The sequence below is a fragment of the Nonomuraea turcica genome (genome assembly GCF_030718205.1).
In the GTDB taxonomy this organism is placed as follows: Bacteria; Actinomycetota; Actinomycetes; order Streptosporangiales; family Streptosporangiaceae; genus Nonomuraea.
The window spans coordinates 55,251-110,940 of record NZ_JAUZQF010000029.1 but is presented as its reverse complement, the minus strand read 5'-3'; the positions used below and the strand labels follow the sequence as shown (position 1 = coordinate 110,940).

53 protein-coding genes and 3 pseudogenes (2 of these 56 only partly in view) are annotated in these 55,690 nt (G+C 70.9%); 20 read left to right on the top strand and 36 right to left on the bottom strand.

Annotated elements, in window-relative coordinates; all coding sequences use genetic code 11:
• Positions 1-592 carry the 5' portion of a CBS domain-containing protein gene (locus tag Q9G87_RS49695; protein WP_305923681.1) on the bottom strand. It extends 125 nt beyond the left edge of the window, so 592 of the gene's 717 nt are visible here — the first part of the coding sequence; the start codon lies at positions 590-592; the stop codon falls past the left edge of the window.
• A 218-nt stretch (positions 593-810) separates the two neighbouring features.
• Here Q9G87_RS49695 and adhP point away from each other — a divergent pair, with 218 nt between their 5' ends.
• The 5 genes from adhP to Q9G87_RS49670 all read left to right on the top strand — a co-directional run bounded on the left by adhP (position 811) and on the right by Q9G87_RS49670 (position 4,857).
• A complete protein-coding gene (gene adhP / locus Q9G87_RS49690) occupies positions 811-1,821 on the top strand; it encodes an alcohol dehydrogenase AdhP (RefSeq protein WP_305923680.1) in 1,011 nt (336 codons plus the stop codon).
• A gap of 2 nt (positions 1,822-1,823) precedes the next feature.
• Positions 1,824-2,273 carry a hemerythrin domain-containing protein gene (locus Q9G87_RS49685; RefSeq protein ID WP_305923679.1) on the top strand — a complete coding sequence of 150 codons (450 nt, stop codon included), beginning with the start codon at positions 1,824-1,826 and terminating at the stop codon, positions 2,271-2,273.
• A gap of 95 nt (positions 2,274-2,368) precedes the next feature.
• A complete protein-coding gene (locus Q9G87_RS49680) occupies positions 2,369-2,587 on the top strand; it encodes a hypothetical protein (RefSeq protein WP_305923678.1) in 219 nt (72 codons plus the stop codon).
• Positions 2,588-2,638: 51 nt separating this feature from the next.
• Complete coding sequence (gene cysK, locus Q9G87_RS49675) at positions 2,639-4,201, top strand: cysteine synthase A (protein ID WP_305923677.1); 1,563 nt, start codon at positions 2,639-2,641, stop codon at positions 4,199-4,201.
• Positions 4,102-4,857, top strand: a complete 756-nt coding sequence (locus tag Q9G87_RS49670) for a DUF2249 domain-containing protein (protein WP_305923676.1) — start codon at positions 4,102-4,104, stop codon at positions 4,855-4,857. Before cysK ends, Q9G87_RS49670 begins: the two co-directional genes overlap by 100 nt.
• Positions 4,858-5,028: 171 nt before the next feature.
• On the opposite strand, the gene Q9G87_RS49665 is transcribed toward Q9G87_RS49670, so the two are convergent.
• The 3 genes from Q9G87_RS49665 to Q9G87_RS49655 form a co-directional block, all read right to left on the bottom strand.
• A complete protein-coding gene (locus Q9G87_RS49665) occupies positions 5,029-7,740 on the bottom strand; it encodes a helix-turn-helix transcriptional regulator (RefSeq protein ID WP_305923675.1) in 2,712 nt (903 codons plus the stop codon).
• A gap of 50 nt (positions 7,741-7,790) precedes the next feature.
• Positions 7,791-8,123, bottom strand: coding sequence for a MoaF-related domain-containing protein (locus tag Q9G87_RS49660; protein WP_305923674.1), 333 nt, complete (start codon positions 8,121-8,123; stop codon positions 7,791-7,793).
• A 134-nt stretch (positions 8,124-8,257) separates the two neighbouring features.
• Complete coding sequence (locus Q9G87_RS49655; protein ID WP_305923673.1) at positions 8,258-9,043, bottom strand: alpha/beta fold hydrolase; 786 nt, start codon at positions 9,041-9,043, stop codon at positions 8,258-8,260.
• 262 nt (positions 9,044-9,305) lie between these two features.
• On the opposite strand from Q9G87_RS49655, the gene Q9G87_RS49650 reads away from it, so the two are divergent.
• Positions 9,306-10,100, top strand: a complete 795-nt coding sequence (locus Q9G87_RS49650) for an alpha/beta hydrolase (protein ID WP_305923672.1) — start codon at positions 9,306-9,308, stop codon at positions 10,098-10,100.
• 22 nt (positions 10,101-10,122) lie between these two features.
• Here the strand turns inward: Q9G87_RS49650 and Q9G87_RS49645 are convergent, their stop codons facing one another.
• Positions 10,123-10,728 (bottom strand): TetR/AcrR family transcriptional regulator, encoded by a 606-nt coding sequence (locus Q9G87_RS49645; protein ID WP_305923671.1) that lies wholly within the window; start codon positions 10,726-10,728, stop codon positions 10,123-10,125.
• A 122-nt stretch (positions 10,729-10,850) separates the two neighbouring features.
• Here Q9G87_RS49645 and Q9G87_RS49640 point away from each other — a divergent pair, with 122 nt between their 5' ends.
• Positions 10,851-11,594 (top strand): 3-oxoacyl-ACP reductase family protein, encoded by a 744-nt coding sequence (locus tag Q9G87_RS49640; protein ID WP_305923670.1) that lies wholly within the window; start codon positions 10,851-10,853, stop codon positions 11,592-11,594.
• Positions 11,564-12,262 (top strand): NADPH-dependent F420 reductase, encoded by a 699-nt coding sequence (locus Q9G87_RS49635; protein WP_371825950.1) that lies wholly within the window; start codon positions 11,564-11,566, stop codon positions 12,260-12,262. Before Q9G87_RS49640 ends, Q9G87_RS49635 begins: the two co-directional genes overlap by 31 nt.
• A gap of 104 nt (positions 12,263-12,366) precedes the next feature.
• On the opposite strand, the gene Q9G87_RS49630 is transcribed toward Q9G87_RS49635, so the two are convergent.
• The 6 genes from Q9G87_RS49630 to Q9G87_RS49605 form a co-directional block, all read right to left on the bottom strand.
• Entirely contained in the window at positions 12,367-12,804 is a 438-nt protein-coding gene (locus Q9G87_RS49630) for a hypothetical protein (protein ID WP_305923669.1), read from the bottom strand.
• On the bottom strand, positions 12,801-16,523 hold the full coding sequence (locus tag Q9G87_RS49625) for a multicopper oxidase domain-containing protein (protein WP_305923668.1): 3,723 nt from the start codon (positions 16,521-16,523) through the stop codon (positions 12,801-12,803). The genes Q9G87_RS49630 and Q9G87_RS49625 overlap by 4 nt, the downstream gene beginning before the upstream one ends.
• Positions 16,524-16,749: 226 nt before the next feature.
• On the bottom strand, positions 16,750-17,973 hold the full coding sequence (locus tag Q9G87_RS49620) for an MFS transporter (RefSeq protein ID WP_305923667.1): 1,224 nt from the start codon (positions 17,971-17,973) through the stop codon (positions 16,750-16,752).
• 124 nt (positions 17,974-18,097) lie between these two features.
• A complete protein-coding gene (locus Q9G87_RS49615; protein WP_305923666.1) occupies positions 18,098-19,378 on the bottom strand; it encodes a TIGR04053 family radical SAM/SPASM domain-containing protein in 1,281 nt (426 codons plus the stop codon).
• Positions 19,375-20,790: a nitronate monooxygenase gene (locus Q9G87_RS49610; protein ID WP_305923665.1), complete on the bottom strand. Its 1,416-nt coding sequence runs from the start codon at positions 20,788-20,790 to the stop codon at positions 19,375-19,377. The genes Q9G87_RS49615 and Q9G87_RS49610 overlap by 4 nt, the downstream gene beginning before the upstream one ends.
• Positions 20,783-21,886, bottom strand: a complete 1,104-nt coding sequence (locus tag Q9G87_RS49605) for an Acg family FMN-binding oxidoreductase (protein WP_305923664.1) — start codon at positions 21,884-21,886, stop codon at positions 20,783-20,785. The genes Q9G87_RS49610 and Q9G87_RS49605 overlap by 8 nt, the downstream gene beginning before the upstream one ends.
• A gap of 250 nt (positions 21,887-22,136) precedes the next feature.
• Here Q9G87_RS49605 and Q9G87_RS49600 point away from each other — a divergent pair, with 250 nt between their 5' ends.
• The 3 genes from Q9G87_RS49600 (at position 22,137) to Q9G87_RS49590 (ending at position 27,020) form a co-directional block, all read left to right on the top strand.
• On the top strand, positions 22,137-24,449 hold the full coding sequence (locus tag Q9G87_RS49600) for a phosphoketolase family protein (protein WP_305923663.1): 2,313 nt from the start codon (positions 22,137-22,139) through the stop codon (positions 24,447-24,449).
• A complete protein-coding gene (locus Q9G87_RS49595) occupies positions 24,425-25,588 on the top strand; it encodes an acetate/propionate family kinase (RefSeq protein ID WP_305923662.1) in 1,164 nt (387 codons plus the stop codon). The genes Q9G87_RS49600 and Q9G87_RS49595 overlap by 25 nt, the downstream gene beginning before the upstream one ends.
• 109 nt (positions 25,589-25,697) lie before the next feature.
• Positions 25,698-27,020 (top strand): wax ester/triacylglycerol synthase domain-containing protein, encoded by a 1,323-nt coding sequence (locus Q9G87_RS49590; RefSeq protein ID WP_305923661.1) that lies wholly within the window; start codon positions 25,698-25,700, stop codon positions 27,018-27,020.
• 19 nt (positions 27,021-27,039) lie between these two features.
• On the opposite strand, the gene Q9G87_RS49585 is transcribed toward Q9G87_RS49590, so the two are convergent.
• Both Q9G87_RS49585 and Q9G87_RS49580 read right to left on the bottom strand, forming a co-directional pair.
• Positions 27,040-28,737 carry a sensor histidine kinase gene (locus Q9G87_RS49585; protein ID WP_305923660.1) on the bottom strand — a complete coding sequence of 566 codons (1,698 nt, stop codon included), beginning with the start codon at positions 28,735-28,737 and terminating at the stop codon, positions 27,040-27,042.
• Between the two features lie 153 nt (positions 28,738-28,890).
• Positions 28,891-31,386: a cation-translocating P-type ATPase gene (locus Q9G87_RS49580; RefSeq protein ID WP_305923659.1), complete on the bottom strand. Its 2,496-nt coding sequence runs from the start codon at positions 31,384-31,386 to the stop codon at positions 28,891-28,893.
• 122 nt (positions 31,387-31,508) lie between these two features.
• Here Q9G87_RS49580 and Q9G87_RS49575 point away from each other — a divergent pair, with 122 nt between their 5' ends.
• From Q9G87_RS49575 to Q9G87_RS49565, 3 genes are read left to right on the top strand one after another with little or no spacing between them, the layout of a single operon-like run.
• Positions 31,509-32,507 (top strand): Acg family FMN-binding oxidoreductase, encoded by a 999-nt coding sequence (locus tag Q9G87_RS49575; RefSeq protein ID WP_305923658.1) that lies wholly within the window; start codon positions 31,509-31,511, stop codon positions 32,505-32,507.
• Positions 32,498-33,034: a CBS domain-containing protein gene (locus Q9G87_RS49570; protein WP_305923657.1), complete on the top strand. Its 537-nt coding sequence runs from the start codon at positions 32,498-32,500 to the stop codon at positions 33,032-33,034. The genes Q9G87_RS49575 and Q9G87_RS49570 overlap by 10 nt, the downstream gene beginning before the upstream one ends.
• Positions 33,035-33,046: 12 nt before the next feature.
• Positions 33,047-33,181, top strand: coding sequence for a hypothetical protein (locus Q9G87_RS49565; RefSeq protein WP_305923656.1), 135 nt, complete (start codon positions 33,047-33,049; stop codon positions 33,179-33,181).
• A gap of 125 nt (positions 33,182-33,306) precedes the next feature.
• On the opposite strand, the gene Q9G87_RS49560 is transcribed toward Q9G87_RS49565, so the two are convergent.
• The 4 genes from Q9G87_RS49560 to Q9G87_RS49545 all read right to left on the bottom strand — a co-directional run bounded on the left by Q9G87_RS49560 (position 33,307) and on the right by Q9G87_RS49545 (position 36,398).
• Entirely contained in the window at positions 33,307-34,080 is a 774-nt protein-coding gene (locus Q9G87_RS49560; RefSeq protein ID WP_305923655.1) for a DUF6544 family protein, read from the bottom strand.
• A complete protein-coding gene (locus Q9G87_RS49555) occupies positions 34,077-34,934 on the bottom strand; it encodes a universal stress protein (protein WP_371825947.1) in 858 nt (285 codons plus the stop codon). The genes Q9G87_RS49560 and Q9G87_RS49555 overlap by 4 nt, the downstream gene beginning before the upstream one ends.
• Positions 34,935-35,214: 280 nt before the next feature.
• Complete coding sequence (locus Q9G87_RS49550) at positions 35,215-36,234, bottom strand: nitroreductase/quinone reductase family protein (RefSeq protein WP_305923654.1); 1,020 nt, start codon at positions 36,232-36,234, stop codon at positions 35,215-35,217.
• Positions 36,231-36,398, bottom strand: a complete 168-nt coding sequence (locus Q9G87_RS49545) for a PLD nuclease N-terminal domain-containing protein (RefSeq protein WP_305923653.1) — start codon at positions 36,396-36,398, stop codon at positions 36,231-36,233. The genes Q9G87_RS49550 and Q9G87_RS49545 overlap by 4 nt, the downstream gene beginning before the upstream one ends.
• Positions 36,399-36,619: 221 nt before the next feature.
• Between Q9G87_RS49545 and Q9G87_RS61055 the strand changes: the two are divergent.
• Positions 36,620-37,276, top strand: a pseudogene (locus Q9G87_RS61055) (DUF4389 domain-containing protein); the annotation flags it as partial.
• Between the two features lie 911 nt (positions 37,277-38,187).
• Here Q9G87_RS61055 and Q9G87_RS49535 read toward each other — a convergent pair.
• The 4 genes and pseudogenes from Q9G87_RS49535 to Q9G87_RS49520 all read right to left on the bottom strand — a co-directional run bounded on the left by Q9G87_RS49535 (position 38,188) and on the right by Q9G87_RS49520 (position 41,038).
• A complete protein-coding gene (locus Q9G87_RS49535) occupies positions 38,188-38,454 on the bottom strand; it encodes a three-helix bundle dimerization domain-containing protein (RefSeq protein WP_305923651.1) in 267 nt (88 codons plus the stop codon).
• A pseudogene (locus Q9G87_RS49530) lies at positions 38,451-39,304 on the bottom strand (pyruvate kinase). The gene Q9G87_RS49535 and the pseudogene Q9G87_RS49530 overlap by 4 nt, the downstream one beginning before the upstream one ends.
• Before the next feature lie 347 nt (positions 39,305-39,651).
• A complete protein-coding gene (locus Q9G87_RS49525) occupies positions 39,652-40,329 on the bottom strand; it encodes a pyruvate kinase (protein ID WP_305923650.1) in 678 nt (225 codons plus the stop codon).
• Between the two features lie 181 nt (positions 40,330-40,510).
• Positions 40,511-41,038 (bottom strand): DoxX family membrane protein, encoded by a 528-nt coding sequence (locus Q9G87_RS49520; RefSeq protein ID WP_305923649.1) that lies wholly within the window; start codon positions 41,036-41,038, stop codon positions 40,511-40,513.
• Between the two features lie 219 nt (positions 41,039-41,257).
• On the opposite strand from Q9G87_RS49520, the gene Q9G87_RS49515 reads away from it, so the two are divergent.
• Positions 41,258-41,938 (top strand): hypothetical protein, encoded by a 681-nt coding sequence (locus Q9G87_RS49515; RefSeq protein WP_305923648.1) that lies wholly within the window; start codon positions 41,258-41,260, stop codon positions 41,936-41,938.
• Between the two features lie 19 nt (positions 41,939-41,957).
• Here the strand turns inward: Q9G87_RS49515 and Q9G87_RS49510 are convergent, their stop codons facing one another.
• From Q9G87_RS49510 to Q9G87_RS49495, 4 genes are all read right to left on the bottom strand, one after another.
• Entirely contained in the window at positions 41,958-42,797 is an 840-nt protein-coding gene (locus Q9G87_RS49510) for a universal stress protein (protein WP_305923647.1), read from the bottom strand.
• Between the two features lie 242 nt (positions 42,798-43,039).
• The gene (locus tag Q9G87_RS49505) at positions 43,040-43,525 is read right to left on the bottom strand and encodes a nitroreductase/quinone reductase family protein (protein ID WP_305923646.1); all 486 of its coding nucleotides are present in this window, start codon (positions 43,523-43,525) and stop codon (positions 43,040-43,042) included.
• A gap of 25 nt (positions 43,526-43,550) precedes the next feature.
• A complete protein-coding gene (locus Q9G87_RS49500) occupies positions 43,551-44,462 on the bottom strand; it encodes a sigma-70 family RNA polymerase sigma factor (RefSeq protein WP_305923645.1) in 912 nt (303 codons plus the stop codon).
• Positions 44,459-45,274 (bottom strand): universal stress protein, encoded by an 816-nt coding sequence (locus Q9G87_RS49495; RefSeq protein WP_305923644.1) that lies wholly within the window; start codon positions 45,272-45,274, stop codon positions 44,459-44,461. The genes Q9G87_RS49500 and Q9G87_RS49495 overlap by 4 nt, the downstream gene beginning before the upstream one ends.
• A gap of 147 nt (positions 45,275-45,421) precedes the next feature.
• Between Q9G87_RS49495 and Q9G87_RS49490 the strand changes: the two genes are divergently transcribed.
• Positions 45,422-46,063 (top strand): response regulator, encoded by a 642-nt coding sequence (locus tag Q9G87_RS49490; RefSeq protein ID WP_305923643.1) that lies wholly within the window; start codon positions 45,422-45,424, stop codon positions 46,061-46,063.
• A 1-nt stretch (position 46,064) separates the two neighbouring features.
• Here the strand turns inward: Q9G87_RS49490 and Q9G87_RS49485 are convergent, their stop codons facing one another.
• From Q9G87_RS49485 to Q9G87_RS49435, 11 genes are all read right to left on the bottom strand, one after another.
• The gene (locus Q9G87_RS49485; protein ID WP_305923642.1) at positions 46,065-47,285 is read right to left on the bottom strand and encodes a Kae1-like domain-containing protein; all 1,221 of its coding nucleotides are present in this window, start codon (positions 47,283-47,285) and stop codon (positions 46,065-46,067) included.
• Positions 47,245-48,162 (bottom strand): Sua5/YciO/YrdC/YwlC family protein, encoded by a 918-nt coding sequence (locus Q9G87_RS49480; protein ID WP_305923641.1) that lies wholly within the window; start codon positions 48,160-48,162, stop codon positions 47,245-47,247. Before Q9G87_RS49480 ends, Q9G87_RS49485 begins: the two co-directional genes overlap by 41 nt.
• Before the next feature lie 9 nt (positions 48,163-48,171).
• The gene (locus Q9G87_RS49475; protein ID WP_305923640.1) at positions 48,172-48,828 is read right to left on the bottom strand and encodes a CBS domain-containing protein; all 657 of its coding nucleotides are present in this window, start codon (positions 48,826-48,828) and stop codon (positions 48,172-48,174) included.
• 100 nt (positions 48,829-48,928) lie between these two features.
• Positions 48,929-49,771 (bottom strand): universal stress protein, encoded by an 843-nt coding sequence (locus Q9G87_RS49470; RefSeq protein ID WP_305923639.1) that lies wholly within the window; start codon positions 49,769-49,771, stop codon positions 48,929-48,931.
• A 358-nt stretch (positions 49,772-50,129) separates the two neighbouring features.
• Positions 50,130-51,113 (bottom strand): type I glyceraldehyde-3-phosphate dehydrogenase, encoded by a 984-nt coding sequence (gap, locus tag Q9G87_RS49465; RefSeq protein WP_305923638.1) that lies wholly within the window; start codon positions 51,111-51,113, stop codon positions 50,130-50,132.
• 380 nt (positions 51,114-51,493) lie between these two features.
• The gene (locus Q9G87_RS49460) at positions 51,494-52,012 is read right to left on the bottom strand and encodes a flavodoxin family protein (protein ID WP_305923637.1); all 519 of its coding nucleotides are present in this window, start codon (positions 52,010-52,012) and stop codon (positions 51,494-51,496) included.
• A gap of 10 nt (positions 52,013-52,022) precedes the next feature.
• The gene (locus tag Q9G87_RS49455; protein WP_305923636.1) at positions 52,023-52,493 is read right to left on the bottom strand and encodes a CBS domain-containing protein; all 471 of its coding nucleotides are present in this window, start codon (positions 52,491-52,493) and stop codon (positions 52,023-52,025) included.
• Positions 52,494-52,644: 151 nt separating this feature from the next.
• Positions 52,645-52,833, bottom strand: coding sequence for a hypothetical protein (locus Q9G87_RS49450; protein ID WP_305923635.1), 189 nt, complete (start codon positions 52,831-52,833; stop codon positions 52,645-52,647).
• Between the two features lie 116 nt (positions 52,834-52,949).
• Positions 52,950-53,075: an NAD(P)(+) transhydrogenase (Re/Si-specific) subunit beta gene (locus Q9G87_RS49445; protein WP_305923634.1), complete on the bottom strand. Its 126-nt coding sequence runs from the start codon at positions 53,073-53,075 to the stop codon at positions 52,950-52,952.
• A gap of 327 nt (positions 53,076-53,402) precedes the next feature.
• Positions 53,403-54,080 (bottom strand): class I SAM-dependent methyltransferase, encoded by a 678-nt coding sequence (locus Q9G87_RS49440; protein WP_305923633.1) that lies wholly within the window; start codon positions 54,078-54,080, stop codon positions 53,403-53,405.
• Positions 54,077-54,580 (bottom strand): DUF2306 domain-containing protein, encoded by a 504-nt coding sequence (locus Q9G87_RS49435; RefSeq protein ID WP_305923632.1) that lies wholly within the window; start codon positions 54,578-54,580, stop codon positions 54,077-54,079. Before Q9G87_RS49435 ends, Q9G87_RS49440 begins: the two co-directional genes overlap by 4 nt.
• Before the next feature lie 88 nt (positions 54,581-54,668).
• On the opposite strand from Q9G87_RS49435, the gene Q9G87_RS49430 reads away from it, so the two are divergent.
• The 3 genes and pseudogenes from Q9G87_RS49430 to Q9G87_RS61050 form a co-directional block, all read left to right on the top strand.
• Entirely contained in the window at positions 54,669-55,007 is a 339-nt protein-coding gene (locus tag Q9G87_RS49430) for a PadR family transcriptional regulator (RefSeq protein ID WP_305923631.1), read from the top strand.
• Positions 54,989-55,570 carry a hypothetical protein gene (locus Q9G87_RS49425; protein ID WP_305923630.1) on the top strand — a complete coding sequence of 194 codons (582 nt, stop codon included), beginning with the start codon at positions 54,989-54,991 and terminating at the stop codon, positions 55,568-55,570. The genes Q9G87_RS49430 and Q9G87_RS49425 overlap by 19 nt, the downstream gene beginning before the upstream one ends.
• A 79-nt stretch (positions 55,571-55,649) precedes the next feature.
• Positions 55,650-55,690, top strand: a pseudogene (locus tag Q9G87_RS61050) (universal stress protein); its annotated part runs 124 nt beyond the window's last position; the annotation flags it as partial.

The window sequence follows — 55,690 nt, the reverse complement described above, 5'->3', positions numbered from 1 at the left end:
GGGTCGAGGTAGAACCGGACAGCGTCACGATGCCGTTCTGAACCTGCACGACGATCCCGCTCCGGTCGTTCCACCGGGACTGCTCGGGTATGGCCTCCTCGACCCAGCGCTTGAGCTCCGCGTCGTCGCGGACGTACGCCTTGAGCAGGTCGCGCCTGCTCACGATGCCGATCAGTCGCCCCTCCCCGTCCACTACGACCAGGCGCTTGACGCCGTGGGTGTCCATGAGCTGGGCGGCCGTCACGGTGGACACGTCCGGCGCGACCGTCACCGCCGGCGCCGACATCAGCTCTGCCGCCGTGGCGGCGTCGGCCTTCTCCTGGCCGTCCTCACCGCGCCCGGCCAGCCTGCGGCGCAACCGGGCACGCAGCCGGGGCCGGTAGTCCTCCCCGTAGTACTGCTCCCGGAACTCCTCCTTACGGAGCAGATCCGCCTCGGACACCACGCCGACAACCCGCCCGTCCTCGTCCAGCACGGGCACGGCGCTGACGCCGCGCCGCACCAGCAACTCGGCAACCTCCTTGAACGGCGTGTCCGCTGTCACCGAGGCCACGTGCGTGGTCATCACGTCTCTCACACTGATCCGCACCATCGGATCCTCCCTTCCTCTGCACAGCACATCGCACCATCGCGCCGAAGCACGCTCCTAGGGACGGAAGTCCCTTGTGCCGGCGCTTTGGTCAGGGTGCTTCTTCGCGATAGGGCCCCCGTTATGGGGGACGGACGGCCATCCAGAGCGGGACTTTCGGCCCTGATTCCCTGGCCACCCGTCGGCGAAGGTGGGCACAGGACCAAAGGAGAGTGGAGAGCATGCGCGCTGCCGTCGTGACCGGATTCGACAAGCCCCTCGAGATCCAGGAGCTGCCCGTCCCTGTGACAGAGCCGTACCAGGTGCTCGTGAGTATCGAGGCGAGCGGTCTGTGCCACACCGACATCCACGCCGCTCACGGGGACTGGCCGGTCAAGCCGTCCCTGCCCTTCACGCCGGGGCATGAGGGCGTGGGGATCATCGAGAAGATCGGCTCTGCGGTGACCGGTCGCAAGGTGGGTGAGCGGGTGGCCATCCCGTGGCTCGGTTCTGCCTGCGGCACCTGCGAGTACTGCGTCAGCGGCCGGGAGACCCTGTGCGAGTCCCAGCAGAACACCGGCTACGCCCTCGACGGCGGCCACGCCGAGTACGCCGTGGCCCACGCCGGCTACGTGGTCCCGGTCCCTGACGGCGTCTCCCCCGTCGAGGCCGCGCCGCTGACCTGCGCGGGCGTGACCACGTACAAGGCCGTCAAGGTCTCCGGCCTACGCCCGTCCGAGCGGGCCGCGATCTTCGGCATCGGCGGGCTGGGCCACCTGGCGCAGCAGTATGCGCAGATCTTCGGCGCCCAGACCGTCGCGGTCGACGTCACCGAGGAGAAGCTGCGGCTGGCCCGGGAGCTGGGTGCCACGCACACGATCAACGCCGCCACCGGCGACCCGGTCGAGGAGATCAAGGCGCTGGGCGGGGTGGACGTGGCCATCGTGCTGGCCGCCAGCCCCCGCGTGCTGGAGCAGGCCCACGCCTCGCTGCGCCGCGGCGGCCGCCTGGTGCTGGTCTCCCTGCCCAAGGACAACGCGATGAGCCTGCCCATCTTCCAGACCGTGCTCGGCGGCATCACCGTCATCGGCTCCATCGTCGGCACCCGCGCCGACCTGGCCGAGGTGTTCCAGCTGCATGCCGAAGGACGCACCAAGGTCATCTACGAGACGCGCAAGCTCGAGGACATCAACCAGTCGTTCGACGACGTCCTCGCCGGCACGGTGCCCGCGCGTCTCGTCTTCGAGATGTGACCATGTGCAACTACTGCGGATGCCGGGAGTTTCCGCTAATCGGTCGCCTGTCCCAGGAGCACTGGGACATCGAGGAGTGCGCGGGAGTGCTACGCCGGGCTATCCGGGACGGCGGGCACGGCGAGGCCGGAACCCTGCTGGATGAGCTGCTCGCCCGCCTCGTCCCGCACACCGCCACCGAGGAGATCGGACTGTTCGCCGAACTGCGCGCCGAGGGAGCGCTCGCGGATGAGGTGGAGCGGCTCTGCGCCGAGCACACCGACATCCACGGCGTGCTCGGGACCATCGACCGGACCTCACCCGACTGGCCCGCCGTGCTCAAGGCTCTGGACCGGCTGCACCAGCACATCGACCACGAAGAACACGGGCTGTTCCCGGCCGCCGTCATCATGCTGCCGCTCGCCGCCTGGGACCGCATCACGCCCGAGCAGTCCTCAGCCGGGCTTCCTTGAGGGCCGAACGGCCCGGAAGGTCGGGTCCAAAGTCCCTCCGGAGAGGTGACCTGTGGCCGTGACGGCGGGCCCGGCTCCGGATCTACGGTTTCGATATGTCCGATGAACGCCACCTGATCCGCCGCCTGCCTGGCAGGTGGTCGGTGGCGTCCATGACGGGCCTGCACCCTGACGGGCGGCGAGTCGCACTTGTGAAAGCCCATCCCCAGACCCGCCGCCCGTCCACCCCGCAGGCACAGGTCGCCGGCTTCGCGACCCCCATGACCGGGTTCCACGTCCGACGCGTCTTCGACGAGCACTGTCCCGCGGCCTGACCACCGGCCAGGTAGCACTCGTCACCGACGACACGGACGGACATCACCCTCATGCTCGACGACCTTCGCGCGGCCGTGCACCGCGACCCCGCCCTATACGGCCACCGCAAGCTGGAGGCCATCCTCTACGCCGGCGTCTGGGCGGTATGGATCCACCGCCTGGCCCACCGGCTGCACCGCCGCCGCGTGCCCTTCCTCCCCCGCCTTATCTCACAGCTCGCCCGCACCCTCACCGGGATCGAGATCCACCCGGGCGCCCGCATCGGGCGGCGGCTGTTCATCGACCACGGAGCGGGCGTCGTCATCGGCGAGAGCGCAGTCATCGGCGACGACGTCACGCTCTACCACCGCGTCACGCTCGGCGGCCGCGGCTTCCACTCCGACGCCAAGGGAATGCCTCGCCACCCGGTGCTCGGCGACCGCGTCACCGTCGGCGTCGGCGCCTCCATCCTCGGCCGCGTCCACGTCGGCGACGACGCCTCGATCGGTGCCCACGCCCTCGTGCTGGCCGACGTGCCCGCGGGCGCCCGCGTACCCGTCACCCCAAGCACCATCAGGAGCGAACCGGTGCCTTCCATCCACCCCAACGTCCTCTCCCTCATAGGCTCGACCCCGCTCGTGGGCCTGTCACGCTTCGGCGCGGACCTGCCCGCCCGGCTGACCGCCAAGCTGGAGTCCGCCAACCCGGGCGGCAGCGTCAAAGACCGCATCGCCCACGCCATGATCGAGGCCGCCGAGGACACGGGCCTCCTGTCCCCCGGCGCCCACATCATCGAGCCCACCAGCGGCAACAATGGCATCGGACTGGCCATGGTGGCCGCAGCGAAGGGATACCGGCTGACGCTGACCATGCCGGAGAGCATGAGCGTGGAGCGGCGGGCGCTGCTGGCCGCCTATGGCGCCGAGCTGGTCCTCACCCCCGCCCCGCTCGGCATGAACGGTGCGATCGCCGAGGCCGCGCGTCTGGCCGCAGAGCACGGCTGGTTCATGCCCCAGCAGTTCGCCAACCCAGCCAACCCCGACATCCACCTGCGCACCACCGCCCAAGAGATCTGGGACGACACCGCCGGCGAGCTCGACCTGCTCGTCTGCGGCGTCGGCACCGGCGGCACCATCACCGGCGTGGGCCGCTTCCTGCGGGACAAGAAGCCGCACGTACACGTGATCGCCGTCGAACCCGCTGAGTCCGCGGTGCTGTCCGGCGAGGCCCCGGGGCCGCACGGGATCCAGGGCATCGGCGCCGGCTTCGTCCCAGAGGTCCTGGACACCGGGATCTACGACGAGGTGATGCGGGTCGACGTGGACCAGGCCCGGGACGCGGCGCGGCGGTTGGCCCGCACGGAGGGCATTCTCGCGGGCGTCTCCGCAGGCGCGGCCCTGCACGCCGCCTGCGCCGTCGCCATCCGCCCAGAGAACGCGGGCCGGCTCATCGTGGTCGTCCTGCCCGACACCGGCGAACGCTACCTCCGCACCCCCTCTTCACCCCGTAGGAACCACAGGAGGAGATCCCTTCCATGTCCGCTCAGACGCAGACCGGCGCCCAGGACGCCGTGCTGTCGAGAATCCGCGCCCACCACGACCAGCTCGGCCGCACGATGTCCGATCACGCCGTGACCATTGCCCGCTCGATCGACCGGCTGATGTCCCCGGCGGCCCGGCAGACGGTGCTGGCGGCGTTCTGCGCCGAGGAGGTGCTGCCACACGCCGCGGCGGAGGAGGCGACGCTGTACGCCGCCGCCGACGACCTGCCCGCCACCAGACTCCTGGTCCAGGCGATGCGGGACGAGCACGCCACCCTGCAGGCGCTGGCCGCCGAACTGGTCTCGGCGACCACCCCGGGCGAGATCGTGAGTGCGTCGTCGGCGCTGAACACCCTGTTCCAGTCACACCTGAAGAAGGAGAACGACGTCCTGCTGCCCGCCCTCGCCGACCACGGCATCGACCTGGCGGCCCTGCTCGGCGACGCGCATGAGATCCTCGGCGAGGCGACCGCGGACTCCTGCTGCGGATGCGGCGGCACGGGGGCCCCAGAGGGCGTGGAGGAGGTTGTGGCGGAGCTCGACGTCCGCCGGCTGATCCCGGCCCAGCGCCACAAGCAGATCTTCGCCGCGTACGCGGAGCTGGCGACGGGAACGGCGTTCGTGCTGGTCAATGACCATGATCCCAAGCCGCTCTACTACCAGTTCGCGGCCGATCACCCCGGCGAGTTCACCTGGGAGTACCTCGAGTGGGGCCCGGCGGTCTGGAAGGTCCGCATTGGCCGTGCCTGACCCGCTGTTGCACCGAAGTGCCTGCTCCCGGAGAGTGCGAGATCGGCGGGGCTCGATCTCCACAGCACCACCGAGTCCAAGGGTCGAATCCGTTCAGAGGTCCTGGAGACCCTTCAGTTCGCATGAGCTCTGGGCCTTCGCGGTAACGGGGTTGTTGAAGCAGCGCGCCAATCAGTGTGGTTGGTTGGTGGCGCCGTCTTGAGGCTTGGTCAGCAGGTCGCGTAGCTGCGCTCGCGTGCTGATGCCGAGTTTGGGGAACGCCTGGTAGAGGTGGCTGCCGACGGTGCGATGGGACAGGAAGAGCCGGTCGCCGATCTCCTTGTTGGTCAGGCCTTGGGCGGCGAGTTGGACGATCTGCTGGGTGCGTGGCGGGAGACCGGCGAGCCGGTCGGGGCTGGCGGCCTTGGGTGCGATGCCGGTGGCGCGCAGTTCCGCGCGGGTGCGCTCGGCCCAGGGAACGGCGCCGAGTTCCTCGAACACCTTCAGCGCGCGGCTCAGCGGTGCGCGGGCCTCGCTGGCCCGGCGTGCCCGTCGCAGCCATTCGCCGTGGTCGAGCTGGATCTGGGCACGTTCGAACGGCCACCTTTCGCCTGCCGGGTCGGCGAGCGCGGCGATGAATCGTTCCTCGGTCTCGCCGGGCGGTGCGAGGAGTGCCTCGGCTCGGTTCATGATCTGCTGCAGCCGGGCGGAAGCTTCCGTCCCGGCCAGTTCGCGCACGCGGGACAGCAGGTCGCGAGTCTGCGAGGCGCGTCCAGTGCGCGCCGCCGCGGCGGCGAGGTCGCCGATCTGGTAGCAGGACGTCACGTAGTGCAGCGGCTCGCCGTGGGCGTCGAAGCAGCGGCGGAAGTGGCGGTAGGCGGTCTCGGGGTCGCCGTCGGCGACGGCGACCATTCCGGTCACCCAGTGGGTTCGGACGAGCAGCGCGGTGATCTGGGCGGGGCCGGCGATCGACAGGGCCAGGTCGGCCCGCAGCCAGGCCCGATGGATGTCGCCGCGCAGTGCCGCCAGGGTGGCGTCCAGGACGAGTGCGCCTAGAGAGCTCAGGGTCGTGTGCTCCCCAGAGGCGAGCCGGTCGACGCAGGCCAGTGCGTGGGTCCAGCGCCCGGCGTCCAGGTAGGCCCAGCCCAGATCGGCTGTGACCAGGCCGCCTTGGACGAGCGCGGCGTCCGGCCGTTCCGGCCCGCCGATGGGCTCCAGCAGGTCGATGGCCGTGGTGGGCTCGTCGACACGGGCCGCGAGAGTTCCCACCATATGTTGCACTGCAAGATCGTCATCGAGGGCCGCGACGATCCCCGGCAACGCCTCCCGGACGACTGACCCGCTGCCGAAGGGGTCGGTCATCGCCAGCACCGATAGGTGGAAGCCGGTCAGCGGTCCGGTGCGGTCCACGCGGGCGGCGCGGATGACCTGCTCACGGTACTCGGCCTTGCCCGACGTGAACGCGATGTGAGCCGCCACCGTGAACAGGCGCATCCCGCCATCCTCCGAAGGATCCGGCGTGTTGGCCATGACCCGCCGGAACGCGCTGTCCAGTCGCAACGTGAAGGAGCCGGCGATGCCGGCGAGCGTTCCCGTCCAGACTCGGGTGGCGGGATCGTCGGTAAGCTCCGATGCCCGCTGGGCGAGTTCTTCCGCGCGGCTGATGGCGCCCGCCACGAAAGCGAGAACCGCGGCGGTGCCCAGCCGCCGGCCGTGCTCGCGCGGGCCGGGGCTGAGCTGTCCCGCCCGGACGAATCCCGCCAGTGCCTCGGCGGTCGCGCCGCGTCGCACTGCCCGGTCCGCCGCGGCTTCCACGGTGGCCGCGATGGTCTCATCAGGTGCCGCGGTAGCGGTCGACAGATGCCAGGCCCGCCGGTCCGGATCCCAGTCGAGCCCGGCCGCGAGCGCAAGGTGCGCCCGGCGGCGCTCGCTGAACGAGGCCCGACCGTAGATCGCCGATCGGACCAGCGGATGCCGGAACTCGATCAGGCCGGGGCCGATCCGGATCAGTCCCGCTTGCTCCGCAGGCAGCCACACCTCATGGTCGCTGTCGTCGGGGAGCGCGGACTGTACCGTCGCCAGATCCGTGGTGTCGGCGGCGGCCGCCACCAGCAGTGCGGCCTGGGCTGATGCGGGCAATTGCGGTACCTGGGCGGCGAACGTGCGCTCCAGCAGCTCGGTAACCGGGACGGCGGCGTACTGCGCCAGTTCCCTGCCCTGCATCGCCTTGGCCAGCTCGACCAGCGCCAGCGGATTGCCTTCGGCCTCGGCGAGGATCAGCTCGCGTACGGCCCCGGTCGGCGGGTTCGGCCCGCTGTCGAGCAGCAGCCGCGCCCCCTGCTCGGGCAGGGGTTCCAACCGGATGACAGGCAGGACGCCGTCGAGCTCCGCAGGAAGCCGGTCGCCGCGGGCCGTGACGATCAGCCCGATCGGCTCGCCTTCCAGCCGCCGGGCGAGGAAAGCGAGCAGCGAGCGGCTGGCCAGATCAATCCACTGCAGATCGTCGACCGCCAGCAGGACAGGGCCGTCGTCGGCCAGCCGGGACAGCAGGGTGAGCACGGCCATGCCGAGGACCAGCCCATCCGGCGGCACGTCTTCCTCTCCCAGGCCGAGCGCGCCGAGCAGCGCCGAGCGGCGCCGGTTCGGCAGCGACTCCGCCCGATCGAGCACGGGGAACAGCAACTGGTGCAGTCCGGCGAACGGCAGGTCGGTCTCGGCGGTGCTGCCCCGCGCCCGCAGCACCCGGACGCCCTGCTCTGCCGCCCGTTTCGTGACGGCCGTCAGCACACTGCTCTTGCCGATGCCGGGATCGCCGAGCACGGCGCACAGCAGGGACTCGGATATCTCAGGGGAGAGGGCGTCCGCGATCTGGGCGAGCTCGCGGTCCCTGCCGACAAGGATCAACCGGCCCTCCCGTACACATGCTGGCTAGGAGACAGTGTTCCACGGCGTGGTCATCTTGTGGATGGGCCAGCCACCCGGCGCAGGGTTCCGGCGCGGAGCACCGGCGGCTGGCCTGGCGCGACGGCCACCCAGCGGACCATCCCGTTGGGGAAGTCGGCCAGCTGCGTCACTACGAGGCCCGATGCGTGGTACCAGGTCATCAGGAACAGGCCTGGCCTGGCCTCCACGGTCGTCAAGGAAACCGTCTCGGTGTGTCCCGTCTCGGCCAGGTCGCCGCCCTCCAGCACGGTGATCGTCAGCCGGGCGTCCGGCTCGTATCGCAGCGCCGCGGCGACGTCGCCGAGGTTGACCAGGTAGTGCTCGCCGGGGATGGGAGCCGACACTGAGAGTCTCCGTACGGCATCGGTGGGGTGGATGTGTCCAGGGGTGATAGGGCGCCTGTCGGCCGCAGTCGCGCGATCTCGATCACACAACTGCAGCCGGACCGGGTGCGGGTACGCCCGTGGGCGCGGTGCCGTCAGGTCGTGCTGTGCGCCGCCGCCTTGATGATCGAGATCGTCTGGGACGGGCTGGAGACCATGACCGCGTGGGACGCCTCCGGGACGAAGACGGTACGGGCGCCCGCGCGCTTGGCCATGAACCGCTGGGCGGCGGCCGGGATCGCCCGGTCCTTGCCGGCGACCAGGAACCACGACGGGATGGAAGTCCAGGCCGCCTCGGTGCTCGGGATGCTCAGGGCGGCGTAGGACGCCGGGCGCTGGGCCGCGGCCATGACCGAGGTGACCGATGCGGGCACGTCGGCGGCGAACACCCGGCGGAAGTCCCCTGGGACGATGTAGAGGTCGACCCCGCCGGGGTAGGGGCGCTGCAGGAGCGCCTGGGGCAGTTCGCTACCCTCATACTTGCCGGTCAGGGTCAGCGCGCTCTCCCCCTTGTCCGGGGCGAACGCCGCCACGTAGACCAGGGCCTTGACATTGGCGTGGCCGACGGCGGCGGTGGAGATGACCGCTCCGCCGTAGGAGTGACCGACCAGGACGACCGGGCCCTCGATGGTGTCCAGGACGCTGCTCACGTACGCCGCGTCGCCGGGCAGGTCGCGCAGCGGGTTGGCCGGGGCGATGACCGGATAGCCGGCCTGCTGCAGGCCCTTGATCGTCGCATTCCAGCCGGAGGCATCGGCGAAGGCGCCGTGCACGAGGACGACGGTGGGTTTGCTTGTGCCTGCCTCGGCCTGCGGCACGGCCGCGCCGGTCAGGGTTAACGCCAGGCCGATGGCGAGAACGGCTGTCAAGGGGGTCCGCATGGGTTGCTCCTTTGCTCGTTCGGATCTCCCCGCAGCCTTCGCCCCGAGCGGGCGTCCGCACATCGGTCACGCGACTGTCATCGAGACGGGCGGCCAGGCACACGGGCCGGTCCCGGCCATGCGGCGAGGGCCGTCGGCGCTGAGCCCGGCACGGTTGCCAACGGCCTCACCGCGCACGTTCAAACGACAGTCACGTGACCGATGCCGGCGACGGCGACGGAGGTGCACGCTCTCCTCGCAGATCAGAACAGAGGAGACAACCATGAGCACGATCGTCCTGATCCACGGGCTATGGATGACACCGCGCGGCTGGGAGGGATGGGTCCAGCGCTACACCGCGGCCGGGCACCGCGTCCTGGCCCCCGCCTGGCCCGGCATGGAGGGCGAGGTCGAGCAGCTCAACGCCGACCCTTCACCCATCGCCGGGCTCACCATCGACAAGGTCCTGGACCACCACGAGAAGATCATCAAAGGCCTGGACGAGCCGGCGATCATCATGGGCCACTCCTTCGGCGGCACCTTCACCCAGGTGCTGCTGGACCGCGGCCTCGGCTCAGCCGGGGTGGCCATCGACTCCGCCCAGGTCAAGGGCGTCATGAAGCTCCCGCTCGCCACCCTGCGCTCGACCTTCCCCGTCCTGGGCAACCCGGCCAACCGCAACCGGGCCGTCCCTCTCACGCCCGACCAGTTCCATTACGCCTTCACCAACACCCTCACCGCGGAGGAGTCGCTGAGGGTCTACCAGCGCTACCACGTCCCGGCCGCCGGGCACATCCTCTTCGAGGGCGCGCTGGCCAACTTCAACCCGCACGCCGCGACCAAGGTCCACTTCGACAACCCGGACCGAGCCCCGCTGCTGTTCATCTCCGGCGGGCAGGACCACGTGATCCCGGCCTCGATCAACACCGAGAACGTCCGCCGTTACCAGAAGTCCGGCGCGATCACCGAGCACGAGATCTACCCCGACCGCACCCACTACACCCTCGGCCAGGACGGCTGGGAGGAGGTCGCCGACCGGGCGCTCGCCTGGGCCCTCGCCCACGCCCGTACGAGCTGAGGGTGCGTCCAGGGCCGCAGGGTCATCGTTCGTCAACCGCGCCTTCTGGCCAGACGGCGAGAGCCTGATCGGCGAGGCGGTGCAGGTCCACGCGGCTGACACCGCCGGCGGCCTGCACCGAGATGCCCTGCCCGACGGCGGTGAGGTAATGAGCGAGGGTGCCGGGATCGATACCCGCGGGCAGGTCGCCTTCCATGAGCGCGCGCTCGAACCTGACGCGCAGTGCCGCCACGCCGCTCGCCCGGCGGGCGGCCAAGTCGCGGCGCAGCGGCTCGGCGCCGGCGCCGCAGGCCAGGGCGCCCTGGACGAGCAGGCAGCCGCGCGGATGGCCGGGCATGGTGTAGGCGTCGGCGGCGCCGTACAGCATGCGCTCCGCGACGCTCCGGGCGGTCGGCTCGGCGAGGGCTGCGGCGACGAACGCGCCGGGGCCCTGCAGGTAGCGGTCGACCGCCTTGAGGAACAGGCTCTCCTTGTTGCCGAAAGCGGCATACAGGCTACGCCGGTTGATGCCCATGGCCTCGGTGAGGTCACTGAGCGACGTCCCTTCATAGCCGTCACGCCAAAACAGCCGCATGGCCACCTCCAGAGCCCGATCGGCCTCGAAGGAACGGGGCCGTCCTCGCTCCATGAGTCGTCTCCTTCTCCTGCGATCTCGGGTGAGCGGAATACCGCCCGGTGGCGCCCTGTTGCAGCCACCGGAAATAGTAACCGAACGGTTTGGTATTCCGTTCCAAAGATAGGGAAACAGCCATGACGCAGCAGCTCGCCGGTAAGTCGGCACTGGTGACCGGAGGATCACGCGGCATCGGGGCGGCGATCGTGCGCCGGTTGGCGCGGGAGGGGGCACGGGTCGCCTTCACCTACACCAGCGCCAAGGACCAGGCCGACGCGCTCGTCGCGGAGGTCACCGCAGCAGGCGGCCGGGCACTGGCCGTACAGGCCGACAGCGCCGACCCACAGGCGGTGCAGGATGCGGTGGACCGTACCGTCGAGGAGCTCGGAGCCCTGGACATCCTGGTCAACAACGCGGGCGTAGCGCATGTGGCGCCACTGGAGGAATTTCCGCTCAAGGAGTTCGACCGGATGATCGCGGTCAACGTCCGGGGCGTCTTCACCGCCATTCAAGCAGCCGCCCCCCACTTGGGCCGAGGCGGGCGGATCATCACCATCGGCAGCATCAACGCCGACCGCGTGCCCGTGCCCGGCACTGGCGTCTACTCCCTCACCAAGGCGGCGGTCGCCGGACTGAGCCGAGGGCTGGCCCGCGAACTCGGGCCGCGCGGCATCACCGTCAACACCATCCAGCCCGGACCCACCGAGACCGACATGAACCCTGACTCCGGCCCGTTCGCCGAGTCGATGAAAGCGATGCTCCCGGTGGGCCACTACGCCCAGCCCGCCGACATCGCCAGCGCCGTCGCCTACCTCGCCGGCCCGGAGGCCCGCTTCGTCACCGGCGCCAGCTGGGACGTCGACGGTGGCTTCGCCGTCTGACGGGAGCAGGCGGCGGGGGTCACACATCCACACCCACCACCCGACCGAAGGAACAAAAAGTCATGACCATCGGCATCATCGGGGCCGGAGCGATCGGGCAGGCCCTCGCCGGCCGCCTGGTCGCCGCCGGCCAGCAGGTCCTCATCAGCAGCAGCCGCGGCCCGGACTCGCTGCACGACCTGGTCCACGCGTTCGGCTCGCATCTGAAGCCGGCGTCGGTACGCGAGGCAGCCGCCGAAGACATCGTCATCATCGCCGTGCCCTGGAGGCAGCTGCCCATGGCGGTCAAGGCGGCGGACGTGGCGCACTGGGGCGGCCGCATCGTCATCGACACCACCAATCCACTGGGGCCGCCCGACTTCAAGGTCGCCGACCTCGGCGGGCGCACCTCCAGCGAGGTCGTCGCCGACCTCGTACCCGGCGCCCGCGTGGTCAAAGCCTTCAACACCCTCACCCCCGCCGTCCTCGGCGCCGACCCGCGCACACCCGCCGGACGCCGCGTCATCTTCCTCTCCGGCGACGACGCCGGTGCCAACGACCGCATCGCCCACCTGATCCAGCACGCCGGATGGGCCGCCATCGACCTCGGCCCGCTGGCCATCGGCGGCCGCCTTCAGCAGTTCCCGGGCGGCCCCCTGCCGACCCTGAGACTCCTCCAGGAAACCTGACCCGACCATCGGCCATCTCGGGCAGTGCCGCCCTGCGCACCGCGGTATTCCCCCAAGGAGGGACGCGGCTGCGCGGAAATGAGACGTCACCTCCCACAAGAGGGCTACGAGGGGGGCAGCGCGGTGGCGAGCAACACGACGCCGAGAGAACCCACAAGCGAGGTCACCGCCATGGCCCGTGCCAGTGTGGGGCGGCCCGCGCCTGTGGCCCAGCCGTGCCCTCCGGCGGCGGCCATGACCGCGCAGAACAGCAGCAGCTTGGCGGCCAAGATCCGGCCGTAGCCGGGCTCGGCAAGCGAGGCCCACGTGACCCCCTTGTGCCAGGCGATGGCCACACCAGTGGCCAGCTGAACGGGCAGGAACGCCGCGACGGTGAGCAGGCCGAAGCGGCGGCCGACGGCGGTCAGCACCTGGCCGCGCCGCTGCTCGTCCAGCAGGCGCCGGGCCAGGGGCAGCACCACCAGCGACACGGTGAGCTGACCGCCGACCCACAACGCCGCCCCCAGCACGTGCAGGAACCGCACCACCGACCACCACGTCATGGCGCGCTCACCTTGAACAGGCCGTGCGCGCCTGCCTCGGCCTGGCTCATCGTGTGGTCCACCACGGGATACGTGCCCGCCTCTGGGAAGACCATCTCGGCGAACCCGCCCTGCGCCGGAGCCAGGTCGAGCACCTGCGCCCCGCCTGGATCGTCGGCCCGAAGCAGGTACGTGCCTTCCTTGTAGACCGTGTCGAACGGAGCCCCCACCACGTGCAGCGCCGTGCCCGAGCTAGGGCCCGCGGCCACGGCCCAGATACGCACCCGCTCTCCGGCCTTGGCCTGGAGCGGGGCGTGGTCGTAGCCGGCGGCGGTGCCGTTGAACATCCAGCCGTCCGGCTCGCCCTGCCGGATCTTGGCGACTTGGGCGTCCGTGCCGGGCTCGCCCAGGTACAGCTCCCCCTGCACCAGGAGGTACTCGCGGTCCACCTTCGGCAGGCCAGGCGGGTCGATGATGACCGCGCCGTACATGCCGTTGGCGATGTGCTGGGTCATCGGCATGGTCGAGCAGTGGTACAGCCAGGATCCGGCGTGGTCGGTACGGAAGCGGTAGGTCAACCGCTCCCCTGGCTGGATCGTGCGCATGGGGCCGTCCGGTGCGGTCGCCCCGGCGTGGAAGTCGATGCCGTGGCCCATCGTGCCTGCGTTGACGAACGTGACGACGAACACGTCGCCGACCTTGCCACGCAGCACAGGCCCGGGCATGGTGCCGTTGAACGTCCACACACGTTGCCGCACCCCGGGGGCGACCTCTTGGATGGCGGTGTCGTCGGCGCGGATCTCGATGTGATGTTCGGTGCCGCCGGGCGCGGGCTTCAGGGTTGCGTCGTGCGGCTTCCAGCCTGGAGACATGGGTGCACTCAGGTCCAGGCGCGTGGGTTCGCCTGGTTGCGCCGCTGCGGTTGCGTGACCGTTGTGGCCGGTGCTCGCCCCGAGCCGGGAGGCCGCGGCTGTGCCGGTCGCGACGATGCGCATCGTCATGCCGGCCGCGCGGTGCCCGGCGACCGTGCACCAGCCGTCCACGGCCTCCCCCAGCGGCTGGAGCTTCAGCGTGGCGCTCTGGCCGGAGGACAGCATCGGGGTACGTTCGCCGGTCGCCAGGCGCAGGTCATGGCGCTGGGCGTCGGCGTTGGTGACCCGCAGAGTCAGCACGGTGCCCGCGGGCGCCTCGATCACGGCAGGCCGGATGCTCATCCCGGACAGCGTCACCTCGACCGTCTTGGACCCGGTCGCCGCCACAGTCGACGGACCGGAGACGCCGGTCGTGGCGACGACGACTGCCGCGGCGGTCAGCAGGCAGCCGACGGCGACCCCGGCGATGGCCGGCAGCGATTGCCGCCAGGCTCTGCCGCCGTTCACCGAGCCCTCTGCCCCTGGGGACTGTGCGACGTCAGCCGCCGGCTGGGCACGGATCGTGCGGGCTCGGGCCAGGGCGGTCATGGCCAAGGCGACGAAGGCCGCGGCCGAGCCCAGCACCAGCGCCCAGCCGAGCAACGTCACCGGTGGCGGCACCGGCAGGACCAGCAGCGGCACGCCCAGGTTGAGGGCCGCCAGCCGCACCGGCCAGCCGCGTTCCAGCAGCGCCACGTTCTCCTTGAACCGGGCCGGGCCGCCGCCCAGCACCGCGGGCAGCAGGTGCAGCAGCGAGCCGAGCAGCACTTGGGCGACGAAGCCGACGAGCACCAGCGGCAGCAGCGGCAGCAGCGGCAGCAGCGGCTCCAGCGCCGCGGCGACCTCGGCTGCCGGGCGGGTGGCGATGATCACCAGGTTCGCGGCCAGCGTCAGCTCGAACCAGACGATCGCCGCAGCCAGCATCCACGAGGCTCCGGTGTGCGGGCGTCTGCGCCGCAGCGCGTCGACCAGCGGGGCGAGCACTGCCAGCCCTCCTGCGGCGTACGCCACCAGCCCTGCCAGGGCCACCCACCTCCAGCCCGTCAGCAGCCCGGCGACGGCCACCGTCAGCCCGGGCGCTGCCAGCCAGAGTCCCACGCGTGACGCCCGTCGAGTCGCGTCCGACATGCGCGTGCACAGGACCGTGGGCCAGAGGGTGAACAGCGTGCCGAGCACGGTGAGGCCGACCCAGCCGAACAGGTTCACCTCGGCGTGCGCGGCATGCAGCCGCTCGTGCACCGCCCCGTGTCCGGCGTGCGCGGCCAGCAGCCCGCCCAGGGTGCCGCCGACGGCGAGCGCTCCGGCGGCGGACACGTACCAGCCGATGATGTGGCCGAACCGGCCGGGCAGGGCCTGCCGCACCAGCCGGACGAGCACGGCGGCGTGCCACAGCACCACCCCGACGACCAGCGCCGCTCCGGCGGCGGCCAGCTGCCACGGTCCCCACGACACCCCGGCCAGTACCGCCACCGTCGCCACGTTCAGCAGACCCAGCCGGGTCAGGCTGCCGCGCTGCGGCGGTGTGCGGACGCGTAGCAGCGCCACGGTGAAGTGCTCGCTCCAGATGAGGATCGCGGTGCTGACCGTGCCCAGCAGGAACACGTGGATCAGCAGCCAGCGCGGCGCCGGCAGCACGTCACCCGCCAGCGCCGCCACGACGGTCAGGGCGAGCCAGCCGACGACGATCGCGTTCGCCCGCAGATGCCACGAGGCACGCGGTCGCTGCGGCGGCGGTGCTTCAAGCGGCGGCCTGCCCTTTTCTATGCGGATATTGACCGGACCCACCCCGGACACCTCCCTATCGTGACCGGAGCGCGTCAACGCGATCGCGCATCCGGCGAACATCAGCAGAGCCGGCGCCGCGAGCACCCCGCCCGACGTGCGCACGGCTTCGGCAGCTGCCAGGTCCCCGGCCACTCGCAGCGCCACCGCGGCGTGCAGCGTCACCAGCGGTAGATAGAGAACGGGCCGGTACAGCAGCCGCACCCGCAGCAGCGCGGGAAGGATCACCGGGGCGTGCCCGAACACCATGGACATGACGAAACCGAGGAAAAGGGCATGGAGCGCGGCGTCGTACAGATATCGGCCCGACGCCAGGCCGGAGGCCGCCCACAGCGCCCCGGCCACCGCCAGCCAGCCGTAGCCGGCAAGCAGGCAGACGGCCGCGTACCGGGAGAGCCCAGCACCGCGCGCGGTCCGCCGCGCCACGTCGTAAAAGCCGAGCCATGCGGCGACCACGACCATCCCGGCCCCGGCGGTGCGCGCGCCCGCAATCGGGGCGAGGAGCGACGCCACGGCCCCTGCGCCCACCAGGGCGGCGGCGGCCAGCAGGCCGGCCCAGGCGCGAGGGCGCAGGAACACGACGTGCGCCAACTCCAGCCGTTCGGCAGCGATCGTCAGCACCAAGAAGACGGCGAACCAGACCACCAGCTCCGGCACCGGCCGCCCAGTGAGCCACAATCCGCCAGCCACTGGCCACGCCACCGCCCCGCCGAGCTGGAGGAACGTCTCACGGGACCGACGGCGGCCGAGCAGCGCCAGGTAGATGGCCAGCAGCCAGCCGCCACCGGCGGTCAGTGCCACGCGGCCTATCTGCTCGGCACCGACGGCAAGAGCCACCGCACCCGCCGCAGCGAACGCCGGCGCCAGGTAACCCCAGGGGCGGCGCAGCGCCACCGCGCGCTCGAGCGCGATCAATGTGCCGAGGAAACCCAGAGCCATGAGCGGCCCGTGCTGCTCGATGAACGACCCGGGTGCCGGAATCTCCTCAACCAGGAGCGTAAGTCCGCCGACGACCCCGGCGACCAACGCGACCGCCGCTCCAGCCATCAGCGGCAACCGCCCCCAGGCCACTCGCCGCCCAGGTACTCTTCCCCGGCTGGCCCGTCCCGGCCGGCCGGGGCGTCCAGGTTGCGCTGCCTGTGGCGGCGCGCTGGGAGTCTGCGGTGTCGCCACGGTCTGTCACGCCCTCCGTTGCGCGAATGAGGTGGTCATTGAGGAGCAGTCAACGGTCCGGCCACGCCGAGGGCGGCCGGACCACCGTAGGACGAGCAGGTCAGCCGGCCCCGACATGCTCGGCCGTACGACGGACAGCCACCGAGCGGATCACGGTCACCGTCAGAGCCAGGGTGAGCGCGGCGGTGATGGCCAGCAGGGCCAGGCCGAGGCCGTAGGAGCCGAGCTGTCCGTAGAGGAAGCCCATCACCAGCGGAGGTACGAAACCGCCGAGGCCGCCGGCGGCGCCGACCAGGCCGGTGACCGTGCCGACCTTGTCGGCCGGTGCGACTTGGGCGACGAGGGCGAAGGTGGCGCCGCTGCCTGCGCCGAGTGCGGCGGCCATGGTGAGGAAGGCGATGGTGCCGAGCGGCATGAGGCCGGGGGTGAGCGCCTGCACCCCGGCCATGACGGCGATGAGGACGAACACGCCGGTCAGCACAGGAATGGGACCGATGCGGTCGGACAGCCAGCCGCCCACCGGCCGGGCCAGGACGGCCAGCACCACGAACCCCGCCATGCGGTTGGCCGCGTCGGCCAGCTCGAGGCCGTAGCCGGTCTGCAGGTAGGCGGGCAGGTAGACGGAGAAGGCGACGTAGCCGCCGAAGGCGACCGCGTACAGCACGCACGCCTGCCAGGTGATGGACAGCTTCACAGTGGCGGCCATGCGTGCCATCAGCGGCTGGGTGGCGACGGTGCGGCCGGGCGCGTCCCGCAGGACCAGCCGCGCGACGACGGCGTAAGCAGCCAGAACGACGGCGGTGATCAGGAAGGGGGTGGCGGGGCCGCCGGTCCGGACGAGGGGGACGGTGGTCAGGGCGCTGATGGCGGTGCCGCCCATCCCGGCGCCGAAGATCCCGACGGCCAGGCCACGCCGGTGTGGCGGGAACCAGGCGTTGACGAACGGCACGCCGACGGCGAAGACGGTGCCACCGATGCCGAGGAAGAACCCGCCGGCCAGCAGCGCGGCCAGCGAGGTCTGCCCGGCCACGCCGATGAACAGGACGGGCACGATGGTGGCGGCGGAGATCAGCGGGAACATCACCCGCCCGCCGAAGCGGTCGGTCAGAGCGCCGACCGGGATGCGGCCCAGCGAGCCGACGATCACGGGCACGGCGACCAGCAGCGCCTGCTGCCCGGCAGACAGGCCGAGCAACTCTTTGAACCGGGGGCCCAGCGGACTGAGCAGGGCCCAGGCCCAGAAGTTCACCGCGAAGCCCAGGGTCGCCAGGCCGAGCATCAGCGCGGGTGTGCGCCCATGAATGATGGCCGGTGCGTTCGTCATGTCATCCTCACGTGATCGTGGATTCGTAGGTGGCCGCAGCTGCGTGCCGCGAAGGTGCCCCGGTCTCATCTCAGCTCACAGGTCCTGGAGCGGGGTATGGACCAAGGTCCCGACCTTCGGGGACTTAGGACGTGTGGAGGTGCCGGGCCAGGTCGCTCTGGTAGGGGAAGCTGCCCGGCTCGTAACCGCACCAGGGCTCCTCGGCGAGCACGTCGCCGGTGCAGGCGTACGCTCGCGACCGCGAGCCGCCGCAGACGGTCCGGAACTCGCACGCCCCGCACCGCCCGCCCAGCCGGTCGGGGTCGCGCAGCGCGACGAACAGGGGCGAGGACCGGTAGATCTCGGTCAGCGGCCGCTCGCGGACGTTGCCCGCATCCAGCGGCAGGAACCCCGACGGGTGCACGGTGCCGGTGTGGGAGACGAACACGAAACCGCGTCCGGCATTCACGTCGACGGGCGGGCGGCGTACCCGGCTCTCCCCCACCAGTCCGGCCTGTCGCGCCCGATGGTGGAGGTCTTGGTAGAGCGGCCCCAGCGTCTCGGCGTGGTCGGCACCGTGTTCGGCCAGGATGCGTCGCTGCACGGACACGCGCCGGAAGTGGTGTGCCTCGGTGGTCTTGACCGGGATCGTGGTGCCCAGGTCGTACAGGAAGTGCAGCACGTCCTCGGCTTCCTCGGGCCTCAGCGCGGACAGGGCGCGGCCCCTGCCGGTGGGCACCAGGAAGAAGACGCTCCACAACAGCGCGCCCTGGTCGCGTACCAGGCGGGCGATGTCCGGCAGCCGGGCCAGGTTGCGACGCGTCACAGTGGTGTTGATCTGCACCTTGAGCCCAGCCTCACGGGCCGCCCGCCAGGCTGCCATGGTCCTGTCGAACACGCCGTCGTAGCCGCGGAAGGCGTCGTGCCCGGCGTCGGTGGCCCCGTCGAGGCTGAGCGAGATCGCCGCGGCGCCCGCCTCGCGCAACCGGGCCAGGTTACCCCGGGTGAGCGCCGGGGTGGCCGAGGGCGACACGGCCGGGGACAGCCCGAGCTCGCGGGCCCGCCGTACCAGCTCGAACAGATCCGGCCGTTCGAACGGGTCACCGCCCGTGATCACGAACAGCGGCGCGGGCCGGCCGAAGTCCGCCACTTGCCGCATCAGTTCCCCGGCCTGCTCGGTGGTCAACTCCTCCGGGTGCCGGTCGGGTACGGCCTCGGCCCGGCAATGCAAGCACGCCAGCGGACAGGCCCGCGTGGCCTCCCAGATCACGATGAACGGGCGGTCCGCGACATCCCTACGGACCCGCCGCAACGGCGGCCTCCCGGACGACCGCTTATCGGCGCCGGTGCGCTCGGCCCGGGGTGCGGTGCCGTCCGGTCGGCCGATCTCGTGCGCCGACCGGACAGCCTCCGACCACTTCGTCATACGTGGGCTCCCAACAGGATGTGGGCCACCACGTCGGCCGCCGAGTGGTCATCCGGCAGGCCATCGAGGAAGCCGGCGTCCTGACCGAGCGTGAGCAGCGGCGGCTCGTCATACCCGTCGGCGCGATGCTGGCCAAGACCGATCGCAGCGAGCAGGCCGTTGCACAGGCAACGACGGTCGGCCGCCTCCTCGGCCGGTCGCCCCTTACGCACGTAGGTGTCGACCGGCTCGGCCGGGCAGCGATAGCCGACGGAGCCGTCCGGTTTGGCGAACGGCGTACGCAGGTAGCCCAGGTCGCACAGCCGCGGGCGCGCCTCGTACACCTCCTGCTCCGACAGCGTCCCCGCCACATCGGCCACCTTGAACGGGAACCCGGTGGGCGAGGCCCGCGGGTCGTTGCGTACCTGGAGGGCGCCGCTCGCGGCCTGCTCGCGCAGGCGTCTGCGCAGGCCGGGGTCGAGCCCGGAATCCCGGCACAGCGCGAACGCCGACCCCACCTGGATCCCCTGCGCGCCCGCCGCCCAGGCCCGCTCGAGCCCGCCGGGGGTGCCGTATCCACCGGCCAGCCAGAACGGCAGCCCGAGCGCGGCGACCTTGGCCGTGTCGACCTCGTCGCGCGGCCCGTACACCGGCTCTCCCGCCGGATCGAGTGTCATCCTGCCCCGGGGCGGCGCGCTGTGCCCGCCCGCCACCGGCGACTCGATTACGAACCCGTCCGGCCTGGTCACCGGCGAGCGGGCAAGGTAGGCGGCCAGCACGTGCGCCGACACGATCGCCAGCAGCTTGGGCCGGGCCAGCGGCGTCAGGCGGTGGCCGAGCAGCCGGGCCGGGTCGATCCCGATCGTGTGCCCGTCGCCGCCCGCGACTGCCACCGAGATCCGGGCGGGGTGGTGCTCGGCGAGGTCGTCGAGCAGGCGCGGGATCTCCGCCGGGATGCCGGCGCCGACCAGCACGTAGTCGGCACCGGCCAGCATCGCGCCGTAGACGGCCGCCGGGGTGGCGAGCTGGATCTTCTCCAGGTAGTTCACCCCGACAGGCCCATCATGGTCCTCCTTCGCCAGGAAGACCTCGGCGAAGTTGGCGACCACGGCGAGTTCGTCGCGGGCGCGGTTGGCCCGCAGCCCCAGGCGGGTCACCGGACGGTACGGCACGTCCGGGCCGGTCCCGCCGGGCACGAAATAGCGACCGAGCACCCGCTCGGCGATCTCAGGCACAGGAAAGCAGGCCAGCGCGCGCCGCAGATGGCCGCCGGGGTCGCCGCGCTGTAGCCGCCGGGCGAGGGTGACGTCCAGCGCTGTCCCCGACACCACGCCAAGTTGCCCGGTCGCGGCGACCGCCCGGGCCAGCCGCCAGCCCGAGACGCCCACACCCATCCCGCCCTGGATCAGGGCGGGCCGCACCGGCTCAGCCACGCCGGGCCTCCCGCGTGCGCAGGTTGAGGACCTCGAATACGGGGCGGCGGGGCACACGTGGGACCGGCGGGCCGTACCCGAGCCTGATCAGCATCTGCAAGTGGCCCAACGGCCCGGCGTGGTCGCCGCGGTGCTGCGGCGGGCGCAGGTCGAGGGGCTGGCTGAACAGCGAGGCGGCCGCGCCGTGCGCGGTCGCGGTGAGCAGCACCCGCTGCAGCGCCTGCCCGGCGCGCAGCCAGTCGAGCGGACTATCGCCCTTGGTGAACAGGGCGGCGATCTGCGGATCCGGTTCGAAGTCCGCCTGTTCCCGCACGGGCTCGCTGGCCGCGCCCGGTCGACGGTCACGGACGGTTTGCGCGCCGCCCAGGGCGAAGTCGCGCATGGGCAGCTCACCGTTTCTCGGGCGGGGACCGAAGGCGTGCTCGGGCACGCCGTCGGAGCGCGCCTCCGAGCCGGTCCAGCGGGCCAGCTCGGCACGGTAGGACGCCTCGGCGGCCAGCGTGCCCTCGGCCACGGCGACCATGTCGAGCACCCGCCGCGCCGTCCGGCCATTGACCAGGACAAGCGTGGCACCCTCCGTGTAGGCCGCGGTGACCAGGTCGAGGAAGACGTTCCTCGGCAGCGGGCGGCCATCGAAGGGAAGGCGGTTGGTACGCCGGTGCGGGATCATGCCATACAGCAGCCGCTCGTCCTGGTCGGGTGGGCTACCCGGGGTGGCGCGTACGGTGGCCAGCAGGTCGGGCCGTTCGCCGGGGTCGGGCAGCGGCAGGACCTCGGGGTTGTGCCCGGTCATCCGGATCGCCAGCCGCAGGTTGAACAGGGCGGCCCCGCAGCTGATGCCGAGCCCGCGCCCCATGGGATCGGTGACGGCCAGCAGCCGGTCGAGGTCGGCGTACAGGTCCATGGTGGCGTCGTCGACACGGCGGAAGCGCCACGGCTGGGTGTTGTGCACTGAGGGCCCCGCGACGGCGGCGTGCACCAGCCTGCGCACGCCGGCCCGCGTGGCGAAGGGCTTTCCCCCGTCCGCGGACTGCGGGACGGCATGGGACCCAGCGCCGGGGACAACGGACTCAGGGATCGCGCCGGTTCCGGTCATGGGGCCATTCCCAGCGCAGAGGTAAGAACGGACATGGACCCAAGATCCCGCGCTTCACCGTGTTCACAGCAGGGACCAAAGTCCTTCAGAGCGCGTCCGATGGACCATTTCGCCAATACGCCGCGACGCTTTGGCGGCCAAAGCCGCAAAGCTCGCAGCCGGCTGCAGGGGAACGGGGGACCATGTTGCTCTGCGACGTCGGGACCAAGGTCCCTAGGCCGGTCGCGATGGATCCGAGATATTCGGATCCATGACACCTCTGCAAAAAATTGATGCGTACTGGCGTGCCGCCAACTACCTGTCGGTAGGGCAGATCTACCTGCTGGACAACCCGCTGCTGACCAAACCTCTCCGACCTGAGCACGTCAAACCGCGCCTGCTCGGCCACTGGGGCACCACACCCGGCCTGAACTTCTGCTTCGCCCACCTCAACCGGATCATCGCCGAGCGCAGCCAGGACATGATCTACATCGCCGGTCCGGGCCACGGCGGACCCGCGGCGGTCGCACATGCCTGGCTGGAGGGCTCCTACTCGGAGAAGTACCCGGACGTCTCGCGGGACGCCACGGGCATGCGGCGGCTGTTCCGGCAGTTCTCCTTCCCCGGCGGCATCCCCAGCCACGTCGCGCCCGAGACGCCGGGCTCCATCCATGAGGGCGGCGAGCTGGGCTACTCGTTGGCCCATGCGTTCGGGGCCGCCTTCGACAACCCCCGGTTGGTGGTGGCCTGTGTCGTCGGCGACGGTGAGGCCGAGACCGGCCCGCTGGCCGCGAGCTGGCACTCCAACAAGCTGCTCGACCCTTACCGTGACGGCGTCGTCCTGCCGATCCTCCACTTGAACGGCTACAAGATCGCCAACCCGACCGTGCTCGCCCGGATACCCGAGGAAGAGCTGATCAAGCTCATGGAGGGGTACGGCTACCGCCCGCACATCGTCGGCCCCGACCATGAGCAGATGGCCCGGACGTTGGATGAGGTGTTCGACCAGATCGCCGCCTACAAGGACGGCCGCGCGGACCGCCTGCCGATGATCATCCTGCGGACGCCGAAGGGCTGGACCGGCCCGCGCGAAGTGGATGGCGTGGCGGTCGAGGGCACGTGGCGGGCCCACCAGGTGCCGCTGTCCGGCGTCCGCGACAACCCCGAGCACCTGGCGATGTTGGAGGCTTGGATGCGCTCCTACCGGCCCGAGGAGTTGTTCGATGCCGACGGCCGCCCGGTCCCGCAGATCCTGCAGACGGTGCCGGAAGGGCCGCTGCGGATGAGCGCCAACCCGCACGCCAACGGCGGCGAACTGCTGCGCCCGCTCGCCCTGCCGGACTTCCGCGACTACGCGATCGAGGTGAAAGCGCCCGCGACGCAGACCAGCGAGCCCACCCGAGCTTTGGGCGCGTTCCTGCGTGATGTGATCGCCGCCAACCCGCACAGCTTCCGGCTGATGGGCCCGGACGAGACCGCCTCCAACCGGCTGCAGGCCGTCTTCGACACCACCGACCGCGCCTGGAACGCCGCCATCGAGGAAACCGACGAGCACCTGGCCGCCGGCGGACGCGTGATGGAGGTGCTGTCCGAGCACCTGTGCCAGGGCTGGCTGGAGGGCTACCTGCTGACCGGCCGGCACGGGCTGTTCAACTGCTACGAGGCCTTCATCCACATCATCGACGCCATGTTCAACCAGCACGCCAAATGGCTGCAGGCCTCGAAGAAGATCCCGTGGCGGCGGCCGGTCGCCTCGCTCAACTACCTGCTGTCCTCGCACGTGTGGCGCCAGGACCACAACGGCTTCAGCCACCAGGACCCCGGCTTCCTCGACGTCGTCGTCAACAAGAAGGCCGAGGTCGTCCGGGTCTACCTGCCGCCGGACGCCAACACCCTGCTGTCGGTCGGCGACCATTGCCTGCGCTCGCGCGACTACGTCAACGTGATCGTCGCCGGGAAGCAGCCAGTGCTGGACCTGTTCACCATGGACGAGGCGATCGCGCACTGCACCCGCGGGCTCGGCATCCTGCCCTGGGCCTCCACCGATCAAGACGAGGAGCCGGACGTGGTGCTGGCCTGCGCCGGTGACGTACCGACGCTGGAAACCCTGGCCGCCGCGGCCATCCTGCGCGAGCACCTGCCCCACCTGAAGGTCCGCGTCATCAACGTGGTCGACCTGATGCGACTGCAGCCGCAGTCGGAGCACCCGCACGGCATGCCGGACGCCGAGTTCGACACCCTGTTCACCACCGACAAGCCGATCATCTTCAACTTCCACGGCTACCCGTGGCTGATCCACCGCCTCACCTACCGCCGCCACGGCCACCACAACCTCCACGTACGCGGTTACAAGGAGGAAGGCACCACCACCACGCCGTTCGACATGGCCATGCTCAACGACATCGACCGCTACCACCTGGTCATGGACGTCATCGACCGCGTCCCCGGCCTCGGTACCACCGCCGCGCACCTGCGCCAGCAGATGACCGACGCCCGGCTCCAGGCCCGTGCCCACACGCGCGAACACGGCGAGGACTCGGTGGAAATAGGCTCGTGGACATGGCCGGCCGCATTCTCGTCCTGAACACGGGATCCTCATCGATCAAGTACGAGCTCGTCGACGTCACCACCCGCGAACGCCCTGCCAGGGGCTTGGTCGAGCGCATCGGCGAGGACATGGGCCGGCTCACGCACCGGGCCGGCGATGGACCGCCGTACATACGGGAGCTGCCCGTCCCCGGACACGACGAAGGGCTGGACGCGATGATGGAGGCGTTCGCCGCGGCGGGACCCGACCTGGCACCCGGCGCGGTCGGCCACCGCGTCGTGCACGGCGGCACCCGCTTCACCAAGGCCCTGCTCATCGACGACAACGTGATCGCCGCCATCGAGGAGCTGGCCCCGCTCGCGCCCCTGCACAACCCCGTCAACCTCACCGGAATCAGGGTCGCGCGCAAGGCGTTCCCCGGAGTGCCACAGGTGGCCGTGTTCGACACCGCCTTCCACCGCACCCTGCCACCCGAGGCCTACACCTACGCCGTGCCCCAGGAGTGGGGCGTGCGGCGCTTCGGCTTCCACGGCACCTCCTGCGCCTACGTCTCCCGCCGCGCCGCCGCCGTCCTCGGCCACGACCTGGCTGACCTCAACCTGATCGTGCTGCACCTGGGCAACGGCGCCAGCGCCACCGCGATCTCCGGCGGCCGCAGCGTCGACACCTCGATGGGCATGACCCCCTTGGAGGGGCTGGTCATGGGCACCCGCTCGGGCGACATCGATCCTGCCCTCACCGGCTATCTCGCCCGCGTGAACGGGCTGGACTCCCAGCAGGTCGAGCACGCACTCACCCACCACAGCGGCCTGCTCGCGCTGACCGGCACCAGGGACATGCGCGAAGTCCGCGCCCGCAACGACGACACGGCCAGGCAGGCACTGGAGATTTACACTCGGCGTATCCGCAAGTACGTCGGCGCGTACTACGCGCTGCTCGGCCGGGTCGACGCGATCGTGTTCACCGGCGGCGTGGGCGAGCACGACGGCGCCACACGGGCGGCGTCCTTGGCCGGGCTCGACCGGCTCGGCATCACCGTGGACCCGGCGCTCAACCACGCCGACTCGACCAGTGAGCGGGCCGTCTCCCCTCCAAGCGCCGAGGTGCCGGTGTTGGTCATCCCGACCGACGAGGAATGGGAGATCGCCCGCCAGGCCCACGCGCTCATCTCCTGACCGCGGGAACCCCATGACCGACACCCGATTCCAGGGCGCGAGCACGCCCGAGATCCGCGCTGGGCCTGGACCTGGTCCGAAGCCGCCGACAAGCACGAGGGAGAGCGTGATGAACGACGCGAAAAGCCCGGACGTGGGGCTGGATCGAGCAAGCATGGGCGACCTGCTCAACCTCGTGGTCGACATCGGCTCCGTTCCCATGCAGGCAGGAGCCTGCCTGATCCTGGACGGCGGTCCGGCCTTCGACGTGACGCGTGCTCAGCGGCTCATCGCCGAGCGCATCGGGGCGGTGCCCCGGCTGCGCCAGCGGCTGGTGCCCACTCCGCCCGGCTGCGGCCGGCCGTTGTGGATCGACGACCCCGGTTTCGACCTCGACCACCACCTCCAAGTCATCGCCTGCCCGCCACCCGGCGACGAGGACGCGCTGCTCGACCTCGCCGTGGCCGTCATCGGCCGGCCGCTCGACAGGTCCAAACCCTTGTGGACGATCACCCTGGTGACCGGCCTCTCGGAAGACCGGATGGCCCTGATCGCCTGCTTCCACCACGTGCTCGCCGACGGCATCGGCAGCCTGGCCGTCCTAGGCTGCCTCGTCGACGGCGCGCCCGCGCCACCGCCGCCGGCGACGTTCTCCCACCCGGTGCCGCCGCTTCGCCGGGTGGCCGCCGACGCCTGGGCCACCCGGCTGCGCACACTCGCGCACCTGCCCACCCTCTGGCCGACGCTCAAGCGCGCCGCCGCCGAGCTGGGAACGCCGCGACGAGCAGCCCGCTGCTCGCTCAACCAGCCAGTCGGCCCACGTCAGCGGCTGGCGACCGTCACCGTACGGCTCTACGACATCCGCCGATACGCGCACGCTCACGCAGCCACCGTCAACGACGCCGCCCTGGCGGCGATCACCGGAGCCGTTCACGCACTGCTGAGGGGCCGCGGCGAGAGCATCCCCGACCTGGTGGTGTCCGTGCCCGTCTCCGCCCGGGCGTCGACCACCTCCGCCCGGCTGGGCAACGAGATCGGTGTCATGCCCGTCCGCCTGCCCACCGAAGGCGGCCTCTCGGACCGGCTGCGCCGAACCGCGGCCATCACCCGGGCCAGGAAGTCCACCGCCACAGGCGACTCGACCGCCCTGCTCACCGCCGTGAACCGGATCCTCGCTCGCCTGCGCCTGCTCGGCTGGCTGCTCAACCACCAGCACCTCATCCACACCGCCGCCACCAACCTGCGCGGGCCAACGGAGCCGGTGTCCTTCGGCGGCGCCGTCGTGCGTACGATCATCCCGATCTCCTTGGCTCGGGGAAACGTGACCATCGCCTTCAGCATGCTGTCCTACGCCGGCATCCTGACCGTCACCATCGCCGCGGACGCCGACCGCACTCCCGACCTCCGCGTCCTCATCGGCGCGCTCCGGGAGGAGTTCGCGCAGATGGCCTGATCTGACGGGCGCCGGGTGGCTAGAGGGGGATGTGCCAGCGCAGCCGCGTCCCGCCCTCCTCCGGAGGCTCCAACTCCGCGGTGCCGCCCAGGCGGCCGGCCCGTTCCTCGATGTTGCGCAGGCCGCTACGGCGTCCGCTCTCACCGACGCCGACGCCGTTGTCGGTGACCACGAGGGCAAGCTGCTGGTCGGCGACCTCGACCGACACCTCCGCCCGGGTCGCGCGGGAGTGGCGCACCACATTCGACAAGGCCTCGCGCAGCACGGCGAGCAGGTGCTCGGCTACGGAGTCGGGCACCAGAGTGTCGATCTGGCCTTCCATGCGCAGCCCCGGCATGAAGCCCAGATGCCCGCCCGCCCCCTCCACCAGATCGACGATCTGCGTACGCAGGCTCGCAGCGGCCTGCTCGCGCGGAGCCTGCAGGGCGAAGATCGACGAGCGGATCTGCCGGATCGTCTCATCCAGCTCATCGATCGCGTGCTGCACCCGCTTGCCCGCCTCCGGCCGCTCCACCAGTCGCACCGTGCTCATCAACGTCATCGCGGTCGCGAACAACCGCTGGATGACCACGTCATGCAGATCCTTGGCAATGCGATCCCGATCCTCCAGCAGACCCAGCCGCTCGGCATCACGACGAGCCTCGGCCAACTCCAGCGCGACCGCGGCCTGACCCGCGAACGACTCCAGCATCTGCTGATCCGCCCCGCTGAACGGCAACCGCCCGCTCCGCTTGGCCAGCGCCAGCACCCCCCGCACCCGCGGCGTCGCCCCCAGCGGCACCATCAGCCCAGGCCCGTAACCCAGCCGCCGCAACGGCGAGTCAGGATACGGCTCGCCCGGCAGATCCCGCTCCGACACCGGCACACCCTGGGCGTACGCCTCGCCGGCCGGCGTGGCCGCCACCGCGAACGTCATCCCCAGCAGCTCGCCGGCGCCCTCACCCTCCGCCACATCCACCACCAGCGTCTCACCCGGCGCCTCGGGCAACAGCACCTGCACCAGATCCGCATCACACAACTGACCGGCCCGCGCCGCCATCGTGGTCAACACCTCATGAACGTCGGCACCGGACAGCAGACTCGTGGTGATCTCCGACGACGCCTGCAACCAGGCCTCCCGCCGCCGCGACTCCTCATACAACCGGGCATTCTCCACCGCCACACCGGCAGCGGTCGCCAGCGCGACCACGACGGCCTCGTCCTCCTCGTCGAAGTCGCCACCGCCCCGCTTCTCGGTCAAATACAGGTTGCCGAACACCTCATCCCGCACCCGTACCGGCACCCCGAGGAAGGTGCCCATCGGCGGGTGCCCCGGCGGGAAGCCGTACGACTCCGGATGATCGGAGATGCGGCTCAGCCGCAGCGGCCGGGCATCCTTGATCAGCAGACCGAGCAGTCCGAGGCCGTGCGGCCAGTGTTCGATCCTGGCGATCTCCTCCTCGCTCAGCCCCACCGGAATGAACTGGATGAGCGTATGCTCCTCCCCCACCACGCCCAACGCCCCGTAACTGGCGTCCACCAGCTTCGTCGCCGTCTCCACGATCCGCCGTAGCACGGTCTCCAGATCCAGGTCGCTGCCCACCGACACCACGGCCTCGAGCAGCGCGTGCACCCGGTCGCGCGTGGCCAGCACGGCATTGAGCCTCGTCTGCAGCTCGGCCAGCAGTTCATCGAGCCGCATCTGCGGCAACAAGGGACGATGCTCGCTCTCGGACATACCGATCAGTGTCGCACCCAGCCATCGTGCCGCCCACCCCGGCGTCAGGATGGGCGTGTGGTCGTGCGCATCGTCGGCAGCGAGCACCGACCTACATCAGGAAATGCCTCCTTCCCGTTACTCCGGCGAGGCGACGACCCCGGCCGGCCGCTCTCAGGCGAGGGCATCGCCGTGGCCCATGGTGCTTTCCGAAGGAGACTCCGCTTCAGACACGCGCCTTGCCCGCCACGCCTTATGCGCCGTGTCGGCCAGGACCATCACCGGGATCGCCAGCACGGCGAGCGCCCATCCGGTCGCAGGTGGGAAGGCGCCGCCAAGCAGGCCCGCGACACCTGGAACGCCAAGGAAAATCAGGAGCAGCACGGCCTCGACGGCGATCGCGCCCAGCAGCAAGGGATTGGAGCGCCACCGCATCCGCCCGATCCAGCGGGTCTCGCTGCGGCAGGCGAAGGCGTTGGCGAACTGGCCGAGCACCACGGCGGCGAAGGCCGTCCCGGAAGCAGCGGCGAGCAGGCCGGGACTCGGGGCGGTACCGAGGTGCCAGCCGCCGAGCAAGAGCACACCGACGAAGGCGCCCATCTCGGCCAGCGCCTGGGCCGGGCCAAGAACGCCGAAAACGCGGCCGATCAGGCGGCGGTCGATCAGGGCGCCAGTGCGGGCAGGGCCGTGCATCGTGCGGGGGTTGGCCGGTTCCGCGCCGAGAGCAAGGGCGGGCAGCAAGTCGGTGCCGATGTCCAAGGCGAGCACCTGCAGCACGCTGAGCCCGAGCGGGATGGTGCCGCCGGACAGCGCCCAGACGGCGAACGGGGTGAGCTCGGCAACATTGTCGGTCAGGTGGTAGGTGAGGAAGCGGCGCACGTTGGCGTAGGTGGCGCGGCCCAGCTCGACGGCCGAGACGATCGTGGCGAAGTGGTCATCGAGCAGCACCAGGTCGGCGGCCTCACGGGCGACGTCGGTGCCTGAGGCGCCCATCGCGATGCCGATGTCCGCCTCCCGCAGCGCGGGACCGTCGTTGACGCCGTCGCCGGTCATCGCCACCACATGGCCGCGCCCGCGCAGAGCCCGGGCGATGCGCAGCTTGTCTTCGGGCGTCACCCGGGCGACGACCACGCCGTCGCGATCCAGTAACGCGCCCAGTGCGGCGTCGTCGGCGGGCAGGTCGGCGCCGGTGACGACTAACTCGTCGGGACCGAGCAGGCCGACTTCGGCGGCGATGGCGCGGGCGGTGCGTGGATGGTCACCGGTGACCATAGCCAGCTTGATCCCCGCGATCCGGCATTTCCAGATCGCTTCGGTGACGTCCTCGCGGGGCGGGTCATGCAGCCCGACCAGGCCGAGCAGGTCGAGGTCGCGCTCTTCGTCCGTGCCGCCGCGGGCGACCGCCAGCACCCGCAGTCCGCGGTCGCTCATGCGGGCCAGCGCGTCGTCCACACCGGGTACGGCCCGGCACAGCGGCAGCACGGCGTCCGGGGCGCCCTTCAGGTGCAGCCCGCCGTCCACCGTGACGGACGCGCGGCGCCGTACCGGATCGAAGGGGAATCGTGCGGTGATCTCACCGGCCAGGTCGGCGCCGAGCTTCAACGCCTCGACGTGCAGCGCGACCTCCATCGGGTCGCCCACCGGCTTGCCATCGCTCATCCGACCTGTGGAGCTGAGCACGGCCGAGCGCAGCACCTCGCAGGGCGCATACGCAGGCGCCCACACCTCGGCCACGGTCATCTCGTTGCGGGTGAGGGTGCCGGTCTTGTCGGTGCAGATGAACGTGGCCGAGCCGAGCGTCTCGACCGCCTCCAGGTGGCGCACCAGCGCGTTGTGCGCGGCCATCCGTTGCGCCGCCCTGGCCAGCGACAGCGTGACCGTGGGCAGCAGCCCTTCCGGGACCAGCGCCACGGTGACGCCAAGTGCGAACAAGAAGCCCTGGCTCGCTTCCATGCCCAGCAGCACGGCCAGGCCGAAGAAGACGGCGCCGACGGCCAGCGCGATCCCGGCGACGATCTTGACGACCTTGCCGAGCTGCACCGACAGCGGGCTGGGTGGCCGGGAGGCCTCCCGGGTCAGCTTCGCGATCCCGGCCAGCCGGGTGCGCGCGCCGGTGGCCACTACAACGGCCTCTGCCTGGCCCTCCACCACGAACGTGCCCGCGAAGGCCCGGTCACCGGCCTGCGACCGGACCAGGCGGCTCTCACCGGTCAGCATGGATTCGTTGACGGCCAGCGCGTGCACCTCGGCCAACTCCAGGTCGGCAGAAATCCGGTCCCCCGCCTCCAGCAGCACCACGTCACCGGCCACCAACTCGGACGCGCCGATCAGGGCCCGCTTGCCGTCCCGGCGCACGACCGCGTTGGCCGGGATGAGCTCGCGCAGCCGCTGCGCGGCCTGATCGGCGCGGTACTCCTGGGCGAAGGCGAAGCCACCGTTGAGCAGCACCACGACCACGATCGCCACGGCCAGCTGCGGCATCCCGGCCAGCAGCGCCAGCACGGACGCGCCCCACAGCAGCAGGGCGAAGAAGTGCACCATCTGGCGTAACAGCAACACCACCGCGGGCGTGCGGTGGGCCGACGGCAGCGCGTTCGGGCCGTCGGCGGCCAGCCGCGCCGCCGCCTCGGCTGCTGTAAGCCCTGGCCTGAGCTGGGACACGGTCGTCATGTCCGACACTGTCTCCGTTCACCCCATGCGCCAGGCAGGGGCTTTCGGCACCAAAGGCCAGGGCCATCCGGCCCTAGTAGGTCGAAGGCGGGTGCGGGAGCGTCGGTCGCGGGAGGTGCGTCATGTCCACTCAACTCGCTACCGAACTCGGCGTCCGGCGGCTGCTGGTGGCGGCCGGTCAGGCGCCGTCGGTGCTCAACACCCAGCCGTGGCGCTTCCGCGCCGTCCGCCACGAGTACGTCGAGCTGTACGCCGATCCCGACCGGCGGCTGCGGGTGAGCGACCCCCGCGGACGCAACCAGCACATCAGCTGCGGCGCGGCCCTGTTCAACCTGCGCCTGGCCATCCGCACCTCCGGGCGGCGGCCGATGACGTTCCTGCTGCCCGACTCGGAAGACGATCTCGATCTCGTGGCCGCCGTGCGCATAGGCGCGGCGCTGCCCGCCTCGGCCGGACAGCGCGAGCTGTACGACCTCATCCCCGTGCGGCGCACCAGCCGTCGCCCCTTCTTCGACCGGCGGATACCTCACGACGTCATGGCCGAATTGCGGCTCGCCGCCGCCCGCGAGGGCGCCGGACTGGCCTGGCTCGACCGCCACAGCACGCTCGACACCCTCGACTACGCCGCCATCGCCGAGGACGCACTCGCCACTGACCACGACTACCAGGCCGAGCTGGCGGCCTGGACGATGCCCGGAGCACGGTACGACGGCGTGCCCGCCTACGCACACGGCCCTCATGCCGTGCAGGATCCGCCACCGGTCAGGGACTTCGGGCGGCACAGCGGCGAGGCCCGCTTCGAGCAGCGACCTCAGCTCGCGGTGCTGACCACCATGGGTGACCGACCGGTCGACTGGCTACGCGCCGGCCAAGCCCTGCAGCGGATGCTGCTGGTCGCCACCAAACACGGCCTGTCGGCGTCGTTCCTGAACCAGCCGCTCGACCTGCGCGACATGCGCCGTCGCAGGGATCCGCACCACCGGCGCGGCCACCCCCAGATGATCATCAGGCTCGGCTACGGACCGTACGTCCCCCGCAGCCCACGCCGGCCCGCCACCGAGCTCTCCCACGCCTGCCCGGGACGTATGGACCAGAAGAGGACTGATGCGCGATGCGTATGATCGTCGAGGACGTGATGACCAGCAAGGTCGTCTCTGTCACCGCCGCCACCCCGTTCAAGGACATCGCCCAAGCGCTCATCACCGACGACATCAGCGCCGTTCCGGTGGTGGACGACGACCGCCATGTGATCGGCATGGTGTCCGAGGCCGATCTGCTGCGCAAAGAGGAGTTCCGGGAGCAGTTCCACCGTGAAGATTACCGGCCGCCGCTGCGTGCCCGGCTGCGCCATCCCAAGGGTAGGCAGAAGGCCGCGGGTGACACCGCTGCTGCGCTGATGACCACCCCGCCGATCGTGATCAGCGCCGCGGCGTCGGTGGTCTCGGCCGCGCGGATCATGCAGGCTCGTGACGTCAGACGGCTCGCGGTCGTCGACGGCAACGGCTGCCTTGTCGGCATCGTGAGCCGCCGTGACCTGGTCAAGGTGTTCCTGCGCGACGATGACAAGATCGCCGCCGTGGTTCGTGACGACGTTCTCGGCCGGGCGCTGTGGTTGGACACCAGTGACGTGCGTGTCGAGGTGCATTAGGGCGTCGTCACCTTGTCCGGCCAGATGGACCGGCGCACTGAGGCCGGCATGGCGGTCCGCTTGGCCGGCCGCGTCAACGGCGTCGTCGACGTCATCGACAGGTTGTCCTGGAGACAGGACGATGTGGCCGTTCGCGCGGGCGGCTGACGATGAGCCGGCCGTCCTGCCCGGCGACGTGGTCGCTGACCGAGCCCAGGTGGGCGCCGGCCAACTCGGCAGCCGCCCTCCCTGCTCGCCCTAGACCATGGCAGACGGCCGTACTGACCATTCGCTCAGCGGAACAGCGCGTCGTCGATGGTGAAGCGGATGAACTCGCCGTCGGCCCACCGCTCCGTTCCCTGCCACCAACCGCCTCGTATGCCCGCGGGAATGGTGAACCCGTCGAACGTGATCTCGCCCTCGCACTCGACACCGAACAGGTGCTCACGATAAGCGCCCTTGTCCGGATTGCCCCAACGGCTCATGGTGACGCTCTCCAACCGGCCGTCCGGCGCCACGGTCAGCGTCACCTCGTGATCCTCGGTCCCGACCGGCAGGGTGACCACCGCGCGCCGCTCGTCCAGCACCTTCCACCGCACGCGCGGGTCGAGGGCGGCCGCGGGCGCCAGCACGAACTCGCATGCGAGCCGGCCTGCGGCGCTTCTGGTGATGTCCGATCCGCCGCCCGACATCACGGGAAGGGCGCGGAGTAGCCGCCAACGCATCTCGCCCACGCCCGCGCGATAACGATCGAAGCCGTGCACCGGAAGGACGCCGAGATAGGCGCTCGCGCACCAGACGAACCCCTCCAACGGCAGCAGGACCTGGCTGGCGTGGAATCGCCGCCAGGGGCCCAGTCTGATCGTGCCGTGCATGCTCAGGACGATCGCACGCAACAGCGGCGTGCCGGGGGCGATGGCGTGCAGGACCCAGCGCCGCGCCGGTTCGGGCAGCAGATCGGCGCAGGCCGGATCGAACGCGGCTGCCCCGGCGGTCTGCCGCTGCAGCAGATCCCAGTCGCGCCGCGCCTCCTGGGTGAGGTACGGCGGGGCGACGACGACGGTCATGCCCGCCTCCCCGGTGTACTCGTCACCGCCACCGGGCAGCGCGCCCGATGCAGGACCCCGTGGCTGACCGAGCCCAGCGCCGCCGAGGCGAAGCCGCCAAGCCCACGCGACCCGACCACCACCAGATCGGCGGCTTTCGACGCCTGGGCCAGTGCGGGAACCGGGTGCCCGTGGACTGTCGTCTCGATCACTTGGATGTCGGGGTATTTCTCCCGCCAGGGCATCAGGCGCGGCCCGAGCTCGACCGCCTCCCCAGCAGGCGACGGCCCGGATCCGGCGGGGTGCGGAGCACGGATCGGATACCGGCTGGCATGGAGCACACGGACCCGCGCCTGGCGAGCGGCCGCTTGCTCCATGGCGTACTCCAGCGCCAGGTCCGCATTCGGGGAGCCGTCGTGGCCGACCACGATCTCTCCGTTGCCCTCGTGCGTGAGCAGCCTGACGACGACCAGCGGACACTCCGCGTGCCCGGCGAGACCGAGCACGACCGAGCCGAGCACCAGCCCGGCGAACCCGCCCAGCCCCCTGCTGCCCACCACCAACGTGTCGGCCCTTTCGGACTCGGTCTTGAGCCGCTCGATCACCGCGCCGGTGAGCAGGGCGGTCGAGATCCGCACCCCTGGGGCGAGGGCGGCCGCCCGTTCGGCCGCGTCCGCCAGCAGCGCCTGGCACCGCTCGGTCAGAGTCTCCTGGTCGCCCGAGGCGGTGAGCGGGTGCTCGGCCGACCAGGGCTCGCGTGCGTGGACGATCCGCAGCGGCCGGTTTCTGCGTAGGGCGTCCTCGGCTGCCCAGACGAGCGCGGACCTCGCCGTCTGCGACCCGTCGATCCCCACGACGATCGTTCTGTTCATCATCGACCTCCTCGCAAGGCGCCGAGCGCGGGCAGGCGCCCCGTCCGCGCCCGGCCGGGTGTCAGTGCCCGACGGTGATCCGCCGGCCCTCCGCCTTCTTTCCGTCGGCCAGCCACACGCTGACCTCCAGGACACCGCCTCGGTAGACGGCCTTGACGTCATCCCGATTCACATCTCCAGCACACACCCGGCCTGCCCGCACCCACAGAGGACGAAGTCCCGCACGACCAGGGACCATCGGCACTATGGCGACGGAAGGGCGGCTGGCTACCGGCGGAAATGATCAAGCCGGTCTGCGCCACTCACCAGCGGGCACGGAGTCCAGCCCCTGGTGAGCCGGGCGAGCCAGCAGGCGCACCAGAGCAGCCCCGGTGAGCGCCGCCACCGTGGCCGCCATGGCTGCCCCGCCGAGCACACCGATGGCGACGACCAGCCAGGCGGGCTGGCCCTCCTGCCACAGCGGCGTGGTCACCAGCGCGAACACCCCCAGCGCGACCAGCCAGGAGCCCGCTGTCGCGGCCACCCACCAGTACGCCTCGCGTATGTGCCGCCGCAGCAGCCGCCACTGCAACAGTCCCATGGCCGCCACCAAGGTCAGCCCCAGCAGGCCGAGCACCACAGGAGGCCAGCTCAGCATGCGCTCGCCCAAGACGATCGGCAACGCGCCAATGGCCCATGCGATTGCGGCCCCCTGCACTGTCGCCCGTACCCAGTCGCGGGTGGCGACCGCGGGAAGCGTTGTCCGCAGCGCGTACGCCTGCGCCAGGCCGAGGAGCGTACCCTCCACGCCCCCCGCCAGGATGATCACCGCTGCCTGCAGCAGCGGCCCGATGCCCAGCATTCCCCACCCGGGCGCGGCCACCCAGGCCCCCGCCATCGCCGGCACGGTGAACCCGGCGATCTCCCCCAGCGTGACCGCTCGCGTCCAGCGCCACCACACGCCCGAGGCTTCCGGCGGCGGGGCGAGCGGCTTCGCCTTCATGCAGATGGTCACCACGGGCGCCGGTTCCCGGCGGACCGTCGCGTGGCCGTCCCGCGCTGTTCCCTCCAGGACGAGCCGCACCGGGGCGCCGCCTTCGAGGTTGCGCCACCACAGCCGACGCGGACTGCTGACCACCGCGAGCGTGTCGCCGTCCCGCTCGTACACCACGGGCAGGCGGATGGGGGCGCCGCTCCTACGGCCGGTGACGGTCAGCAGCACGATCCGCCGCGACAGCAGGTCATGCAGCGGTGACCGGAGCAGCCATGAGACGACCGGGTTCACCAGGCGGGTCTGGAGCCGATCCAAGGCCTTCCACATCATGATCGCCGTCCCCACAGCAGGTACGCGATGGGACCTACCGGCTGAACGAAGATCGCCAGCCACCACAGCCCCTTACGCCCCCGCACGTCCTCCCGTGGCCGGAACCACAGATCCACCGCGGCAGCCGCCGTGAGCGCGACCTCCACGGACGTCAGCGCGATCAACGTGCCCCGCTGCTACTTCGACATCTCTTCCCAGCACATCGCGGACCCCCTTCACTCGTCCCTCACCACCAGGGTGATCGCCTCCTCGGACGGGGGTAGGGGCAGGAAGTCACACGTCCGGAGCCGTTGGACCCTTCTTCCCCGCAACCGGTGTCCATCGGCGCGCGAGGTCGGGACTTTCGCCCGCAGGCAGCCGTGCCGGGCGGTGATGCGCTGAAAGAATGAGTACTTATCCCGTACGGGTCGAGGCCCGGCTCGAGGAGCCGCTCAACCGGGGCCTCTGGATCGTCAAGTGGCTCCTGGCGATACCCCACTACATCGTGTTGAGCCTGCTGTGGATCGCATTCGCGGTCCTCACCGTCATCGCGTTCTTCGCGATCCTGTTCACCGGCCGGTACCCGCGGGCGCTGTTCGACTTCAACGTCGGCGTGCTGCGCTGGACCTGGCGGGTGGCCTACTACACCTACGGCGCCCTGGGCACCGACCGCTACCCGCCGTTCACGCTCGGCCCGGCGCCGGACTACCCGGCCACGCTGGAGATCGACTACCCCGAACGGCTCTCACGCGGCCTGGTGCTGATCAAGTGGTGGCTGCTGGCCCTGCCGCACTACCTCATCGTGGGCCTGTTCACCAGCGGCAGCATCATCTCCTGGCGCGGCGATCTGCCGGACGGCGGCGGCGTGCTCTACACGCTCGACTGGGGCGGGCTCATCGGCCTGCTGGTCCTCATCTCGGCCCTGTTCCTGCTGTTCACCGGCCGCTACCCGCACGGCCTGTACGACCTCGTGATCGGCATGAACCGGTGGGCGCTCAGAGTGGCCGCCTACGCCACCCTCATGACCGACGCCTACCCGCCGTTCCGCCTGGAGCAGGGCGGCCACGAGCTGCCCCGGATGGAGAAGCCCGCCGCCCACGTCCCGGTAAGGCACGGCGCGGGCTCGATCATGGCCATCACCACGGGCGCCCTGCTCGCCTTCGCCGGGATCGCGACGGCGGCCACCGGCGCCGGGATGGCCCTGCTCGGCCAGGCGCGCGACGCCGACGGCTTCATCAGCACCAATGCGGAGCGGGTGTCCACCTCCACCTACGCCCTCACGACCGAACAGGTCACCATCGCCGGGCAGGGCGTGCGGTTCCTGCGCGAGAGCGTCGGCCGCGTCCGGATCAAGACCTCCCGCGCCGGCGCCCCACTCTTCGTCGGCATCGCCCGCCAGGACGACATCACCGCCTACCTGGGCGGCATCGCCCACGAGCGCATCACCTACCTCACCTTCTCATCCGGCTCCAGCGACATCGGCTACGAGCGCCATCCCGGCGTGGCCCCGAACTCGCCCCCGCCTGCACAGACCTTCTGGGCGGCCACCGGCTCGGGATCCCTCACGTGGGACATCCAGCCCGGAGAATGGGCCGCCGTCATCATGAACGCCGACGGCACACCCGCAGTGAGCACCGACCTCCAGCTGGCGGTCACGCTGCCCTGGCTGGAGGAGCTGATCGCAGGACTCGTCATCGCCACGGTGGTCCTGCTGATTACCGGAACGGGGCTCATCCTCTTCGGCATCCGTCTGGCCGTCAGCCCCCCGGCGCGCGAGCCCACGCACGCCGCGCCAACACCGTGAACAAGTCGCATGCGGCAGGCGCCTGTCCATCCGGAGCCGGCGGGGCTGTGATGGGTGGCAGGCGCCTGTCGGCGGGCAGCGTCCTGAGCCTGCTGGCGGCGGGTGCAGGTCACCTCCTGATCGTCGCACCCGTATACATGATCATTATGCGGCCGGTTGAGTCACGGCGGTCAGGCGATCATCTGGCACCGGATCCGATCCAGGCTGGATGGTGGGAGGATCGGCGCGCAGCGCCGCTCGGGCCATGCGCTCACACAGCAGCGGTACGAACACGCGGATCCGCGCCCGGCGAAGCGCTGGACGGCGTGGTCGACGACGGTGGTGATGTGGGCCGGGCTGTGCCGGTCGCGATAGGCGGCGATCAAGCGTTCACGCAGGAGCTCGAGGCTGCGGCGTTCGTGGTCCGGATCGCCTTGGTACGACAGGGTGACGGTCATGGCGTGAGCTTCCTTTCTGGCTGCTTGCTGCCCGGCGCGCGGCGCCACGCACGCAGCGGCCGTAGCAGCGGGGTCTTCTTGTGCTGGTGGCCGCTCATGCGCGACAGAATGCCGACCAGGATGTCCGTGGCCTCGATGATGTGCGGGCCCTTGTTGAGCATCACGCACTCGGCTCGTACGCTCATCGCCGCGTCAGTGATCTCCGCCCGGGAGGGCACGCCGCTGCGGGCGAGTTGGTCCAGGACCTGGGTGGCCCAGATGACGGGCAGGTGCGCGGCCTCGCACAGCCACAGGATCTCCTTCTGCACCTCGGCCAGCCGCTCGTAGCCACATTCGACGGCCAGGTCACCCCGGGCGATCATGACGCCGGCGTGCGGCCGTCGCATGGCGGCCAGCAGGATCTCCGGCAGGTTCGCGAACCCCTCCACCGTCTCGATCTTGACGATGAGGCCGAGCCTGCTGTCGCCGAGCTCGCCCAGCTCCTGCAGCAGGTCGATCACGTCTGCGCGCTGCGCACGAAGGACATCTGCACGATGTCGGCGTGGCGGGCTACGAAACGCAGGGCCTCGCGGTCGGCGTCGGTCAGCGCGGACAAGGGCAGGTGGGTGTCGGGCAGGTTGATGCCCTTGCCCTCGCGCAGTCGTGTACCGTCGGCCGCCGCCCGGGTGATGCGGATCTCGGCCCCGTCGGGAAAGGTCCGGGCGACCACGCCGCTGATCTTGCCGTCGTCCAGGTGCACCCGCTGGCCGGCGGCCAGGTGGTCGAACACCTCCGGCAGCGTGCAGCCGATCCGCAGCGGCTCGACCGGGCCGGTGGCGGCGGGCGCGCCGTCGCCGGTCAGGGTCAGCACGTCACCGGCACGCACCAGCAGGTGCCCGGGCACCGGCGGAAGGTCCCCGATCCGGGCCTGGCCGTCCAGGCTGTGCAGCAGCGTTCCCGTGGCCAGGTAGACGGTGCGACCGGTGGCGGCCACCACTCCGCCCGAGGCCGCCGCTTCAACGGTGAGGGTACGCCTGGCGGCGCGCGTGTCGCGCAGGGTGACGGCCTCGCCCTGGCGCAGCCCGCGCAACCACTCGGCAGGGACGCGCACGACGATCAGCCCCGGCTCCGGCGCGGGCGCCGGGGCCTCCTCGGCGGTCAGCCAGCACCGTGCCGGCGCCAGCACCCTGCCCAGCGCGTCTCGGGCGGGACGCAGCTTCACCACCCGCGGGCCCGGCAGCAATGGGCCCTGCGGAGCTTGGGACCTGCCAGGTCCATCGCGATCCGGCAGGGTTGTCCCGTGGCCGCGGAGGCCCGGCGGACGTGGGCGATCATCGCCGCCCACTCCGCAGGGCCGTCGTGGGCGCAGTTGATGCGCGCCACGCCCATGCCATGAGCGATCAAGTCGTGGACCAGGGCGGCGTCAGCGGCCGCCTGGCTCGGCAGCGTCACCATGATCCTGGTACGGCGTCGCGCCGGCCGCGGTCCCAGCAGCTCGCAGGCGCGGCGGCGTAGCAACCGCGGACCACGGGTGAACGACGTGACCGGGGCCGCCGGCCCGTTCTCCGGCCGACCGGCCAGCGCGCCTATCGCCCTTGCCACGGCATCCAGGCTCGCCTGGACCCGCGACTCGCTACGCCCGAGGGACGACAACCCGAACGCCGCCAGGCGCGGCTGCAGGTCGCGTAGGTCGTGCTGGCGGATCGCCCAGTAGTGCACCAGGTTGAGCGCGCCGTCGTGGTTGCCCGGGTGCACGCGAGCGATCTGCGACCCCCAGTCCGACTCCGCGGCGGCCACCGCACGGCGCAGATCATCGACGGCCCGGGCGACGAAGGCCAACTCCTCGGCGACCGACTCCTCGGCGACCGGCGCGGATTCAGGGGGACTGCTCGTCATGCTTCCATGATCGATCCCGCGCTCGCGGGGCCGGTAGAGGACCCGGTCACCCGGCATCAGGACCTCCAGCTCTTCCGTTTTGCGAAGTTTCAGGCTCGTTCAACGGCGGTTCACACCGTCCGATCCGGCACAGCGCGACGCCCGCCTCCGGCAGCCGGGGGCGGGCGTGTGGCCGTGCGCACTACTTCAGGTAGGGGTTGCGCTGGACGATCGGCAGGTTGCCGAGTCCGAACGTGGTGCCCGCGCCGGCGAGGGCGAGGCCGATGAGCACGATCGAGTAGATGATGTGGTCGTCCATGAACGGGTTGTTGGCCAGAGGGAGCTCGGCCGCCCACATCAGGACCAGCATCAGCGTGCCGGCGCCGGCGGCGATCCGGGTGCCGACGCCTAGGACGAGCGCCAGGCCGATGCCCAGCAGGCCGGCCATGAACAGCCAGTCCACCCAGGCCTGCCCGGCCAGGCTCGAGAAGAAGCCGCCGAGCGCGTTCTCGCCAGTGCCCTTGAGGAACCCGGTCGTGGGGCTGCCGCCCTCGATCCAGGCGCGGTCGGCCGGGGTGGCGAAGCCCCAGCCGAAGGTCTTGTCCAGGAACGCCCACAGGAACACCCAGCCGATCGCGATCCGGGCGATCGCCCAGACGTAGTCGACCGGGTTCTTGCCGGCGGCGGTGGCGGCGGTGTGCCTGGCGGGCGTGTTGATGGTGGCGGCCATGACGGCCCCCTTTCGCTGCGGATGCGTCGTCCTTGTCACACCCCAAGCACACCGCCTGCGGCCTTTCCGGAGCAGTGCCGTACGGCCCTCAGCGCCAGGACCTTGGTCCCGTCCCTGGCGAGCGAAACCGCCGTTCAGTGGCACGAGAGGACGAACGCCCGCTACGCCACCGACTTTCGGCACTGTCCCGCGTCGCGCCCCCTTTGATGCGATCGAGGCATGAGGAGAACGCGCAATGCCGGAAGGCGGCTACAACGAGCGCTACTGGGACAGGCGGCCGGGCTCGTCGCCTATGCGATGTTCGTGCGCCCGCGGCTGCTCCGCTGGGGAGCGACTCGGGAGGAGGTACACGACCCGCTTCCGGGCGACGCCGCCATTCCTCTCCCTCACATCGTCGCGACTCGCGCCATCACTATCGACGCACCGCCGGAGGCGGTGTGGCCATGGCTGGTGCAGATGGGCGGATACACCCGGGCCGGCTGGTACGGCTATGACGCGATCGACAACGGCGGTATGCCCAGCGCCCGCCGCATCATCCCCGAGCTGCAGAAGCTCGACGTGGGCGATCTGCTCCTGACCAGCCGCTCGGGCACCGGTTACCGGGTCGAGCTAGTGGAGCGCGAGCGCGCGCTCGTCCTGGCGATCCGGGCATTCCACGTCACGGAGATCTGGGCGATCGTCCTGCGCGACCTCGGCGGTCGCACGAGGATGTTGTTCCGGCTCCGCGTGTTGTGCCGCCCCGGCCTGTTGGGCCTGATCTACCTGCTCCTGTCGCAGTCGGCTGATTACGTCACGGCCAGGAAGCAGATGACTACGATCAAAGCCCTGGCCGAAGGCGGCTCCGGTGGGCTGAGGCGGTCCCATGACCGATGGGACCAGCGGCGGGACCCCCGCCCCTGACCGCCCCCTGCGAGCACAGTCATGACTCGTGCACGACGGCGACCGGACACGGCGCGTGGTGTGCCATCGCCTGGCTGACGGACCTGAGCAGCAGCCCGCGTACCTCGCCGAGGCCGCGCGTGCCGACCACCAGCAGGCGCGCCTTCCACGCGGCCTCGAGCAACGCCGGACGCGCGGGTTCGTCGACCAGCTCGACACTGGTCTGCAGGTCATGATGGTGACGCCGCCAGACGGCCAGCTCCTCCCACGCCAGCCCTTCGGCGCGGATGAGCGATTCCCTCACGCCGGCGTCCGTGCCTCTGCCGTGGTGGGCGATCAGCACCTTGAGCGGCGCCCCGGCCCGTACCGCCTCCCCTGCCGCGAACCCCAGCGCGGCGACGGACACCCGCGAGCCGTCGAAGCCCACCACCACCTCACGGGCGCCCCGCGCCTCCGCGTCTCCACGCACGATGATCACCGGGCACGCGGCCCAGGAGATCGCATGTCCGCTCACCGAACGGGCCACAAGCCCTCCGAGCGCGCTGTACCCCCGGGTGCCCACCACGATCAGCTCCACCTCCCTGGACAGCTCCGCCAGGAGCGCGGCCGGCGACCCCCGGCCGGTCAACGTGCTGACAGGCAGCTCCGGATAACGCGTCCTGGCCCAGGCGGCGGCGGCCTTCACCAGCCTTCGCGCCGGGCGGCGAACCAGCTCGAGCGGGACCAGCTCGCCGGGCCACTCGTGGTAGTGCCACTCCCACGCGTGGCACACGGTCAGCGGCAGCTTCCTGTCCACGGCCTCGGCAGCGCCCCACCGTAAGGCCTCCTGCGCCGACGGCGAATCCTCGTAGCCCACCACCACGCCGAGTTCGTCCCTCATGGCGACCTCCTCTCCTCATCACCGTCTCCCGGACGGGCCGGCCCTGCTTAGGGGCGTCCGGCTCGTCTTCAAGGGACTTTGGTCCTCACCCCCCGGAAGCGATCGCAGCGATTCCCGCCGCGATGGCGGCCGGTCTTCTCTCCGGGCGGTGGTGACGACGGGCAGGTCAGGCACGCGGTCCGTGTCGGCCACGATGCTGATGACCAGGGCGTCGGCGTAGGAGAGCACGCTGAAGGCCATGGTCATGTTTCCCCGGGCGAGCCCCATTGGGATGTGATGCGGAAGACCGGCACCTGAGCCGCGATCCGCCCGAACTCCTCCAGCCGCGCGTGCCGGTCCACGGGAATGTGGGGGCGCGCGCCGGGGGCGCAGGCGAGGTAGCGGCGCAGTATGGCAGGGCGTGCCGCGGGCTCGATCTCTTCGAGGCGGACGTTCTCGCGCCGCCCGTGCCGCAGCACCGCGTGCCCTCCCGCCGCGCGTACGTTGCGTACCCAATTCGTGTTCTGTCCCAGCATCGCCACCAGGTAGCGCTCGCCTTGATAGTCGGCGATGACCAGCGGGAAGGAGATGATCCGGCCGGTACGCCGTCCCCTCACCTCCAAGGTGACCAGGCGATTCACCAACCCGGTCGAGTGGAGCACGCGCGAGGCCCCGTTCATGGCACGGGCCACGCGGTTCGGCCGTCCGCCGCGATATAGCCAGTGATACCAGCGTCCAGATCGTTTCACGAGTCCGCCTCCTTGACGTTGCCGGTCAGCTCGCCCACGCCCGCAGCCCTTGGGGGCTGCCGTGGCGGCGCATCAGGGCCAGCGACTCTTTCTCCAGCGCGCGAACCCATGTCGGGGTCAGCCCCAGCTCCACGGCGATCTGCCGGGGCGTTTGGGTCTCGTGCCCGTCCAGTCCGAACCGCAGCCGCATGATCAGCGCCTGCCGCGGGGCGAGCCCGTCGATGAGGGAGGCAAGGACCTTCCCCAGCGCCTTCTCCTCAAGGGCCTGTTCCGGGGACGGACCGCGCTCGTCCTCCACCAGGTCAGCGAGGGTGGACTGCCGCTCCTCGCCCACCACCGCATCGAGGCTGACGCAGTCCCGGGGCAACCGCCGCAGGAAGGTGAGCTTCGCCGGCGTCTGCCCCGCCTCCTCGGCCACTTCTCGCTCGGTGGGCTCGCGTCCGAGCCGGTGCGTGGCCGTGATCTCCGCGCGGGCGACGTTGGCGAGCTGGTCCTGTACGCCGATCGGCAGCCGCACCGGGTGAGCGTGCTCCAGCCCTCTCTGGATGGCCTTGCGGATCCACCAGATGGCGACCGTGGAGAACCGGTTGCCCCTGGTGTGATCGAAGCGCTCGACGGCCTCGATCAATCCCAGATTGCCATCTTGGATCACGTCCGCCAGCGACATGCCGCGCTGCGCGTACCGCTTGGCGGTCGACACCACCAGCCGCAGGTTCGCCTCGATCATGTGCTGTCTCGCGGCCCTGCCGTCGGCGACCAGGGCCGCCAGCCCGGGCTGGACGGCTCCACGTTCCATCAGCTGGACGGCGTGGGCTCCCGCCTCCATCCGCCTGGCGAGCTCCACCTCCTCCGCGGCCGTCAGCAACGGAATGCCGCCAATCCTTGCCAGATAGTCGCTCATCTGCTCATGCGGCTCGTGCTGCGCGTCGATGGTCACCGCTCGCTCCTGACCACCGCCAGCGGGCAGGGCACGTGGTGGAGCAGTTCCTGGCTGACCGAGCCCAGGAGCATCCCGGTCACTGTTCCGTGTCCGTGTGAGCCCACCACCAGCAGGTCGGCGACGCTCGCGGCCTGCCGCAGCACCTCGACGGGATGGCCGTGTACCTCCTCTTCGACGATGTCGACGTCTGGATGCCGCTCGGCGAGCGCCTCCAGGGTGTCCTCCACGGCACCCGGCTCGTCGAGGCCCGCCGGGTCCCACCGGACCGCGACGGCGTGGACGGCACGCAACCGCGAACCGCGCAGCCGTGCCTCCGCGACGGCGAACTCCAGCACCCGGCCGGACGCCGGAGATGCGTCGACCCCAGCGACGATCTCACCGCGCGGTGACGAGGGAAGCTCGCGGACCACGACAACGTCGCAGGGAGCGTGCCCGGCCACGCCGTACGCGACCGATCCGACCAGCATCCCGCGAAAGCCGCCGATCCCATGACTGCCCACCACCAGCAGCTCGGCATCTCTTGCCGCGCCGATCAACGCGCTGCGGGGGTCATCGGGCAGGAACGTGGTGGTCACGCTGATCTTCGGTTGCTCCCTGCGCGCCCGTTCCTCCGCCACAGCCAGCACGGTCCTGCCGCCCTCGCGCATCCACGCGGCCACCTCGGCATAGCGGCCAATCTCGGTCTCGTATGCCCACCGTGGCATGGCGTGCGCCACGGTCAGCGGCACCTCCCGCACGGCCGCCTCATGTGCGGCCCAGCCGACGGCCTCGATGCCTGCCCGCGAGCCGTCCACTCCTACCAGAATCATGGTCCCTCCTCGATCTCCCCTACAGGACACGCTTCAGCAGGGCGCCGAGGACAGCGCCGAACGGCCTCACGAAAGGGGACTTTGGCCCTCCAAACGCAGGACTTCAGTTCCTTTCGGTCATGCCGACGGTCCTATAGCGTCACAAGCATGATTCGTGTGTTTCTCGTCGACGATCACGAGGTCGTGCGCCGGGGTGTGGCGGCCCTGCTGGAGTCCGAGGACGACATCGAGGTTATCGGCGAGGCCGGTACCGCGGAGTCCGCGATCGCCCGCATCCCCGCGCTCCAGCCGGACGTGGCGGTGCTGGACGTGCGGCTGCCCGACGGCAACGGCGTGGACGTCTGCCGTGAGGTGCGCTCCCGGCTGCCCGGGCTGGCCTGCCTGATGCTGACGTCGTTCGCCGACGACGACGCGTTGTTCGACGCGGTTATGGCCGGGGCTTCCGGCTATGTGCTCAAGCAGATCCACGGCTCCGACCTGGTGGGCGCGGTCCGCACGGTCGCGTCCGGCCAATCGCTGCTCGACCCGCAGACCACCGCCGCCATGCTGCAGCGCCTGCGCGACCAGGCCTCCAGGAAGGACCCCCTCGCCACGCTGACGGAGCAGGAGCGGCACATCCTTGAGCTGATCGGTGAAGGGCTGACCAACCGGCAGATCGGCGAGCGTATGTTCCTGGCCGAGAAGACCGTCAAGAACTACGTCTCCAACCTGCTGTCCAAGCTCAACATGCAGCGCCGCACCCAGGCCGCCGCACTGGCCGCCCGGCTCCACGACGACCGGCGCGACTGACCTATGCAGACGCCAGTCTGGCCGCCGCCACGGCCGCCTGGCCGTAGCTGACGCCGCCATCGTTGACCGGGACACGCTCACCGATGTACGGCTCGAACCCGGCCGCCGCCAGCCGAGCCAGCACGTCGGTGGCCAGCAACCGGTTCTGGAACACCCCGCCGGACAGGCACACCTGGGTGACATCGTGCTCGGCCGCGGCCCGCTCGCACAGCAGTACGGTGACGGCCGCGATCGTGGCGTGGAACGCGGCGCCGATCCGGCCGATGGGCTCGCCGTCCGCCTTGGCCTCCAGCAGCTGCCGCAACGTGCTCACCCCGTCGTACACCCACAGCCCGCCCTGTCGCTCCAGCCGCCACGCAAGCGGCTCGCTCCCGGGGAACGCCCCCGCGGCCTGCTCCAGACGCATCGCCGCCTCGCCCTCGAAGCTGTTGACGTCACACAGGCCCAGCAGAGCTGCAGCGGCATCGAACAGCCGGCCCGCGCTGGAGGCGACCGGGCAGTTCACCCCTCGCGCGATCATGCGGCCGATCACCTCTTGATCGGGAAGATCGCTAGGGATCGGGTCCAGGGTGGTCTCGCCGCCGAGCAGGTAGCCGAGCGCCATGCGGGCAGGCCTGCGGACGGCCGCGACGCCGCCGGGCATGGGCGCGTGGGAGAAGCGGCCCAGCCGCCGGTAGCCGGTGTAGCCGGCCAGCAGTAGCTCGCCGCCCCAGAAGGTGCCGTCGTCGCCCAGCCCGAGCCCGTCGTAGGCGACGCCGAGGAAGGGCGGCTCCAGGCGGTGCTCGGCGGCGACGGCGGCGACGTGGGCGTGGTGGTGCTGGACGGGCACGCGGCCGGGCCAGCGCCGCGCCAGCCGGGTGGACAGGTAGTCGGGATGCAGGTCGTGGGCGGCGTACTGCGGGTCGATGCCGTGAATCCGGCTCAAATGCTCCAGCGCCTGCTCGTACGCCTCCAGCGCCGGGGCGTCGGACAGGTCGCCGATGTGCGGCCCCAGTACCGCCCCATCACCCTCGGCCAGCGTGAATGTGCTCTTGAGCTGGGCGCCCACGGCCACCAGCGGCGGGGTGGCGACCGGCAGTCGCAGCAGAGCGGGGGCCAGACCGCGGGCCCGCCGGATCGTCGTGGCGCGCGGCCCGAACGAGCGGATCACCGAGTCGTCGTAGCGGGCCACGATGGGCCGGTCATGGGTGAGCACCCCGTCCACCTCCAGGCCCCGCGACATCCTCGATGAGCATGGGATTGTCGGCGTGGTTGGCGCTGGTCACCACGAGCGGGCGGCGCAACGCCTCCAGCAGCAGGTGGTGCAGCGGCGTGTACGGCAGGAACACCCCGATGTCCGGCATCCCGTGGCAGACGCCGGGCGCAAGGACGCCGTGCCGTCGCGGGGCCAGCACGATGGGCGCGGAAGGCGCGAAGAGCAGCAGGCGATCGGAGTCCGAGAGGTCGACCAGGGCACCGGCGGTGATCAGGTCGCGCGCCATGACCGCCAGCGGCTTGGCGTCGCGGGCCTTGACCTGGCGGATCCGGGAGACGGGCTCGTCGTTGATCGCGTCACACACCAGCTGGAAACCACCCAGCCCCTTGACCGCGACCACGCCTCCACTGGCGAGGACGTCGATCGCTGCCCCCAGGGCCGTCTCTCCCGTCATGTTCATAAAGCGCAGCCGGGGACCGCAGGACGCGCATGCGATCGGCTCGGCGTGGAAGCGCCGGTCCGCCGGGTCGTGGTATTCGGCGGCGCAGGCCGGGCACATCTCGAAGCCGCGCATCGACGTGCGCGCCCGGTCGTACGGCAGGCTCTCGATGATCGTCGCCCGGGGACCGCAAGCCGTGCAGTTGATGAACGGATACCGGTAACGCCGGTTGGCCGGGTCGAACAGCTCACGCAGACACTCGGCGCACGTGGCCAGATCCGGCGGGATCGCGCGAGCGGCTCCGGGAGCCGTCTCGCTCTCCACGATCTCGAATCCGGCGGCGATCCCGCCGGCATTCCTCACGTGCCCGCGGATCCCGATGGCCGTCACCAGCCGGTGCACGAACGGCCGGAACCCGACACCCTGCACGATTCCGCGCACCTCAATCCGCCATGCCGCGTCCACGAACGCCTCCTACATGCCCGAGGGGACGATGAGGAGGTCGTCCTTGTCCGGGACCACCTCGTCCACCACGTCGATCACACCCTCCACGACGCGCACGGCCTCGACGAGCGCGATAACCTGGGACCTCCACCGCACCCGGCCGCTGATCGTCACCACACCCGCGTCGACCGTGATGGACAATGCCGCGGGATCCGTGAGCACGGCTCTGATGTCCGCCTCCAGCTCATCGGCCGGCCGGGTGAAGACCCGCAGGACGTCGCGCTGGTGCAGCGTGCCGACGACCCGCCCGGTCACCGGGTCGATCACCGGCAGCTGCTTGACGCGCTTGGCGTGCATCAGCCGCGCCGCATCACGCACGCTGGTGCCCGGTGTGACGGTGATCGCCGGAGAGGTCATCAGCTGAGCCGCCGTCACCCCTGCGGCCTTTTCGTGATCGCGCCGCTGCGCGCGGGAGTCGAAGATCGACACGCTGTGCCGCACCGGGTCGGCCTCCTTGAGCAGCAGATCGTCCTCGGAGACCACGCCCACCGGCCGCCGGTCGGCGTCGACCACGGTGACCGCGCCGACCGCGTACCGCTTCAGCGCGGCCACGATCTCGGCGAACGGCGCGTTCTCCAGCACGGCGATGGCAACCCGCCCCATGACGTCCTTGACTTCGATTGACATGACGTCCACCTCCACTCCCAGGCTCTCCCGTCCACCGCCTCGGCCGGCAGTGGCGGACGTCCTGGATGCCGGGTGACCAAAGTCCCTGACCAGGCAGGTCCTATGCGCGAACCACCGCCACGGGGCAGCGGGCGTGATGCAGCACGCCCCGGCTGACCGAGCCCAGCAGCATCGAGCCCAGGGCGCCGCGCCCATGCGAGCCCACCACCAGCAGGTTCGCCCGCTCCGAGGCGTCTGTGAGCGCGTCCACCGGATGCGCGGACAGCGCCTCCTCGATGACCCTGACCTCGGGGTAGTCCTTGCTCAGTGCCGCCACCCGGTCCCTGACGAGCTGGTGCTGCGTCGTACGAACCTCGTCCATGTCGACGGCGGCCTCCGACGCGAACGCGTGCACCGGCAGCTGCCAGGCGTGCACCACCCGCAACGCGCTGCCCCGCAGCTTGGCCTGCTCAAAGGCGTAAGCCAGCGCGGGCTCGCACTCGGGCGAGTCGTCCACCCCGGCCACGACCTCCCCGTGCACCGGCCGCAGCTCGCCCCGCACCACCACGACCGGGCAGTGCACGTGACCGGCCACGTGCATGCTGACCGAGCCGAGCAGCGCGCCGGCGAACCCGCCCAGCCCGCGGCTGCCGACCACCAGCTCGGTGGCGCCCTTGGCCTGCTCGCGCAGGACCACGGCAGGCGCCCCTTCGATGTTGTGCGTCTCGACCTCGATCGCAGGCTGGCGCTCGCGGGCGAGCGCCTCGGCCTCGCGCAGGATCCTGCGGCCCTCGCTCAGCAGCACATCAGGCAGGGCGACGTTGGGGTATTTGCCGATCTGGTACGGCGAGCGGTCCACGGCGTGCACGATCCGCAGCGGCACCCGCATGCGGAAGGCGTCGTTGGCTGCCCACTCGACGGCGGCTCTCGAGGTCACCGAGCCGTCCACTCCTACGATGATCATGATGTCCTCCTCCTTCTCAGCTCCATCGCAGCGCGCTCGTGTTCATCATGTGCAGGGCCGGAGGTCCGTCGCCCGAGGGCCGAAGGACCTGGTATGCCATGCCCCTTCACACGAGCTGCCAGCGGTTACCCGCATGCGTAACCGCACAGTGGTGCCCTCAGGACCGGTGTGAAGCCGAGTTGGTCGGCCAGTCGGCGCATCAGCCAGATCCCCCTCCCTCCAGGGGCGGCGGGCGGCGGGAGAGGCGAGCCGCTCCCCTGCCAGCCCCTGCGCCCTCGCCGCGCGGTGGACGGCGTTGCGCGTGCTCGCCAGGCACTTCTCGTCGAAGCGCGGGGCGAGCACGGCAACGGTCTCCATGTCACACCATCCGCTGGGCCATCTCGACCAGCCGGTTGGCGTAGCCCCATTCGTTGTCGTACCAGCCGAAGACCTTCACCAGATCCCCGCTCGCCTGGGTGAGGGCGGAGTCGAACACGCACGAGGCGGCATCGCCAACGATGTCGCGGGAGACCAGCGGGTCGGTGCTGTAGCGCAGGATGCCGTGCAACTCGTCGCCTGCGGCCGCGGCAAAGGCGTCGTTGACCTCCTGCGCAGTGACGGCGCGGCTGAGCTGAGCGCTCAGGTCGGTGATCGAGCCGTCCTCCACCGGCACCCGGATCGCGATGCCGTCCAACCGGCCGTTCAACTCAGGCAGCACCTGGCCGACCATGCGGGCGGCGCCAGTGGTGGTGGGCACGACGTTGACGGCGGCGGAGCGGGCCCGGCGCGGGTCCTTGTGCGGGGCGTCCAGCAACATCTGGTCGCCGGTGTAGGCGTGGATCGTCGTCATGAAGCCGCGGACGAAGCCGAACCGCTCGTGCAGCACCTTGACCATGGGGGCGACGCAGTTGGTGGTGCACGAGGCCAGCGAGATGATCTCGTGGATAGCCGGGTCGTAGGCCGCGTCGTTAACGCCGGGCACGATGGTGGCATCCAGGCCCTTGCCGGGGGCGGAGAGCAGGACCCTGCGCGCGCCCGCCTTCAGGTGGCTCGCTAAGGCATCCCTGGTCCGGAAACGGCCGGTGGCGTCGATGACCAGCTCGACGTCGTGGGCGCGCCAGTCGATCTCGGCCGGGTCGGCGACGGCGCTGACCGCGATGGTCGTGCCGTTGACCTCCAGCGCCCCGGGGGAGGCGGTGACGGGCAGGTCGAGCGGGCCGTAGGTGGAGTCGTGCCTGAGCAGGTGGGCCAGCGCGGCCGCGTCGGCGACGTCGTTGACGGCGACGATGTCCAGGTCGGTGCGGAGCGCGCGACGCAGGACGGCCCGGCCGATCCGGCCGAACCCGTTGATTCCGATTCTCATGCCTGTATCGTCCGGCGCCCGGGGCTCGGTGCTTAGAGGCGACGGTCCCGCGTGCGATGGGACCTTTGGCCTTCATCGGTGCCGGGTCGTCACCGCCGCGAACGGCGGACATGCGAAGACACCCGCCGAGGGGAGGGACGTCCTGCCCGGCTCGCGCCGCCGCCTCGGTGGCAGGGGCATTGTGACTGCGGCCACCGCCACCGATCGGCTCGCCGGGAGGGAGGGCGCCTCAGGGACGGGGATCTCTTTCGCGCCTCGGCGGGTGTCTTCTCCCAGAATCGTCGTGCGGGTCGTGTGCAGGTAGGGCCGGAGGTCCCTGATTCATCGGGACGTTCGGCCTTACCCGGCGGGCCGGGTCGCGGAGCGTCGGGGTGCTCGCGTCATGGTGCAGGGACCGGGAACGACGCCGCGAGGCTCTCTCCCCACTGCCTCGCCCGCTCCAGCTCTCCCTCCACCAGCGGCCCTTGGGTGCCGGTGACGTAGAAGCTCTGCGCCGGTGCCACCGCCCGGATGCCGACGCGGCGCAGCCGCTTGGCGATGCCGCGAGCGGCCGAGCCCGGCATGCGCGGCTTGGCGATACGGGTGTCGAAGGCCACCGCACCACAAGCGGCCGAGGGCGTGCACAGCGCGCCCAGCCATTCCCGCACCCCGATGCCCGGCGAGATGAGCGGCCCGGCGGCCTGCTGGGCGGCGGACTGGCGGGTGGAGGACAGGCTCAGGGAGAAGGCGTGCGTGGGGCCGCCCACCACGAGCAGTCCGACCTCCGGCTCCACCAGAAAGGGTGCGGAGCCGACCTCGATCACCTCGGTTTGCAGCCGGGAGGCCAGTCCTTCGGCCACCGCCTCGGCGATCTGCTTGGTGTTGCCGTACATGGATTCGTAGACGACCAGCGCGTCCATCGCGCGCCTCCTATCGGGTCTCGTGCGGCAGGACAGGTTCGAGGTGGAACATCCCAGTGACCACCTCAGCGGGCCCTTCGGCGGGCTTGGCTCGTCCGGCGACGGCCACCAGCACATCGTGAGCCGTGACCATCCCGACCAGGCCGTCGCCGGACACCACCGGCACGGCGTCGCACCCGGCGTCGAGCATGACGGCCGCGACCCGGGCCAGGGGCGTGTCCGGCCGCACCCGCGGCCGGCAGCCACGCCCCAGCAAGGCGCGGACCTGGCGGCTGGACTGCTCATCGGGGCCACCCTGCCAGGACGCCGCGAGCTGCTCGCGGGTCAGGATGCCCAGCACATTCGTCCCGTCGACGACCGGCAGGTGATGCACGCCGGCGCGACGCATCAGCTCCCACGCCATCAGCGGCGACTCATCCGGCTTGACGGCCACCAGAACGCGGCTCATCACCTGACCGGCGGTCAGCGACTCGATGTTCATGTCTCCTCCTGGATGCGAGGCCGTACCACCGCGACCGGGCAGGCCACGTGGTGGAGCACGCCGTGACCCACCGAGCCGCACCTCCAGCCTCGCGACAACGCGCCCGCCGCACCCGGGGACAAAGTCCCGAATAGGGGTGCCTTTGGTCCTCTCAGCCGCTGTGCAGGTCGAGCATGAACGCGGCGGCCAGCGCCGGCGCGCATGGCCAGGAGCCGGCACAAGCGGCACAGGCATGCGTGCTGTCGGCCCGGTGGATGTCTAACGCATCGGCGGCTCGCACGAAATACGTCTCGCTCAGCGGATCGTTCATGACGTGCGTCGTGCTCAGCAGTACGGCCATTTCGATCACCTCACTACGTGCTTTCCGGTGATCTCACCGTCGCTCCTGCCGTCGGCGCGTGCCGGAGGCGAACGGCCCGAACGCATGGTGACTAAGGTCACATCCAGGACGAGGAGTCAGCCGACCAGCACTTTGACGGCCGCGGTGATCTCGGTCCGGGCCTTCTTGGCGTCGGCGAAGTACATGTCGGTCCTGGGGTCGGTGTACAGCTCATTGTCGATGCCGGCGTACCCGTGACCCATCAAATCGCCGGACCTACGGGCCCCGCCCTGGGGCGGGCGTTCAACAGCCCACCATTCCGCCCAGTCCTGGTGAACCGGTTCCCGGCGAGGGCGCCGGTGAGGACCCACCCGGCCACCCCCACATCCCGCCCCGCCGCCTTCGCCGTCATGGAGAGCAGGGAAGCCGGGGAAAGCGAACTCGTCGAAGACGACTGATCGCGCTGCGGCGTTCGCGCGCAGGCGTCAGGTGTGACCCATGAGCGGACCAACGTCCCACGCTTTGGTTACGCCGCAACGATTCCATCGGGGCCTGGAGAGAGGCGTCGGGATCCGGGATGTGCGGCGTGGTCAGCTCGACAAGCGTTGGAGTTGGTAGCACCACAGCTCGAACCGGTCGTCAGCCCGTCGCACACCGATGCCGAGCGCCTCGGCTGAGGCGCGCTCGGCGCTGAGGAGTTCCCAGCCAGCGTGGCTGAAGCGTTGCCGGACCTCCTCGACTGTGAGGTCGGCGCGCATCGGGGCGGCCTTGGGCGGTCGGCTGAATCCGTACAGCAGCAGCCTCGCTCGCGATGTTGCCGCCTGCGACACGCTGGTGACGTAGGCGGGCCGCCGGTCCTCCGGCAGGGTATGGAAACAGCCGAAGTCCACCAGCAGGGTGTAGCCATCGCCCACACCGAGATCGTGGAGGCGGGTGACGTCACCTTCGATGAAGCGTGGGGCCACGCCGGCGGCAGTGGCGTTGCGGCGGGCGGCGGCCAGAGCCTTGGGCACCATGTCGATGGCGGTGACTTCCCAGCCGTGCGTGGCCAGGTAGATGGTGTCGGTGCCGGTGCCGCAGCCGAGATCCAGGGCACGTCGGGGCCGGAGCGCTGAGGGCCCTTCGACGAGCGTGACCAGGTCGGCGGGTGGGGTGGGCCGCTCCCAGATGGTCAGGCCAAGGCGGTAGGCGAGCCGGTAGACGACGCGGTACCAGCGAAGGCGGGCCGGGTTGCGCCGATGCCGCCGCAGCAGCAGTTTGATGATCATGATGTCGCTCGCTTGGCGGGGAGCCTGCGCCCGATGGCGCGGGCGATCACTGGTAGGCCGAGGAGGCTCGGCAGGATCCACAACGCCCAGGCGGGCAGCCGGTCCCACCCCGGCAGGTGCGGGCCGTTGTCGACGTAGAAGCCGGTCAGCAGGGCGATGTAGGAGCCGCCCAGGCCCGCGATGTGCAGGTACGGCCGGCGCCGCCTGCCCAGGTAGCCCACCAGAGCGAGCGCGAAGGCGACCGTGCCGATGACGAACAGATGGGCGTTGTGGCTCCAGCGGATCACCGACAGGACCGTCATCGATGCGAACACCACGCCCAGCGCCCACAGGTAGATCCGGCCGAAGCGCCGGTGCCGGGCCGCGCCCTTGCGGGATGCGACCGCCACGGCCCCGCAGGTGACACACGTCAGCCCGGCCGCGATGTGGACGGTCAGGACGGTGAGGAACAGCGGGCCCGCGTCCGGGACCGGGATGCCGGCGATGTCGATCTCGTCCACCACTCCTCCTCATACGTAGCAACGCTATACATAGGGACGCTACAACGGCGGTTGCTGCGGCGGAAGACCCGATATAGCGTTACTACCTATGAGGGCCGAAGCGCTCAAAGGACACCTGGACGGTCTGCTGCTGGCGGCGCTGGAGGACGAGCCGCGGCACGGCTACGCGGTCAAGGAGGCCCTGCGGGACGCGACCGCGGGCCGGATCGACCTGCCCACCGGCACTGTCTACCCGGCACTGCACCGGCTGGAGCGAGTCGGGCTGATCGCGGGAAGCTGGTCGGTGGTCGGCGGGCGCCGTCGCCGCACCTATGAGCTCACCGCGGCCGGTCGTACCGCACTGAGCGGCGAGCGGGCTGGCTGGCAGGAGTTCGCCAGCACGGTCACCGCAGCCCTGGGAACACGGCCATGGCCGGCCACGAGCTGATCGCCGCCCAGCTCGCCATCCTGGCCCACCGGCTGCCGGCACAAGCCGTCGAGGAACTGGCCGACGGGCTGCAAGAAGCCTACGAAGCCCACCTCGCCACGCTCGGCGACCCTGACGCGGCCGCTCGCGCGGCGATCGCCGAGTTCGGCGACGCGGAAGTGATCACCACTGCCTTCGTCCGCGACTCGCCCTGGCGGCGGACGGCCATGGCGCTGCTGGCCACGGGCCCGATCATGGCCCTGGTCTGGGGCCTGACCTTGGTCTCCGCCCGGATGTGGACCTGGCCCATCGTGCCGCCCCTGCGGATCGCCTACGGCCTCGCACTCGCCGCGACCGTGTTCACCCTGCTGAGCGTCGTCCGGGAAAAGCACGCCTACCGTCGCGCCCAAGCCGCCACCCCGGTCGCCGCCGTGACCCTGATCCTGCTGGATGCGGGCATGCTCGCGGCCGCCGTCGCCAGCATGCCGCCGCTCCCCTGGCCCATGGCGTTGGCCGCACCGGCGAGCCTGATCAGGATCATCCTCACCGTTCGCGCGCTGCCGCCGCTTCTGCAGGGCCGGTAACGAGAGCGCCACGGCGGTACCCAGATCAGGCGACCGTGACGTCGGGATCGAGGTCCCACTGCGCCATGCGGCCGAGCACGTGCTGCGGCACGGCACCGACTGCGGACGAGCCAGTTCCCC

Excerpts from the sequence above, each read along its gene's own strand:
- adhP (WP_305923680.1), top strand. The coding sequence starts at position 811 with ATGCGCGCTGCCGTCGTGACCGGATTCGACAAGCCCCTCGAGATCCAG.
- Q9G87_RS49685 (WP_305923679.1), top strand. The coding sequence starts at position 1,824 with ATGTGCAACTACTGCGGATGCCGGGAGTTTCCGCTAATCGGTCGCCTG.
- Q9G87_RS49680 (WP_305923678.1), top strand. The coding sequence starts at position 2,369 with ATGTCCGATGAACGCCACCTGATCCGCCGCCTGCCTGGCAGGTGGTCG.
- cysK (WP_305923677.1), top strand. The coding sequence starts at position 2,639 with ATGCTCGACGACCTTCGCGCGGCCGTGCACCGCGACCCCGCCCTATAC.
- Q9G87_RS49670 (WP_305923676.1), top strand. The coding sequence starts at position 4,102 with ATGTCCGCTCAGACGCAGACCGGCGCCCAGGACGCCGTGCTGTCGAGA.
- Q9G87_RS49655 (WP_305923673.1), bottom strand. The coding sequence starts at position 9,043 with ATGCGGACCCCCTTGACAGCCGTTCTCGCCATCGGCCTGGCGTTAACC.
- Q9G87_RS49650 (WP_305923672.1), top strand. The coding sequence starts at position 9,306 with ATGAGCACGATCGTCCTGATCCACGGGCTATGGATGACACCGCGCGGC.
- Q9G87_RS49645 (WP_305923671.1), bottom strand. The coding sequence starts at position 10,728 with ATGGAGCGAGGACGGCCCCGTTCCTTCGAGGCCGATCGGGCTCTGGAG.
- Q9G87_RS49640 (WP_305923670.1), top strand. The coding sequence starts at position 10,851 with ATGACGCAGCAGCTCGCCGGTAAGTCGGCACTGGTGACCGGAGGATCA.
- Q9G87_RS49630 (WP_305923669.1), bottom strand. The coding sequence starts at position 12,804 with ATGACGTGGTGGTCGGTGGTGCGGTTCCTGCACGTGCTGGGGGCGGCG.
- Q9G87_RS49625 (WP_305923668.1), bottom strand. The coding sequence starts at position 16,523 with ATGGCTGGAGCGGCGGTCGCGTTGGTCGCCGGGGTCGTCGGCGGACTT.
- Q9G87_RS49620 (WP_305923667.1), bottom strand. The coding sequence starts at position 17,973 with ATGACGAACGCACCGGCCATCATTCATGGGCGCACACCCGCGCTGATG.
- Q9G87_RS49615 (WP_305923666.1), bottom strand. The coding sequence starts at position 19,378 with ATGACGAAGTGGTCGGAGGCTGTCCGGTCGGCGCACGAGATCGGCCGA.
- Q9G87_RS49605 (WP_305923664.1), bottom strand. The coding sequence starts at position 21,886 with ATGACCGGAACCGGCGCGATCCCTGAGTCCGTTGTCCCCGGCGCTGGG.
- Q9G87_RS49600 (WP_305923663.1), top strand. The coding sequence starts at position 22,137 with ATGACACCTCTGCAAAAAATTGATGCGTACTGGCGTGCCGCCAACTAC.
- Q9G87_RS49595 (WP_305923662.1), top strand. The coding sequence starts at position 24,425 with ATGGCCGGCCGCATTCTCGTCCTGAACACGGGATCCTCATCGATCAAG.
- Q9G87_RS49590 (WP_305923661.1), top strand. The coding sequence starts at position 25,698 with ATGAACGACGCGAAAAGCCCGGACGTGGGGCTGGATCGAGCAAGCATG.
- Q9G87_RS49585 (WP_305923660.1), bottom strand. The coding sequence starts at position 28,737 with ATGTCCGAGAGCGAGCATCGTCCCTTGTTGCCGCAGATGCGGCTCGAT.
- Q9G87_RS49580 (WP_305923659.1), bottom strand. The coding sequence starts at position 31,386 with ATGACGACCGTGTCCCAGCTCAGGCCAGGGCTTACAGCAGCCGAGGCG.
- Q9G87_RS49575 (WP_305923658.1), top strand. The coding sequence starts at position 31,509 with ATGTCCACTCAACTCGCTACCGAACTCGGCGTCCGGCGGCTGCTGGTG.
- Q9G87_RS49570 (WP_305923657.1), top strand. The coding sequence starts at position 32,498 with ATGCGTATGATCGTCGAGGACGTGATGACCAGCAAGGTCGTCTCTGTC.
- Q9G87_RS49560 (WP_305923655.1), bottom strand. The coding sequence starts at position 34,080 with ATGACCGTCGTCGTCGCCCCGCCGTACCTCACCCAGGAGGCGCGGCGC.
- Q9G87_RS49555 (WP_371825947.1), bottom strand. The coding sequence starts at position 34,934 with ATGATGAACAGAACGATCGTCGTGGGGATCGACGGGTCGCAGACGGCG.
- Q9G87_RS49550 (WP_305923654.1), bottom strand. The coding sequence starts at position 36,234 with ATGATGTGGAAGGCCTTGGATCGGCTCCAGACCCGCCTGGTGAACCCG.
- Q9G87_RS49535 (WP_305923651.1), bottom strand. The coding sequence starts at position 38,454 with ATGACCGTCACCCTGTCGTACCAAGGCGATCCGGACCACGAACGCCGC.
- Q9G87_RS49525 (WP_305923650.1), bottom strand. The coding sequence starts at position 40,329 with ATGACGAGCAGTCCCCCTGAATCCGCGCCGGTCGCCGAGGAGTCGGTC.
- Q9G87_RS49520 (WP_305923649.1), bottom strand. The coding sequence starts at position 41,038 with ATGGCCGCCACCATCAACACGCCCGCCAGGCACACCGCCGCCACCGCC.
- Q9G87_RS49515 (WP_305923648.1), top strand. The coding sequence starts at position 41,258 with ATGAGGAGAACGCGCAATGCCGGAAGGCGGCTACAACGAGCGCTACTG.
- Q9G87_RS49510 (WP_305923647.1), bottom strand. The coding sequence starts at position 42,797 with ATGAGGGACGAACTCGGCGTGGTGGTGGGCTACGAGGATTCGCCGTCG.
- Q9G87_RS49495 (WP_305923644.1), bottom strand. The coding sequence starts at position 45,274 with ATGATTCTGGTAGGAGTGGACGGCTCGCGGGCAGGCATCGAGGCCGTC.
- Q9G87_RS49490 (WP_305923643.1), top strand. The coding sequence starts at position 45,422 with ATGATTCGTGTGTTTCTCGTCGACGATCACGAGGTCGTGCGCCGGGGT.
- Q9G87_RS49485 (WP_305923642.1), bottom strand. The coding sequence starts at position 47,285 with ATGTCGCGGGGCCTGGAGGTGGACGGGGTGCTCACCCATGACCGGCCC.
- Q9G87_RS49475 (WP_305923640.1), bottom strand. The coding sequence starts at position 48,828 with ATGTCAATCGAAGTCAAGGACGTCATGGGGCGGGTTGCCATCGCCGTG.
- Q9G87_RS49470 (WP_305923639.1), bottom strand. The coding sequence starts at position 49,771 with ATGATCATCGTAGGAGTGGACGGCTCGGTGACCTCGAGAGCCGCCGTC.
- gap (WP_305923638.1), bottom strand. The coding sequence starts at position 51,113 with ATGAGAATCGGAATCAACGGGTTCGGCCGGATCGGCCGGGCCGTCCTG.
- Q9G87_RS49460 (WP_305923637.1), bottom strand. The coding sequence starts at position 52,012 with ATGGACGCGCTGGTCGTCTACGAATCCATGTACGGCAACACCAAGCAG.
- Q9G87_RS49455 (WP_305923636.1), bottom strand. The coding sequence starts at position 52,493 with ATGAACATCGAGTCGCTGACCGCCGGTCAGGTGATGAGCCGCGTTCTG.
- Q9G87_RS49450 (WP_305923635.1), bottom strand. The coding sequence starts at position 52,833 with ATGGCCGTACTGCTGAGCACGACGCACGTCATGAACGATCCGCTGAGC.
- Q9G87_RS49445 (WP_305923634.1), bottom strand. The coding sequence starts at position 53,075 with ATGGGTCACGGGTACGCCGGCATCGACAATGAGCTGTACACCGACCCC.
- Q9G87_RS49440 (WP_305923633.1), bottom strand. The coding sequence starts at position 54,080 with ATGATCATCAAACTGCTGCTGCGGCGGCATCGGCGCAACCCGGCCCGC.
- Q9G87_RS49430 (WP_305923631.1), top strand. The coding sequence starts at position 54,669 with ATGAGGGCCGAAGCGCTCAAAGGACACCTGGACGGTCTGCTGCTGGCG.
- Q9G87_RS49425 (WP_305923630.1), top strand. The coding sequence starts at position 54,989 with ATGGCCGGCCACGAGCTGATCGCCGCCCAGCTCGCCATCCTGGCCCAC.